The organism is Klebsiella sp. SWET4 (assembly GCF_024296565.1).
Classification (GTDB): domain Bacteria; phylum Pseudomonadota; class Gammaproteobacteria; order Enterobacterales; family Enterobacteriaceae; genus Klebsiella; species Klebsiella variicola.
Genome location: NZ_JANCOB010000007.1, coordinates 1 through 54,982, shown reverse-complemented (window position 1 = coordinate 54,982; position 54,982 = coordinate 1). Strand labels below are relative to the sequence as shown.

Genomic DNA, 54,982 nt, shown 5'->3' with positions numbered 1-54,982 from the left:
GGAGCAACTGAACGGCGTGCTGAACAACCATATCGACCTGGCCATCGGCAGCTACAACTCGCAGGTGCATAACATCATCAGCGAGCCGCTGTACCGCGAACAGCACTGGCTCTACTGCAGCGATCTGCACCCGATGTTCTTCAGCCGCCAGCTGGATAAAGAGCAGATCAGCCAGTGCCCGCTGGTGACCCGCAGCTACTGGAACACCAGCGATTTGCGCCGCCGGGGCTTCAGCAAAGGCAGCGCCACCGTCGAGACCGTCGACGCCCAGCTGTTGCTGATCCTCTCGGGGAAATATATTGGCTATCTGCCGGAGCATTACGCCTGGCCGTGGATCAAAGAGAACCGCCTGCGGGTGCTGCTGCCCAACGAGTTTGGCTTTCAGTCGCCGTTCTCGGCTATCTGTAAGCGCGGGCGCAGTAATGAGCCCTACCTGAAAGCGTTCCGCGACCTGTTGAAGAAAAACACGGTGGCGCGGCCGAAGTGGAATTACTGAGTGGGGTAGGGGCTTCCCTCCGCCGCGGTGGTGGCTCTGGCGCTCAGCGCGCAGCCTGGCGGTGGCATTTCTCCTGTTTAAAAAACGAACAGCAGCCGGTAGCCCGCCCGGGCTGCGGCTGCCAGGCAACTGCCTCCAGGTTATCCACAGGGTTAGGCGCCGCTGGTGTGGACAGGTCGCCGGGCAGCGCAGTCGTTAGCGATTCGCTTTAATGGTTTTTTCCGCAATCGCGATGGTGGAGAGTTTGTGCAGGCAGATCAGCGCCAGACAAATCCCGCAGGCAAACAGATAACTCGCCATACTCAATTTTTGCAGACGCGATAAATGATTAATTCTGTCAATCACCGCCGGGCTGGCGAGGCCTTCATACAGGAAAGGCAGCGCCGTTAAGAAGCCGCGAATAAAATAGAGCACCAGACTGACGACTTCGACAGCCTTACGGTATAACCCTGATCAGCTAAGGCCCATTTCCTTTCAGCGGATGATAAGATCAAAGCTCCGTCAGCAACGGAAGAAGGCCGAGGTCCAGAAGCCTTATTTCAATGTCGTTAGCTTTGCCAATATGTTCTTTATTGTTTCCATCGAATACTTCTTCAGTTGAAACAACGATAGTTCCTTTCTGTTTTTTACCATCCATGACAGGAACAACTTCAGCAGCCTCTGGAACTAAATCGGGAATGATTACATGTGGTAAATACAGCATCCACCCGACACTAAGACGATCGGGGAATACATTTCTACTATGAAAAGTATAACCTTTAGATTCTAATGAAATGTGTGAGCATTTAAACTTATTTGCCAAATTTGAAATCATATTTAAAACGCGGGAAATTTCGAATCTATCGGATGAAATATTAAGCTCTGCGTTTACAGCAACCCGATTTTTTTCATCAAAGAACATTTTCCTGTAGTTAATGCCATTACTACATTCGTCATCATTCCCATCCCAAATACTTTCCACAAACAAAGGGATGTCCTTTATATATCTTTTTAGCCACTTTTGATATGTTTTTTCTGTAATCCCGTTTTTATTAAAAGCCAAATGTTCTAAAGCCTTTTTCCTGGAGTATCCTGTTTCGTACCATTCTGGATGAGTTGATAATAGAGAGCCAAACTCATTTATTAAATACATGAAATGTTCAACAATAATATCGAACTCAATATTATCAGTATCAGTCCTAAAATCAAGCTTGATCGACAAGTCAACATTCATATCATGGCTCCCAACGAACAATAATATTTTTCATATAAAAAATATAGTCGAAAAGTATCTATAACTAATTGGCTGCATAAAGAACCATACGATTTTTAATGGTTGATTAACGCTTGCGACAGCCTGATGTCTGCCAGCCTGCTTTATAGCGCTATCATCACCTTTCCACCATTTTTTCTTTTTACCATCTGCAAAAAAAAACTGATCATACCTCGCCTTCCCCTCCTGGAACTGACACAACTTATCCTTCCAGCCATCAAATGATATACCGCAGTACTTAAACTCCTGAATCTGCTGCGTTTCAGGATTGTAAAACGTCCCGCAGATACGCGTCTGGTAACTTATCGTCACCATACTCCACCGCGAACAACGTCTCACCATCGGTATCACTTTTCCTTCCGGCGGACAGTTCTCACAGGTTTTTTCATCCGTCTTCGTCTGTGCTCCGGTTCTGGTGTCGATGCCCTCATAACTTACCGTTTCTGAATAATCCATATCATCTTCCCAGAAATCACCGTGTGTCTCCGCACTGATATTCATCGGATCATTCAGAATCGGGTCATAAGGTTTTCCCTGATAATCAAAGCCGCCCTGGCTTCCGGAGTGTCCGCCTCCCGGAACATAAAAAATATCATCAGCTTTCCAACCCCCATGACTTTCTGCCCCGGGAAAAGTTGATGTTCCAGTCGCACTACCCGCGGCACCAACGCTCCCGGCAGTGCAGTACCCGTTCCGCCTGCCAGTACTGGCGGGATCATAACCATCAGGGTCCTCTTCTTTCCCTGTTTATCATCACATGCATAGGGTCTTTCAATTCCTGATCAGCTAAGGTCCATTTCCTTTCACCGGATGATAAGCTCAAAGTTCCGTCAGCAACGGAAGAAGGCCGAGGTCCAGAAGCCTTATTTCAATGTCGTTAGCTTTGCCAATATGTTCTTTGTTGTTTCCATCGAATATTTCTTCAGTTGAAACAACAATTGTGCCAATTTGTTTGCTGTCTTTTAGGACTGGAACAACTCTGGCTGCGCCTGGAATCAAGTTAGGCAAAATAATAGCTGGAATGAATAACATCCATCCGCAAGAAATTCTGTCGGGAAATACTTTTTTATACACTTCGTCATATCCATTTTTTTTAGGAATAATTTCAGGAAAACTATACCCTCCCGACTCAACATTAAGATATGTACAATTTTCATTCAGAATAAGCAGGTGTTGTATAAAATCTATCATTCGGTCAGATGACAGCTTTGTGTTCAAAAAGGAAACTGGAAACTCAATAACAAGCGACAGGGGATTATTTCGTCGATTAGAACTTGAGTAAGATGATGTTAAATCAATCCCAGCGCTGCTATCATCAACTTCACCGTCCCAAATACCCTCTCCAAAAAAAGGATAATTTTTCTGATATCTTTTTTCCCATTTTGATAAAATTTCTTTTGGAACCTTTATACCATCGATAAATACTTTATGTTGTAATGCTTGTTTTCTTGAGTATCCTTTTAAATACCATTTTTTTTGTTTCCCAAGCATTTGTTCAAAATGCAAACTAACCTCTCGAAAAACTCTGGCAGCATGAGAGATTTCAATTGGTGAACTTAACCCAAACTCTTGTTCAACTCTGATGTTCAAATTTACGGTTGCCATCTTGTGATTATATCCTTATGTCGCGAAAAGATTTTCGAGAAGTAACGATAGCTGACAGGTTGCATAAATATCCAGACGACTTTTAAGGGTTGATTAACTGTCGCAACGGCTTGATGACGCGTTGCTTGATTGTTAGCGCTAATATCGCCAGTCCACCATGTTTTTCGTGTGCCATCTGCTTTAAAAAACTGATCATACCGCGCCTTCGCCTCCTGGAACTGACACAACTTATCCTTCCAGCCATCAAATGATACACCGCAGTACTTAAACTCCTGGATCTGCTGCGTTTCAGGATTGTAAAACGTCCCGCAGATACGCGTCTGGTAACTTATCGTCACCATACTCCACCGCGAACAACGTCTCACCATCGGCATCACTTTTCCTTCCGGCGGACAGTTCTCACAGGTCTTTTCATCCGTCTTCGCCTGTGCTCCGGTTCTGGTGTCGATGCCCTCATAACTTACCGTTTCTGAATAATCCATATCATCTTCCCAGAAATCACCATGCGTCTCCGCACTGATATTCATCGGATCATTCAGAATCGGGTCATAAGGTTTTCCCTGATAATCAAAGCCGCTCTGGCTTCCGGAGTGTCCGCCTCCCGGAACATAAAAAATATCATCAGCTTCCCAGCCCCCATGACTTTCTGCCCCGGGAAAAGTTGATGTTCCAGTCGCACTACCCGCGGCACCAACACTCCCGGCAGCTGCAGTACCCGTTCCGCCTGCCAGTACTGGCGGGATCATAACCATCAGAGTCCTCTCCTTTCCCTGTTTATCATCACATGCATATAGTCTTTCACCCGCTGATCAACTGCATAGCCGTTTGGGATTCTCAGCCATTTATCCACCTCGGACTGCAGGTAAAAACCGGGCCAAAATGCCTCGAGCAGCAAAAAATCACGCCTCACTTTTTTCTCTTTCAACGGGAGCGTACGGGCATAATCCAGTGCTTTTCCCAGGCGAACATGGAACGTGTCATCTGGTTCGTTAATCGCAGGGAATTTCTTCTTCAGTTTTTGCGCGGTGTCCCGGACAAAATCGTCATCTTCCATTTTGTCCACACTGGCACACTGTTTTTCAGACAGCTTCAGCATATAAATGTCCTTTGCTTAAGTGACCAGACTTTTCCGTCCACCGTTGTCAGCCATTCCCGTATTAAACCTGTCAGTTCCCGGTGTTGCAGGTTGTCCAGCATCGTTCCCAGACGAACCTGAACGCGCGGGTCCTGGAAACGCAGCAAAGCAGCCCGACCATCCGGCAGCCCAATGTTCATGTTTTTCCTGAAGTGAGCAGCCAGTTCGGCAAGCGTTGACGAAGATACTATCCATGAAACAGAAGGCAGCGTTGCTTCCAGTTCGCACAGCTTGTCTCTGAAATCCATTACGCGGCTCAGCTGAATTATCCATGGGCCAGCAAAGGCAATACGCGAATCCGGCCAGGTATCAAATAAGGGCAGGGATACATATCTTTGTGCGGAAAGTTCCTCACCAAAATACCGTTCATATTGCATGCCATCCACCAGAGCGAATAATGTCATTTTTGTTGAGTGAATCAGCTGTTGCGCCGCCAGGTTAAAGCTGGCACTGTTCATGATTCCCCCCTTATAACAAAGGTGTCACCATTCATTGCCGCCTTCATCAGGCAACTGAGGCAAATACCTCCCCCCGTCATTGCTTTAACCGGCATTGAGGCAGCCCCCGCAGCCATCGTCTTTTTCACCCGGCGCAGATACGTCGCCGTCGTGCCATACTCGATTTTCCCGGCTTCCAGCCGCAGGTAACTCCCGCCGCCGATTAATGTAATGCGTTTCTTTCCGGCAAACGTGATGTCGCTCTCCGAGTTCAGGGTCAGCTTTTTCTCCGCAAACAACCGCATATTTCCGTTCTGCGCCTGCACCTCCACCGGTCCTTCCGAGCCCTTCAGGCTCAGTTGTCCTGTCCGCGCGAACACCCCCAGTTTCTCTCCGGCCAGCGCCGTCATATTGCCCATCACACCGGCGCTGATATCGCCTCCGGCATTAATGGCGACGCTTTTCGTGGCCGTTAGCTGCAGGTGCTCCCCGCTGGTCAGCGCCATCCCCTCCGGCGCGGAGAACAGGAGGGCTTCGTTCAGCGGCTTCAGCCGCTGCTCAAACATCCGTATCTGGCTGTCGATATCCGCCTTCAGTGCCTGCGCCTGCTCCGCCGCAATCTCCAGCTGTTGCAGTTGCTGAGTTAGCTGTTCGATTTCTTTCAGCGCGGCGTGCATATCCAGCACGTCACCTTCTGCTTTTGGTTGTGTATCGGCGCTGACAAACAGTCCTTTCCCGGCACGGATGACGCCATATTCATCGGTGCGCAGTTCGGCACCGGTACCGCGGGGCTGCTCCTGGGTGTCCACCAGATGTCCGGTGTTCAGCTGGGTTCTGCCGTACTCTGTGGCGAGTTTGATGTGCTCTTCGCCGCGCCGGTCCTCCATCCGCAGCTTGTTGTTCGCCGGAGTGCGCAGCACATTGCGGGTGTAGTTGTCGCGGGTGACGGGGTCAGGGTGTTCAGAGTCATGCAGGGCATAAGCGATGTACGGCAGGTCGATATCCCCGTTGCTGCAGGCAATCGCCACTTCGGTGCCGTCAGTGAGTGGGGTATGCCAGCCATATGTTTCGCCTGCATACGGCTTCGCCATCCGCAGCCACAGGTACGCAACTCCCGGCTCTGTCGTTTCCCGGTCAAAGTCCAGCTTCACCCGGTAGCGGCCCTGGTCATCCAGGTGCGCGTAAATATCGTCCTTCTCCCGGCTCTCGATGCGGGCAGGCAGCGTGCCGTGGATTTCCGGGCGCGGAACTTCAGCAGGACGGTAACAGTAACGTTCGCTGTAGGGCATGCCTTCGACAGTAACGTGCAGGCGGGTGTCACGGGCGGCATGGTAGTTCACCGTTGTAATGATGACGCCTTCCTGTAGCGCCCGGATGACATTCCCCTGCGGCTCCAGCACCTGGCCCGGCGTCAGGCCGGCGGCGTTACTCTCAAGACTGACGCGGGCCCATGCGTTCAGCTCGCGCTCATGATGGATACGCGCATAAAACGCACCGGATTCAGTTTTCGGCTCCGGGGTGGTGTCGTCTCCCGCCTCCCGGTACGGCTCTGCATAGCGGTAGTGCTCCCCGGCGGTTGCCGCCTCACTTCGCACGGAGACGGAGGTATCCATCGGCGTCGTGGCGGTGCGGTAGTTGTAGTCCCGGGTGCTGACCCTGCCCGGCACCACCTGATAACGGGTGCGCACGCCCCACACCGACTCCTCTGCACCGTCATACAGTCCCGAGGGTTCGCAGTACGGCAGGCGCACGTCAAACCGGTAGTTCAGCTGGCTGTCGGCAAAAATATACACATCCAGACCGCGCTCGTCGTCCATCTCCGTGCGCCAGTAAATCCCCACTTCAGAGAGAATACGCTGAATGAACTGCAAGTCGGTTTCCCGCCACTGGGTCATCAGCTCACGCGGCGGATAGGTGCGCTCCAGGCGGAAATCAAAATCGGGACCTTCCAGCCCGTGGCCGCGCAGCACCTGCTCAACCACCTCAGGAACCGACAGGTTCTGGAACACGCGGCACTGGCGGGTGCGCTGCAGCAGCGCCAGGCGTGCACTCAGCACCACCTGATAGTGAGACTGGTCGGCAGTGGTGGAGAGCCATTTCAGGTGAGTGATGATGCCGTGCACCGCTTTGCCGCTGCGCATGCGCAGGGTGGCGTATTTCAGCAGTATCTGTTCCGGGGTGATACGGGCCTGCGGGGTGGTGAATTCGATATCCCAGCTAAACGGTTCGCTGAGCGCTTCCCGGCCGGTGAAGTTCAGTACATCTGGTTTCACCGCGCTGTCGTTAATTTCCAGAAGATAGCGCGGCTGCCCGTCAAACAGCGCCAGCCAGTTATCCATAACAAGGCCCCTGTTACCTCAGTGATAGTTAGGCTGATTATAGTTTCACCAGAGTGATAGCCTGTAAATACCCGACGCGGTCAAAAGTGCAGAATAAGAAATTGTTTAAAGGTGAGGGGCTCTTTCTTCAGGAAACCCTCAATTGCAGGGCGGTAAGAAAGAAATGCAAGCCGAGGAAAGCGTACTGCGATGGTGACTACTTCGATTTATGGTCCTCATGTTGGCGCTGGTTTTCCGGAAGTTGATCGTTTACTTAACCGCAGATTGCTTCAAAAAAATTCCCGTATTTGTTATATTGTTGTTCATTGATTATTCACCTCTGCGGTGCCAAAAAGAACAAGATTCACCGCAACCCAGGACAATACCATGTTAGATTACCGCTTCCCGACAGCTTTGCAGATGGTTCTCAGCGTAGCAATGGCGGAGCAGATGGGTGAACGTTCGACGAGTGCGATTCTGGCCTACGGCCTGGAAGCGAACCCGAGCTTTATCCGTAAACTAATGGTTCCGCTTACTCGTGACGGCATCATCGTCTCCACGCTTGGCCGCAACGGCTCTATTCATCTTGGCCGCCCGGCGGACAAGATCACCCTGCGTGATATCTATCTTTCGGTTATTGAAGATAAAAAGCTGTGGGCGTCGCGTCCTGAAGTTCCGGCTCGCTGCGTGGTCAGCGCCAACGCCTGTTGGTACTTCAAATCGATTGCCGATGAAGCAGAGCAGGCTTCGCTAAACGTCCTTGCTCGTCACACCGTGGCCAGCGCGCTGGAGGCGGTCAAAAACGCCGATACCAGCGGCTGCGATCCGGTGCCGGAAATGATCGCCCGCTTTAAGAAAGCGCTTTAATTCCTATCTGATGACGAAAAAAAACCGCCTTCATTGTGAAGGCGGTTTTTTGTTATCTGCTGCAGGCTAGGCGGGCAGATCCTCCTGGACCGGCTTCCTGCGGGTCACCAGTTTCCGCAGCGTCACGTAAAACACCGGCGTCAGGAACAGACCGAACAGCGTTACGCCCAGCATCCCGGAGAACACCGTGATCCCGGTGACACCGCGGACTTCCGCCCCCGCGCCATGGCCGAGGATCAGCGGAATGGTCCCGGCGATAAAAGCGATGGAGGTCATCACGATCGGGCGCAGACGCAGGCGGCATGCCTCCAGCGCCGCTTCCATGATGCCTTTCCCCTGGATCTCCAGTTCGCGGGCAAACTCGACGATCAGAATGGCGTTTTTACAGGCCAGGCCCATCAGGACCACCAGACCCACCTGCACGAAGACGTTGTTATCGCCCCCGGTCAGCCAGACGCCAAACAGCGCGGAGAGCATCGTCATCGGTACGATAAGGATCACCGCCAGCGGCAGGGTCCAGCTTTCATACAGCGCGGCCAGCACGAGGAACGCCAGCAGCACCGCCACCGGGAAGACGATCAGCGCCGTGTTGCCCTGGGTGGCCTGCTGGAAGCTCAGATCCGTCCACTCAATATTCATCCCATTCGGCAGGATCTGCTTTGACAGCTCCTCCAGATGCGTCATCGCCTGCGAAGACGAGAGGATCCGCGGATCGGCATCGCCAATCAGGTCCGCCGCTGGATAACCGTTGTAGCGGATCACCGGATCCGGCCCGTAGGTGGTACTGATATTCACCATACTGCCGATCGGCACCATTTCGCCCTGATTATTACGGGTGCGCAGATTAGCAATATCTTCCACGCTCTCGCGGAATGGCCCATCGGCCTGGGCCATCACGCGCCAGGTACGCCCGAACTGGTTAAAGTCATTGACATAAGACGAGCCGAGATAGGTCTGCAGCGTGCCGAACAGATCGGTTAGCGACACCCCCTGCGCTTTCGCCTTATCGCGATCGACCTGCACGTCCAGCTGCGGCACGTTAGCCTGGTAAGTCGAGATCGGGAAGTGCATCCCCGGCGTCTGCATAATCGCCCCGGACATCGCATTCACCGCGCTTTGCAGCGCGCCATAGCCCAGCCCACCGCGATCCTGGATGTACAGGGAGTAGCCGGAACCCTGACCCAGTCCTAAAATCGGCGGCGGCAGGATGGAGAAGCCAAAGCCCTGCTGGATTTGCGCGATTTTGGCGTTGATCTCCGCGTTAATTTCCGCCGCCGTGTGTTTGCGCTGGTCGAACGGTTTCAGGCCAAAAAAGACCGTCCCGGTATTCGGCGTGTTGGTGAACTGCAGCGCGTTAAGCCCCGGGAAAGCGACCGCATAATCGACCCCTTCGGTATTCATCCCGATCTCGCTCATTTTGCGGATCACCGCGTCGGTGCGCGCCAGCGACGAACCTTCCGGCATCTTCACGCCGCCAATGAGATACAGCTTATCCTGGGTGGGAATAAACCCGCCGGGGACGACTTTAAACATCACCCCAGCGGCGCAGAGCAGCAGCAAATACACCACAAACACCGCGCCACGGCGTCCGAGGGTTTTGCTCACCAGTCCCTGATAGCCGTTCGAGCTGCGCAGGAAAAAGCGGTTAAACGGACGGAAAATCCAGCCAAACAGACGATCGATCAGCCGGGTAGGGAGGTCTTTCTTCGCGCCGTGCGGCTTTAACAGCAGGGCCGCCAGCGCCGGGGAGAGCGTCAGCGAGTTGATGGCCGAGATCACCGTCGAGATGGCGATGGTCACCGCGAACTGTTTGTAGAACTGGCCGGTGACCCCAGAGAGAAACGCCATCGGCACGAACACCGCACACAGCACCAGCGCAATGGCGATAATCGGCCCGGAGACCTCACGCATCGCCTGATGCGCCGCGGCAAGCGGCGCAAGCCCCTCTTCGATATTACGCTCAACGTTCTCCACCACCACGATGGCGTCGTCCACCACGATACCGATAGCCAGTACCAGCCCGAACAGGCTCAGGGTATTCAGCGAGAAGCCCAGCAGATAGAGAATGCTGAAGGTACCCACCACCGATACCGGCACGGCGATCAATGGGATAATCGACGCGCGCCAGGTCTGCAGGAACAGGATCACCACCAGCACCACCAGCACCACTGCTTCCAGCAGCGTCTGCACCACCGCGCGGATGGAGTCGCGCACGAAAACCGTCGGGTCGTACGGCGCCGCCCATTGCATATCTTCCGGGAAGCGGGTGGCCAGTTCAGCCATTTTGGCGCGTACCGCGTTCGACAGATCGATGGCGTTAGCCCCCGGCGACTGGAAGATACCGATCCCGACCGCATCCTTATTGTTGAGCTGGGAGCGCAGCGCATAGCTACCGGAACCCATCTCGATGCGCGCCACGTCGCGCAGGCGGACCAGCGAGCCATCCTGCGCCGTTTTCAGAATGATATTGCCAAACTCTTCTTCGGTATGCAGACGGCCCTGGGCGTTAATGGAGATCAGGAAATCGCTCTCCTGCGGCAGCGGCTCGGCGCCAAGCTGTCCGGCAGACACCTGGACGTTTTGCTCCTGCATCGCCGTCACCACATCCGAGGCTGTCAGACCGCGGGCCGCGACCTTATTGGGATCCAGCCAGACGCGCATCGCATATTCACCGGAGCCAAAAATCTGGATCTGGCCGACGCCGGGCAGGCGCGCCAGCTCATCCTTCACTTTCAGCGTGGCGTAGTTGCGCATATACAGCGAGTCGTACTTACCGTTTGGCGAAAACAGATGCACCACCAGGGTCAGCGTCGGAGACTGTTTCTGGGTGGTGATGCCCAGACGGCGTACATCCTCCGGCAGACGCGCTTCCGCCTGCGCGACCCGGTTCTGCACCTGAACCTGCGCCTGATCCGGGTCGGTACCCGGGCGGAAGGTGACGGTGGTGACCAGCACGCCGTCGGAGCCGGCGACCGATTTCATGTACATCATGTTTTCAACGCCGTTGATCGCTTCCTCCAGCGGCGTCGCCACGGTCTCGGCAATCACTTTCGGGTTGGCGCCGGGATACTCCGCGCGCACCTGGACGCTCGGCGGGACGACGTCCGGATATTCGCTCACCGGCAGCAGCGGGATAGCGATTAACCCGGTGATAAAAATTAAAATCGACAGCACCGCGGCGAAAATCGGCCTGTCGATAAAAAAGCGGGAAAAGTCCATGTGTTGGATTCTCTGATTAGGGATCAGTTGAGGGCGGCGCTGGTGGTCATGGCAACGGTTTTGGCATTCACCGGCATACCCGGCATAAACACTTTTTGTAACCCGTCGACGATGACGCTATCCCCAGGGTTCAGCCCCTTCTGAACGATGCGTAAACCGTCTGCCAGACGCCCCGGGGTAATATCACGTCGCTGCGCTTTACCATCTTTATCAACGATATAAACGTATTTACGGTCCTGATCGGTCAGTACCGCTTTGTCGTCGATCAGCGTGGCTTTGAACTCCGCGCTGCCCGGCAGACGCACGCGGGCAAACAGCCCCGGTGTGAACAGACGCTGAGAGTTATCCAGCAGCGCGCGCATGCGGATGGTGCCGGTACTCGGCGTTAACTGATTATCGAGAAAATCCACTTTGCCCTGATGGGGGTAGCCCTCCTCGCCAACCAGGCCAATCTCCACCGGGAGCGCCTGATTATCGCTGGACGCGCCTTGCCCGCGGCGGGCGAGGTTTTGATAGTGGAGGTAGGTTGACTCGTCGACGTCAAAGTAGACGTACACCGTCTTCTGCGAGACCAGAGTGGTGAGCACGCTGGCGGTGTCGCCCGCGGTGACCAGGTTACCGCTGGTGATCAGCGCCCGGCTGGCGCGGCCATCGATAGGCGCGGTCACTTTGGTGAAGTCGAGGTTAAGCTGCGCGGCATCCACCGCCGCCTGCGCGGCGCGAATATCAGCCTGCGCCTGAACCGCGGCTGACCGGCGCTGCTCCCACTCTTCACGGGAGACAAGATTGGTATGGACTAATTTATCGGTGCGGTTCGCCTCACTTTGCGCCAGGCTGGCCTGCGTTTTGGCTCTCGCCAGCGTCGCCTGCGCCTGCTCCAGCGCGGCGCGATAGGTTCTGTCATCTATGGTGAACAGCACCTGGCCCTTTTTCACCTCCTGACCGTCGGTGTAATTCACTTTATCAATATATCCCGAGACGCGAGGGCGAAGCTGAACGCTCTCCACCGCTTCAATGCGACCGTTAAAACTATCCCACTGACTGATCGACTTCACCAGCACCTTAGCGGCGCTGACCGTCGGGGCGGGAGGCGCGGCATTTTGCGCGACGCTGTCGTCGCAGCCGACGAGCAGAAAGGAGAGCATCATCGCGCCGAGCGCGGTCAGGTGAATGTTTCCCCAGGTTTTTTGCAGGCTCATTATTTTTATTCCGGTAATTGTAGCCGCCGGGCAAGACGCAGCGTGAGAGGCCGCGCCACTTCCTTTGTCCGGGCTGGCTTAAGGCCATTTGTGTCGATCATCGCCACAAAACTGTAACAATTTCGAATACACTATCGCGGCGATTGTAGGAAGGCGCTTAACTAAGTGCAAGAATAATTGTTGCACTTTATGTGCGGTCCTGGCTGGAGACAAAAACCGCGATCCCGGCGTGGATTTAAATGTAACAATAAAACTTGCATTTTGTGTAAAAACAGGCCACCTTTAAATGCAACTGACAAAGATGCTTTTAACCGGCTGCGCGGAGGTAACATGATGAACACTGGCGCCATCATTCAGGATCTGATCGACTGGATCGACAACCATCTTGATAGCCGTCTGGATATTGACACCGTTGCCCGACGATCCGGCTATTCGAAGTGGCACCTGCAGCGGATCTTCAAAGAACATACCGGGCAGCCCCTCGGAGAATATATTCGGGCGCAAAAGCTGCAAAAGTCGGTCGAACGCTTAGCCCACAGCAACGAGCCGATCCTCAACGTGGCGATCGCCCTCGGCTTTGACTCCCAGCAGTCCTTCAACCGCAGCTTCAAGCGCCAGTATGGCCAGGCGCCCGGCGTCTGGCGCCGGAGTATCAGCCGCTCTGCAGGGCAGGCATCTCGTCAGTGATCTTCATGACCGGGGAGGATCAGTCCTGACCCGGTCCATGATCAAATTTGCTGCCTTTGCCGATGGCATAGAACTGCCCGCCTGCGACATAGTGAACGGTCCGCAGCTCGTCCGGCGCATCATCAAAAATCCAGTGTCCGTTACGGAATACCCGATCATCGCTCCAGGCGGCGACGATATCGCCCATAAACAGATTGTGCTGTTGCTGAATGTCCGGGTAGGGCATCACTTTGCACACCAGCCAGCCCGCGCAGCCTGCCACGAGGGGGATGTCGAACCCCGGCTGATAAATGAAGGGGATGGAGTCATTTTTATCCGGCGCGTCGGCATAGCTGCGCCCGCCAGCGTAAAGGACGGTTGCCATCTGGCTGACTACGGGGATCTGCACCACGAAATAGCCGCTCTTTTCCACCAGCTGACGAGTGAAGGCCTGGGGGCCGATATAGGCCACCACTTTTCGCTCGCCTGCCAGCCCAACCCAGGCGGCTGACATGACATTTTCGACGCCATCATATTTTGCGGAAATCATGGTGGTGGACCCGACCTGCAATAAACGATAGGCCTTACTTAATTCGACAGGCTGAACGGACATGGTTTTTCCTTTATGCGTGTTATTTAACGTTATGATTCTCTGGATATTTATTGAGGGCATGGCCATTTTTGGCCCCTCACGCGATACCCATAGCGCAACGATACGCCAGGCTATTAAGCGCAAAAAGGTGCGTAAATTGTTTTCATTATTCATAATTAACGAATAATCATGCCGTCTGTCGGTAAGTTGCTTGCTTCAGGAGAGAAAGAAGGTGGATCGTATCCAGGCTATGCAGATGTTTATGCGCGTCGCGGAGGCAGGGAGCTTCGTGCGCGCCGCGGAAACCCTTTCCCTGCCTGCCTCCACTGTCACCAGTACCATTAAAAACCTTGAGCAATACCTGAAGGTGCGGCTGCTGAACCGGACCACAAGGCGCGTGAGTCTCACTCCGGAAGGGCTGCAGTATCTGGCGCAGTGCCGGGAAATTCTCGCCCTCATCGAACATAGCGAATCCAGCCTCAGCGAGTCTGTCGCGCGGCCTCAGGGGCGCCTGCGGGTTGATATGCCCGCGGGCATCGCGCATTTCATCGTCATGCCGCATCTGCCGGACTTTTACCGGCGCTATCCCGATATCTACCTGATGATCGGCGTCAGCGATCGGCAGGTCGATCTGATTCAGGAAGGTGTCGACTGCGTGATACGCATGGGAGAGCTGAACAACTCCAGCCTGGTGGCCCGCCCTCTGGGCCGCTTTCGCTGGGTAACCTGCGCGTCGCCGGACTATCTCAGGGAATATGGCGTGCCGTCGTCACCGAAGGCGCTCTCTAAGCACCGGGCGGTGCATTATTTCTCCGGCCAGGCGAGACGGGCCGATGAGTTCCGCTTTGTTCGCCACGGGGAGACCTTTTCTGTACCCGTCAGCGGCAACGCCGCGGTGAATGAAACGGGGCTCTATATAAAAATGTGCCTGGCGGGCTTCGGGCTGGCGCAGCTGGCGGAGAATATCGTTGCTGACCACCTGCAGGAGGGGAGACTGGTGGAAGTGCTGACGGACTGGCAGCCGCCCCCGGTACCCGTCACATTGCTCTATCCGCACCAGCGCTTTCTCTCTCCCGCTGTGCGGGCGTTTGCTGAGTGGATGAGCGAGGTGGTCTGAGGGAGGTATTGCTTGCATTTAGCGCTTCGCGATGGAGCGTAGGGTTCCAGCAGAAATATCTGGTCTGCTGATGAATCGCTCGATATTCTGTAATGCTTTGTCTTTTTTGTGAACAGGAAAAAGTATGCTTAATACGCTACCCGATTTACACAGAAGTTTTGCAGAGCAACTGAAGCTTAAATTACAGTCTGATTCGCGGATCCACTCCCTTCTCGCTGGCGGCTCGTTTATCCATGGCGGGTTTGATCAATACTCCGATCTGGATTTCGTGGTGGTGGTCGACCCTCTCTATTATGACGAAATCATGGCTCAGCGTATGGCGTTCGCCGGAACGCTCGGCCATCTGCTACATGCTTTCACCGGGGAACACGTCGGTGAGCCTCGCCTGCTGATCTGCCTGTTTGGCCCGGAACTTCTGCATGTCGATCTGAAATTTATCACTCTGGACATGCTCACTCAGCGCGTTGAAGAGCCTGCCGTGTTATTTACCCGAGATAACGATGCTCTAGAGCGACAACTGGCAAAATTTAGCGCGCACTGGCCGGATATGACGCCGGAGTGGTTTGAGTCCCGAGCCTGGATCTGGCTGCATTATGCCGTGGTTAAACTGGGCAGGGGGGAACTCTTCGAAGCGATGGGGATGCTGTCTTTCTTCCGGGAACAAGTGCTGGGGCCGATGCTGTTCCGTCGCGCCAATCTACCGCAACGCGGTGTTCGCCGAATAGAAGCCCTCGGCATTGATCCCGATGGCCTGCTGACTTCCACCCTGGCAACGCACGATCGTCACTCCGTCGGGATTGCCATTCGAAGGGCTGCTGACGCTTATGTCACTCTGCGGGCTGATGCGTTGCCTGACAATATCGCAGACGATGCAGCGCGTCGGGCGGTCCTTGCCATGCTGGACGTGTATTCTGCCAAGGGGTAAATCTATCTCTCCGGCCGCGGACGCGGCCGGAGGGTGAAAGGGTTGTGCGAGTGTCGTGGGAGGTCTAATTCTGAGAGGGGGGGTTGGCGGGTAATTGGTAGCGCGAAAACAACAGAGCTTTTCGTTGGGCCTATCAATGGGCCTAAAAGGTTCGGATTTAATGAGTTCTCTTCGGACTTCGCGGGATAAATTCAAGGCACAAAAAAGCCCGCAGGGCTTGCGCCGTGCGGGCTTTCAGGACTTCATCGGATGACTCTGGTAATCACCGATGGAGAATTTTGGGGGCTGGCGGAGTCTGAATTAATCTTGTAACTGTTTAAAAATAAATAATTTTAATGTGTTCAACTTTCATTTGTGTACCTAAATGTGTACCAATTATGGGATGTCATAGCATTCTTACCTATCTAAAGTTGTCGATTGCTCTTTCTCCTGATGATTTTTCTGTATCTACAAAGGCTGGATAAAAAGTTTTTTTGCATTTAACTGTTCACACTGTTCACAATCTTATTTTTCTTTTTAATATCATAATGATAGATGGTGATCAGTTGGTGAAGAGTGAACAGTAAACTCTTCACCTCAGCGTGTTTCTTGCCTATTTCATGCGACCGTCACGGCAATACGATGGTGATAAGGGGGGAAGAAAAAAGTTTTTGTGAATACTGTGCTATGTGGTTTTTTTGTTTATTTTCAATGTATTATATTGTGATTGCTAGATGAGCAGTGAACACTTTACTGTTCACCTCTACGGGCTACAGGTACAAACGTTATATTTTGTTGTGAGCAAAACACAGAATTAAACTTACTATAACTTGATGAAGTGACATACGTATTGATATCCTTTTTCGTAGGGGAACAATACTTTTGATTAAGAAATGTCGAGTTATCTATAATACTATTAGGGTTCGAAATATGGGAAATATTAAAAAATACTCTATACATATGCTGCTTATAATACTTATTGCTCTTTTGCTTATATTAGTATTTTCAATTAAGGACGGTAGTATATTTTTGATTAACAGTAGTTTTACTGATTCAGTACAGGCTGTTAGCGGAGTTTTGTCATTTTTAGGTGGTGCTGCTGCTGTAGTGGTTTCAATTTATATATCACGTAAAGATACTCGTGAAAAAAAGAATGAAGAAGAAATTAAAAAAAAGAAAGTGCTCTATTATATTTATTATATGGTTCGTGATTTAGATGATGCATTTTATCAATTTGAAAGGGATTTTAAGGACTTGATATTTGATAGGGAAGTGTTTATTTCTGATTCTATATATGCCCATCATTACGCGCTTTTAATTAAATCAGCCAACCTGCTAAAGGAATATAGCATAACAGATATGCCCCGTTACGATATTTTAATAACATTTATCTCCATTAGAGACAATGTAAATAAAATAATTCAGTTTGTTGATGATTTTAAAGGGCTTCACAACGAGAAATTGGTTTATAATGATGACTTTATAATGTTGCAAGGTCATTATCAATCTGACTTCGTAAAAATGATGCAGGCTATTCATGAGGTGAAGGATGATACGCAGAAAATAAAGGAGTGCTTAGGGATCTAATATCATTAATTTTAACTTGTTTACAAAAATAATAGTGTGCATATATGAGGTGCTTTTTGCATCCTTTCGTAATTTGATATATCTCGATGAAAGTAACGCCTGCTCTTGGTACTCAGTTGCCTGATAATTTTCAAGGGTAAAAAGTTTTTTCTGGAAAAACTGTTCACACTGTTCACTCGGTGTTTTTATTGTTTATTTTCATGATGTTATCTTGTGAATACTCGGTGAACAGTGAACACTTTACTGTTCACTCGGGCCGGTATGCAGGCAAAAAAAGACCGGCTGTTGCCGGTCCGGGTAGGTTATGTAGCGGTGGGTTCGTCGCACTTCGGCAGCCAGTCGGCGTTGCTTTCCTCCCTGAGGGCGAGATTGGTCTGCATGCCCTGATTTGTGCGGCGCTTCTCGTAATTCAGGCCGTACTCTTTCAGAATGGCTGAGAGCCCCTTGCCGAACATGGTCAGACTGAGCGCATTCCTGTAGCCGTGGGCCTCCATGTACACCAGATAGGCGTGATACAGATACAGGCGGGGCTGGCGCGGGATAATGTTGGCGTTCCCCATATACATTCCGTCCGGCTCCGGCAGCGCCTCCAGATAGCCGCAAAAATCAAACGTCGGGTCAGCGTCGCGTTTAATACTGAGCGCCTCGTCGGAGTTCTGCTGCGACTGGAGCAGTGAACGGGCACTCATCGGGTCGCTGAACCGCTGCATTAACTGGCGCACGATGACGGCCAGCTCGCGGGCGATTTTATCCCTGAGCTGCGGGTCGCGCTCCTCCGGGGCTATCTGCTCCGGGAAGTGGATAATCACCCGGCGACGTGACACGCCGCCGCTGCGGTCGGTGAAGCGCATCGGATTATTGTTGACCGCCAGAATCACCGCCGGAATATGCGTCGAGTACGGGTTCTGGTATTTCGGGTCGACCGACACCGCATCGCCGCCGGTGATGGCCTTGAGCCCGGCACCGTCACCGCTCCATTTCTCCTGGTCAGGCAGACGTATCAGCGAGAAGCCAATCAGGGAGGCGCGCTTGCGCGGGTCTTCCAGCGTGTCGATATCCGCCGACGTGGCGTTATCCTCTCCGGCCAGCATCGTGGCGATTTCGGCGAGGATACTTTTCCCGCTGCCGCCCGGCCCGGTCACTTCGAGAAAGAGCTGCCAGTCGTAGCGGTTCGCCAGCACCATAAACAGTGCGGCCAGAATCACGTTACGTTTTGTCGGGTTGCCACTGGCCGCCCGGTCGAGCCAGCGCCAGAAGTTCGGCGCGTGGGTCTCCAGCGTTTCGCCCTCCACCGGCGGGGTGAAATCCACGTCACACAGGGTGCGCAGCCAGTGCGATTTGCTGTGCGGGCTGAACAGACCGCTCTGGGTATCGAGTACCCCGTTGCGAAAACCAATCAGACGGCGTGCCGGTGCCTCCTGCTGGGGAATAATCAGTTTCAGGGTTTCCACCACCGACGCAATTCTCCCCGATGAGAACGGGGCGCGCAGCCGCTGGAACAGTCCGGCCACATCGCGGGCAAAGTCAGACGGCGGAATTACCTTCCAGATGCCGTTTTCATAGCGGGACAGGAGCTGGCCGTTGGCATCCACGGCCAGCGCTTCGCCGTAATGTTCATGCACCCGCATCGCCTTATCGCTGGCGCTCATGGCGGTAAATTCCGCCTCGCTCATGGTGTCAAACGGGCTTTGTGCCGCTGGCCGGATAGCGGCATAAATGGCTTTCCGCGTGGCGTCCTCCCCCTTCAGCATCATCGCATCATTCCAGTCACCGAACACCGGCGGCAGGGCGACAATGCCCTCACAGGCTGCTGCGGCCGCAGCGGCTTTAGTCTGGCCGGTGCCGTTCAGGTCACGGTCGGCGGCGAGGATAATCTGACAGGCCGGGTGTTTCTGACGGGCCAGGCTCGCCAGAGAAAGAAGGTTCACGGACGACAGCGCCACCATGACGGTTTCTCCGGTCAGGTGATGCACGGTAAGGGCCGTTGCATAGCCCTCCGCTATCCACAGGCGTTTTCCCGCCTGTTTCTGTCCGTCGATAAGGTGGCATGCGCCTTTGACCTGCCCGCCCTTCAGGGTGCGTTTAAGACCGTCAGCATTAATAAGCTGGAGGTTAACCAGCGCGCCGGTCCCGTCATACAGCGGCACTACCACATCACCGGCGCGGTAGGCCACGCCGCCGGTTTTGTGAGACGCGGTCAGCGTCAGACACTCACGACCTGCGAAGCCCTTGCGGGTCAGGTAGGCGTTGCTGGTGGCCGGGCGGGTTTTCTCCAGCAGTCTGACGGCCAGCGCGGCCGCTGCTTTGCGGTCGGCCTCCGTTCCGGCGTCTGCGGCCTCCATCACCTCCGGGGCCACCGGTGGCAGATTCCCGGTGACGGCGTTCACTTTCCCGGCGGCCTCGGATGCCGATATGCCGAACACCTTCTCAACCAGTTTCAGGCCGTCACCGGCACCGCACTGGTTACAGAACCATGTGCCACGCCCCTCTTTATCGTCAAAGCGGAACCGGTCAGCGCCCCCGCACACCGGACAGGCCTGATGGCGGTTTTTTATCACTTTCATTCCCAGCGCCGGGAGAATGCGCGGCCAGTGGCCGCACGCCTGTTTTACGGTGTCCGTTACGTTCATTTTCATGGTTTTCTCCCTCAGTGCAGTACAGGCGATGTGATATGGCGGGCGCAGAGCTCATCCATCACGGCGAGTCCGAGGAAGGACAGCGACGGGGCGGCTTTCAGCGGCCCGGCCTCCATCAAATCTTCCAGTAATGCACAGGCAATCAGACGGCCTTTTTCCTCGCCGTGCTGGCGCAGGTAGAAGCCCTCCAGCTCGGCGGCGATGGCGCTTTCCAGCGCGTCGAGGGTGAGGTGGGGATAGCGGTGCTGACGTTCGCACAGGGTCAGCCAGGCACAGGCGACAGCGCGGCGATACAGGGCAGCGCGCAATACGGGCGGCAGAGGCGTTTTCATACGTTGCCCTCCCCGGTGAACCAGCGGTGATTACAGCGCTCGACCACGCCGTCGAGCTGGGCGGTCATGAGGTAAATCACGGAGGTGAGCTGCGACTGTTGCGCCGGGTCGCGGCGCAGGGAAGTACAGTCCTGCTCCTGCATCATCGCGCTGACAAAGTGGCCGACGTTGCGAAGATGTTCCAGGCATTCAAGGTCATTCTGGCTGAATGCAGTCAGGCGCTGATTTTGTAGTATGGCTGAGGTATTAACAGGCATGATTCCGTCTCCTGAGGATGTGCGTATCCCTGTGCAGGTACGCACATTTTATTTTTGGGTGTCGTTTTTAATTACAGATAATGGCGGTAGCTGTTATCCGGTTTTATTTTCATGTCCGTGTCGACATTATTCCGCCATTTCCTCACCGCCGGTGCCGGACGTCTCTCCGGGGAAATATCACCCGGATACTTATCGATATTCCGCACGCGGTATTGCTGTAATTCCGGGTCAGCAGCGATTTCACGTAAAACGGCATGGCGGTTTTCAGGGTTTCGCTTTATTAAATCAAGGCGCTCACAGCTAAAGTCCCGCAAAAAGCGGCCGAGCGGAATTTCTGCCATGCTGCCACCGGCAATAATACGAATAAGGATGGTGTAGGTGTGCCGGTACGGGTTCCAGACCAGTCCCGGACAGCGGTACGGCATGTCCCACGGAATACCATCGGCCAGAACACTCAAGACCTTCACGTCAGGAAAACCGGAGCTCCGGTATATTTCACCCGGCTGAGGGAAATCAAACATGCTGTTCACCTCCGCTCACCGATGGTGGGGCCACGAAATCCCGGCACAGTCCTTTGGCTTTGAGCTCCTCCAGCACGTAGCTGATGTCCTCATGCAGATAACTCAGAATATGGGGCACCGAAAGCTGATGCAGCCCGGAGAGTTCACGTTGTTTCAAATCAAGCCCGACAAAGTGTGTCACGGCGCTGGCGCGATTGAGTTTGTGGTAAGCCTCAATACTGAGGTGCTCGCGGAAGGTGCCAGTGTCATCGCAACGTACAGAGACGCGCTGAATGCTGTTTTCAGTATGCATGTGATGCCTCCGCAAGCGGCAGACGGGCGGCAAGAGAAAGAACGTACTCGCGAACAAGGGAGCGACGTGCGGTACGCTCGTCACCGGCAACGGTGCGGAGCATACAAATGCGTGGCTTACGGTCTGCGCGACGAACAGCCGCAAATACAAAGACGAATTCAGGGTGAGACGGGGTGAGGATCGTAGCCATAAGGCAACCTCCGATGGATAGCTGATAATTGCTATCGCCGGAGTTCTCACGCTCAGTGGCGATAGCCCAGACGGGGGTGAGAATACCGGCTCCATCGAATACCGGCCAGCCCGAGGGCTGCCCCGCCTGAGCTACCATTGACATGGCGGCATAATGTGCGAATACGGACAGGAGACGGAGAGTCACACCTGCACGAATGTGCGCACACCACACCATTATCTGGTGCTCTGTGGCGTTGATTGCGACACAAAAAAAGACGCATGGCGCGTCTGGTATCGCCGATGGATTGCTCGGGTTCTCACGCCCGGTTGCCGATTTTGCGACAATGGCAAAACTGTACCAGGAAACACACAACAGATGCAAGCCAGAAAAAGGGGCTGTTTGCTGAACGGGCATCATGCGTCGTAACTCCGGTTGCGTTCGGCGATACGGTCGGCCATCCACCCGGTGATTTCCGACTGCGCCCACGCCACGTTTTTCCCGCCTAGGGAGATTTGTTTCGGGAAAGCCTCCCGGCTGATGAGGTCGTAAATCGTGGAGCGTGACAGGCCACACAGATGCATCACTTCGGGCAGACGGATAAAACGCTCGTGAACGGCATCAGAGACTGGCATCAGCGGCGCGGCAGGAGCAGAAGACGGGGAAGAAAAAGCGGTGTGCATCGGGCTACCTCATAAAGTCCATACAGTGCCGGTCGTGTCCGTCCGGCCTCGGGTAGCTCTCTATTTTGTGAATATTTTCCTTCATTGCAACAGAGGCATGTTGTGCCGTGGAGCGATTTTGTCTGTTATTTGAGCTGTGAAATGAAAAAGTGAAAAATAATTGGCACACGACGCGCTGAGACATTCATAAAACTCGATTAATTGCATTCTCCTATTAATTTCATGAAATAAAATGTTTAAAACAATGAATCATTCGAAAGGGGATTGCCGGTAGCGGTGAACAGTAGTGAACAGTCGGTGAACACTTTCACCCTCAACTGTTCACCACTTAACTTGCTGTATTTATTATCTTTTCATTTAAAGTGAACAGTAGTGAACAGTTATATGTAAAAAAACAAACGGTGAGTATGCTTTTCCTGAGACCATTCTCTGGCAAGCCGGCTTTTGATGTCCTGTTTGTGCCAGAACTGCCACAACCGCAACAGGTCGTGTTGTTGTGTGTGCCCCGGCAGAATCACCTCATGTTGAAACCACGAGGAAACCTGCCATGACCGACAACACCTTTATCCCTGATTACCTGAAACCGGCGCTGGAGCGACTGGCCGCAGCCAGAGCGGCCCATCTTGAACAGGCCCGCCAGATGGAGGACACCCTGACGGCCATCACCCGCGCGGAGGAGCAGAAAGCGGCGCTGGAGCAGGACAACGGCAGCGATACCCGCACATGGCGCGCTGCTTTCCGTGCCGGGGGTGCCATGCTGACCGATGAGCTGAAAAGCGGTCATATCGAACGCGTGGCCCGCCGGGAGCTGGCGCAGGAATGCCACAACCTGACCGAAGTGCTGGCCTTTGAACGTGACCAGCTGAAAGCCACCTGCAACAGCACCGCGCGGGCATTCCGCCAGGCGCATCATGCTGTGCTGAGTAAATATGCTGAGGAAGAGCTTAACCGCGCGCTGAATGACACCCTCGGGCCACTGGTCCGGGCGATGGTGCTGAAAGCAGAGGTGATGGAAAATCCGCTGGCCAACACCACCGGCCATCAGGGGTATATCGAGCCGGAGAAAGAGGTCATGCATCAGGTGGTGACCTTCCTGACCAGGAAAGTGAGCGACTTCTCCGTCACGCCAGCGGATGAGCCGGTGCTCTCCCTGACCGGCTTCCCGGCCGTCACCCTCCCGCATATGGACCACGACGCCGCCAGCACGCCCGGCGAGCGTAAGGTCTGGCAGGAGAAAATGCGTCAGCGCGAGGCTGACCTGAAAGCGCGGGGGCTGCTGCCATGATGCACTGTCCGTTCTGCAAAAAGTCGGCGCATGCCCGCACCTCCCGCTATCTGTCGGAGAACGTCAAACAGCGCTATCACCAGTGCACCAATATTGAGTGCTCGGCGACGTTCCGCACCACTGAAGCCATCGACGAGGTTATCCGGCCCCCGGCGGAGAAAGCGCCGCCTGTCGCGGAGCCGGTCACACCCCCGGCACCCCGTAACGTGCAGGGCTGCTACAGCTCGCCATACCGTCATTAATCAGGGGAGAACTGACCATGACCACCCTTACGCTACAGCAGGCCTTTGAAGCCTGTCAGAAGAACGAAACCGACTGGCTGAACCGTAAAGCCGAACTCGCAGCCGCAGAGCAGGAATACCGCGAGCAGGTACTGGCCGGGGATGAGCGTATACCGGGCAGAATGCAGACACTGCGCGACATTATCGATGTCAAAAAATGGGAGATAAATCAGGCCGCCGGGCGCTATATCCGCTCCCATGAAGCGGTACAGCGCATCAGTATCCGCAACCGGCTGAATGACTTTATGCAGGCGCACGGGACAGAGCTGGCGGCCACGCTCGCCCCGGAGCTGATGGGACTCAGCCAGCAGCCCGCACTCCTGACCGGCCATGCGCTCGACCGTTCGGCGCATTACCTGCGCGAAGCGCTGTCCGTGTGGCTGAGTACCGGTGAAGAAATTAATTATTCGGCAGAAGACAGCGATATTTTAACAGCCATCGGATTCAGGCCTGACGCGGCTTCGCGGGTGGATAATCAGGAAAAATACACCCCCGCACAGAGCCTGATTTATGCCCGCCGGCGCACGGAACTGGCCGGCAGGTAGCCCCCGCAAGAAATCCCCGAAAATACCGCTATTTTTCCCCAATTAAGCCATGCATCCACAGGGTGCATGGTTTTGCATGCACTTTCCCGTCCCGTCACTCCCTTCGCAGCCCTGTCCCGGCGCGGCCTGAGCCCCCCGATGCACCTGCATGAAAACCGACCCACGAAGCGGGCAGGCGAGGCGGGGAAAGCACTGCGCGCCAGCGGTAAAGTATTTATTTAATTATATTTAGTTTCGCTGTCTGAGCGCGTCTCTGTGCGGCGCGGGTTCTCGGGAGTGTCGGTGGTTAGTGCGGTGCTGTTCGAGAGCGTGGCGAGCCTCTGGGGCGGCGAGGCTTGGGAGTAAGGAAAACGCCCGGAGGCGGGGGGTAACTCCGCACGAAATTAGTTGATCATCATCAAAAAAAACATTTTATTCACTTGCTTGTTATAAACAATATGCGATTGATAGATGGTTAAGTAATATATTTATCCATTTGGAGCAAATTGCTCTCGATTCGTGGGGGAAAAATGAAAGTAAGTCTTGATCTTGTCATAAACAGTGGTGACAACGAAGTTGACATGGATTACGCTCTTCAGACTTTATCCGGAGCTTCAGGGGTTACAAGTATAATCACAGAAGCAATATTACGAGGAAAGGTTAAAGAAAATCGCCATCAGACTAATGAAATTCGCACAAAATTAAAGCATTCTTTTACGGGTTCTTTTGGCCAATGCTTTGATGTAGTAATATCGGATAGAAATGTCGCAGCTAGATTGTCTACAATGACTAGATCAGTCTTTTCAGAAGTGATGAGTTATTACATTTATGAATCTCTTTTTTTAGAAAGCCCTAGACTTAGCGATGCCGCTATAAAAATTATTAAAGGGTTAGAAGATATTGAGGATGAACTTACCAAAGCTATAAGAAATAGACTGAAAAACATGCACAAAATTTCTACGATGTGTAATTATTCAGTCGATTTGAATTATAGAAAACCTGGCGGTAAACAAAGGATAGCGACTTTGAATCAACATACAGCCTTAAATATTACAGAGTTAATTGAAACTGACCATGACCATTACATAGAAGCTATCATAACCCGCTTTAACACCTTCACAGGAAATGGTAGACTATTAGTTAATGGCGAAGAGAGAACTACATCGTTTGGTTTTTTAAATGGACTTAAATATGTCACTGATGCTCAGACGAAAAAAATAACAAGTAATCTTGATGCAAATAACAGGCTGGCCGAAGAAGAACGAGAGCACTTGTTATTAAAGGTCAGGGATATGACCATTAGCAATGGTGAGATCGTAAAATATTTAGTTATTGAGGTTGAAGACTTATGAAATATATTGGTTGGTTAGCGTCATTTTTGATAGTGTTAACTTTAGGTGTTTACTATTATCAATTTGGCGTTGGTCCAACCATTCTTTCAAAAGGAAAGGATGTATGGGGGCAGTTTGGTGATTACTTTGGAGGGGTTCTCAATCCTATCTTAAGTTTTATTTCCATACTGCTTTTGATTAAATCAGTAAGAATGCAATTTACAGCTAATGAATGTTTAATTAATGAGACTAGGAGACAAGAGATTCTGGATAAAAGAAAGTCATTTGAATTTCAATTTTATAATCTAATTGAGGCGCAAAAAAGTGGCTTTGATGACTTTTCTTTAATTTTTCCATCTCCTAATGGGGGGCATGAGGTAAAGAAAGTTGATGCAGTAAATAAACTTGAGCAACTTATAAAAACAAGCGTTCAGAGAGGTATGGTTGGTGTGAATTTAACTAACATACTTGAGACTTTAGACAATAACTCTGATGATAAAATGTTTTCTTTTGCTAGAAGATTTTATCTTGCAGTTAAATTGATTGACAAAGAGATTACTGTTCAAAATGGGTTCACTGAACAGGATAAGGTAATGTATGTGGAAACGCTTATTAACCTTTCTGATTTTGCTATGGTAAGATTGATATGTATAATAATTACATATCTCTCTTGGCCTAATGTAGAGTATTTGAAAAAATCAAAAGAAATCAACTTGATTATCAAGTCGACTGGATTGGAAACATATATTAACTCCATTAAATAAGAGATTGATTGTGGTCAATCTCTATTTTGATTTTCTGTTGGATTTATTTTTTGTTTTCTACGAAGTCTGCCCACCAATTCATTAGTTCAATTCGTTGCATGAGATAGGTTGTTCGATTGTAAGCTTTACGTACTTCATTTTTATCACTATGCGCTAGTGCTGCTTCTATCACGTCTGGGTTCATTCCTGCTTCATTTAGCGCTGTACTAGCAATAGACCTTAATCCATGTGCGACTAGCTTACCTCCATATCCAATACGCTTTAAAGCTGCGTTAGCCGTCTGACTATTCATTGGTTTTTTAGGATCATTTCTGCTTGGGAAAATATATTGTCTATGAGCGCTAATAGGCTTCATTACATCCAGAATATCTAATGCTTTAGTAGACAAAGGAACAATGTGCTCACGCTTGGCCTTCATGCGTTCGGCGGGGATCGTCCAGAGTTTGGCATTGAGATCGATCTCGACCCACCGAGCACCAGAAGCCTCAGAAGGGCGCACTAGGGTTAGGAGCTGCCACTCAATAAGACAGCGAGTCGAAACAGAAAGATTGGACATAACAAGAGAACGCATCAGTTTCGGCAATTCCTCTGGCCGCAGCGTCGGCATGTTTTGCTTTTTTGGTTTCTCAAAGGCCATGCCAACACCTGATGCAGGATTCGCATCTATCAGACCGGTGTTAACCGCATAAATCATTATCTCGTTAACACGTTGTACCAAACGACGCACAGTCTCAAGTGCACCACGAGCTTTAATTGGCTCTAGTGCTTCAACAATCGTTCTGGCCTTTATCTCCTGAACAGGTATCGAACCGATAGTGGGGAACACGTCTTTATCTAAAGAGCGCCAAATGTCTTTTGCATAATCTTCTGTGACGCTTCTGCTTTTAATCTGGAACCAGTTAGCAGCCACTGTTGAGAAAATGCTGTCTAACTCAATCTGGCGTTGTTCTGACGCTTGCTCCTGCTGCTGTTGTGGATCCATGCCTTGCGCGAGGGTGGTTAAGTGCTGGTCGCGTATCTGACGAGCTGCTGCGAGTGTAAGGGCAGGGTATGATCCGAGACTCAAATTTGTGCGGCTGCTGCTTCCTGGTCGCTGATAACGGAAGCGCCAGAGTTTTTTACCGGAGGTTTTGACGAGCAAGAACAGGCCATCACCATCATGCAGGGTGAAGTCTTTTTCGCGGGGTTTCGCTTTGAGGATTTCGTTGTTAGTGAGGGGGCGTGTAATGCGCGCCATGTCTGGATCCCTTCCATAATTGGTACACGTTTAATGGACCACAGTATAGCGTGTACCTAAACGTGTACCAATTTTCTCTGGATTTAACCGGATGTCCTCGGACAATGACAGACACAAAAAAGCCCGCAGGGCTTGTGCCATGCGGGCTTTCTGTACTTCACCGGACGTATCCGGATCACGATTTGGTGGAGCTGGCGGGAGTTGAACCCGCGTCCGAAATTCCTACATCCTCGGCACTACATGCTTAGTCAGTCTTTACATTCGCTTGCCAGCTGCGGACAGACACGCCACTAACAAACTAGCCTGATTAGATTTAACGCTTCAACCCCAGGCAGGGCATCCACGCGATCTCTTTTGGGTTTGACCTCTCTTTGATCCCCGTCTTAAGAGCGGAAGCTAGGGAGAGAGGGCTCAGAGCAGGTTATTAAGCTGCTAAAGCGTAGTTTTCGTCGTTTGCGACTATTTTTTGCGGCTTTTTACGAGGCCAACCGCCCCTCGGCATGCACCTTGGGTTTCGCAAATCCCGTCGAATCCAGAATCAGCCCCAATGTGTAGGTCAAGTATAACAGATTTGTGAATGTCGTTACCAGCCCCATCACGCAGGATTATTTCAGCAGGGTGGACGAAAAAGCAGCATCAACAAGGATATAGCGTAAGGGCCAGCGAGAGCTGGCCCTCGGGGAGGGGAAATTAACGTCCGGCGTGCTTCATAATACGCGCCTTATCCAGCGCCCATTCACGATCTTTCAGATCGGTACGCTTGTCGTGTTGTTTCTTACCTTTGGCGACGCCGATTTTCACTTTGCACCAGGCGTTCTTCCAGTACAGCGACAGGGCGACGACGGTGTAACCTTCGCGGTTAATGCGGCCGTACAGCGTGTCGAGTTCGCGCTGGTTAAGCAGCAGCTTACGAGTGCGCGTCGGGTCGCACACATAGTGGGTGGAAGCCACGGCCATGGGCGTAAAGTTGGCGCCGAACAGGAAGGCTTCGCCATCCTTCAGGATGACATAGCTATCGCCGATGTTGGCTTTGCCTGCACGCAGGGATTTGACTTCCCAGCCCTGCAGGGCGAGACCAGCCTCGTATTCATCTTCGATAAAGTATTCGTGACGGGCGCGTTTATTCAGCGCAATGGTGGCTGATCCAGGTTTGTGGGCTTTTTTCTTAGTCATAATGTCCTGAAGTCATCGTCTTATACACAGTTACCTCGATCGCATCCTGCGAGGTGTCTGCGCATCTTAGCACGAGTTGCGGCACAGCGTTTTTTTTAGCAGCAGATAAATGATATTATTTGCACTGTGTTTAAATGTGGAACCTGCTATGCCTCAGATTAGCCGTACTGCGCTGGTGCCTTTCAGCGCGGAACAGATGTATCAACTGGTAAACGATGTGAAGTCCTATCCTGATTTTCTGCCAGGCTGCACCGGTAGCCGCGTGCTGGAATTCGGGCCGACGCAAATGACGGCGGCGGTTGATGTGTCCAAAGCCGGCATCAGTAAGACCTTCACGACCCGGAATACACTGACCAGCAACCAGAGCATTTTGATGAGCCTGGTGGATGGCCCGTTCAAGAAGCTGATTGGTGGCTGGAAGTTTATTCCGCTGAGCCCCGAGGCGTGCAAAATCGAGTTCCATCTCGATTTTGAGTTTACCAATAAGCTGATTGAGATGGCCTTTGGCCGGGTCTTCAAAGAGCTGGCTGCCAACATGGTGCAGGCGTTCACTTCGCGCGCCAAAGAGGTCTACAGTGCCAGCTAATATTCGTGTTGAAGTCGCCTACGCGCTGCCTGAAAAGCAGTATTTGCAGCGAGTCACCCTGGATGAGGGAGCGACGGTCGAGCAGGCGATTATCGCCAGCGGGCTATTGGCCTTGCGTGATGATATCGATCTGGCGAAGAACAAGCTGGGTATCTACAGTCGTCCGGTTAAGCTGCATGACGAAGTTCACGACGGCGACCGGGTCGAAATCTATCGCCCGCTGATCGCAGACCCGAAAGAGCTGCGTCGCCAGCGGGCAGAGAAAAGCGCTGCGAAGTAACCCGCAGCAGCAGACCGGCTATCAGCCATAAAAAAAGCGCTCATTGAGCGCTTTTTGCTTTTCCGGGCCTTACTGACTGGTCAGCGCGGGCTTGTTATCAATGTTAGTTAACACGCCGCCGCTGTTGAAGGTCAGGGTCAGGGTCTGCTGAGTCACTTTCTCGTGGCCTGGCTCCTGACGGAATACATAGAACCAGGTGTTGGTGCCGAACGGATCCGACATCATTGGCGTTCCGAGAGCATAAGCAACCTGCTGTTGCGTCATACCGACACGAATTTTTGCTACATCGTTAGGTGCCAGATAGTTACCCTGGTTGATGTCAGGACGGTAAACCACTCGTTCCAGAGTGGAACAGCCTGCGGTCAACATAAGAAGAACCGCTGCGGCAGCAGTCAGCGTTTTACAGCGCATAGTGATTTGATTCCTTTTTGGGCCCGAGCAGTACGTGGCTCATCTGTAATATGCCGATAATAATAGACCTTCGCGCCGATGGAAACCTCCGGCTGCAGGTCAGCAGGCAATTTGCTGTTCACTATGACCCTGTGAAAATCAAAAAGTTTACGCCGCAAGCAACTCTTTCGCGTTCGCCAGGGTGTTGCGCGTGACCTCGCTGCCGCCCAGCAGACGAGCCAGCTCCTGCAGACGAGCGCGCTTATCCAGCGGCTGCATATGGGTTTCGGTCATCTCGCCATCGGTCTCTTTGCAGACAAAGAAATGATGGTGGCCGCAGCCCGCAACCTGCGGCAGGTGGGTCACGCACATCACCTGCGTGGACTCGCCCAGCTGGCGCAGCAGCTTGCCGACCACGGCGGCGGTCGGGCCGCTGATGCCGACGTCCACTTCGTCGAAGATCAGCGCCGGGGTTTCCATTTTACGCGCGGTGATCACCTGAATCGCCAGCGCAATGCGCGACAGTTCGCCGCCGGAGGCCACTTTCGCGATCGGCTGCAGCGGCTGACCGGGGTTAGTGGTGACACGGAACTCAATATGATCGGCGCCGTCGGCGGTGAGATGGCGTTCATCGAAAGCGACCTCAATCGCGAAGATCCCGTGGGGCATCGAAAGTGAGTGCATACTCTCGGTGATAAGCTGGGTCAGCTCGTCGGCGCTGGCCTGGCGCAGGGCGTGCAGCTGACGTGCGGTCTCCAGCGCCAGCTGATGATGTTCGACTACCTGCTGGCTGAGGGATTCCAGCGAGCCGGCGCTATCGTCCAGCAGGCGCTGCTCTTCCAGCATCGCCTGATAAACCGCCGGCAGCTCTTCCGGCATTACCTGGTGTTTACGCGCCAGCGCGATTTGCCGGGAAATCCGCTGCTCAAGTTCGAACAGACGGTTCGGATCGAGATCCAGACGGTCGTGATAGTGGCGCAGCTCGTCGCTGGCCTCGCTGAGCTGAATGGCCGCCTCTTCCAGCATATCCAGCACGCCGGAAAGCTTGCTGTCCATACCCACCAGCTCGCTGACCAGCTGCTTCGCGGTATAAAGCTGGCTCTGCAGATTGGCCTCTTCGCCGTCCGCCAGTACCGTCAGGGCGTGCTGGCAGGTGCTGAGCAGCTGGCCGCTGTTGGCCAGGCGCTTGTACTCTTCGTCAATCTGCTCGAATTCTCCCGGCAGCGGGTTAAATTCGTTCAGCTCTTTAAGCTGATACTGCAGCAGATCGGCGCGGGCGGCGCGCTCCTGGCTCTGCTGCTGGTGCAGGGCCAGCTCGCGGCAACTCTGGTGCCACTGGCGGTAATGCTCGGCCATGCGCTGAGTGAGCGCATACTCACCGGTATAGCCGTCGAGCAGCGTTTTCTGGTGTTCGGGTTTGGTCAACAGCTGGTGCGCATGCTGGCCGTGGATCTGGATCAGCAGCTGGCCCAGCTCGCGCAGCTGCGAGAGCGGGACGGCGGTGCCGTTGATAAAGCCGCGAGAGCGGCCGTCAGCGCTGATCACCCGACGAAGTAAACACTCACGTCCGCTCTCCAGCTGGTTCTCTTCCAGCCAGCGCTGGGCGGCCGGAGTATCTTTCAGCGCGAAGCGCGCGCACAGGTCGGCGCGGGTGGCGCCGCGACGCACCATGTCGGCTTCCGCTCTGCCGCCGAGGCACAGCCCCAGCGCGTCGATGGCAATGGATTTCCCGGCGCCGGTTTCCCCGGTGATGGCGGTCATGCCGCTGTGGAAATCAATTTCCAGTTCACGAACGATAGCAAAATTACTGATGGTGAGTTGCGCCAACATAGCTGCCTTCCTGTATGAAAAACCAATACTGTGTTTTCGTACAGTATAGACTGGTTTTTTATCCAGTAAAGAGGCAGCGATGTAAATCAGAACAATTTTTTCGACCAGCCGAGCTTGGTGCTTAATGTATTGAAATAGCTGTAATCTTTAGGGTGAATCAGATTGAGGTGATAATCACAGCGGCGAATGAGAACGTCTTCGCCATCCTGGATCGGCAGGGCAATCTGGCTGTCGCAGCTGATCTCCAGATCGCTGCAGCGATGAGAGAAGCGCAGGCGAATGGTGCTGTCGCCGTTGATCACCAGCGGTCGCGCTGAAAGGGTGTGCGGGAACATCGGCACCAGGGTGATAGCGTCCAGTGACGGGGTGAGGATCGGGCCGCCGGCCGACAGCGAATAGGCGGTGGAGCCGGTCGGGGTGGAGATTATCAGGCCATCAGAGCGCTGAGAGAACGCAAAGACTTCGTCGATATAGACTTCGAACTCAATCATATGCGCCACTTTGCCGGGGTGCAGCACCACTTCGTTGATGGCGGTGCTGATGCGTTTCTGGCAATCCTGCTGGCACACCTGGGCCTCCAGCAGAAAGCGTTTCTCGGCGATGTAGTGGCCTTCCAGCACGTCGGCGAGCTGCTGCAGGGCGTTGTCCGGGTCAAGGTCGGTGAGAAAGCCGAGGTTGCCGCGGTTAATGCCGATGACGTTAATGTCGTAACGGGCCAGGGTCCGCGCCGCGCCGAGCATATTGCCGTCGCCGCCCACCACCACCGCGAGGTCGGCCTGTTGGCCAATCTCCGCCAGCGTGCCGGTTTTCACGTTGCTGAGCTGAAGTTCATGGGCGATCTGCTGTTCAACCAGCACTTCATACCCTTTGCTGCACAGCCAGCGCCAGAGCATTTCATGTGTGGTCAGGGCGGTGGGGTGACGAGGATGTCCCACAATGCCGATACACTTGAAATGGTTCTTCATGATCTGGATGTCCTTGCGTTAAATGAAATAGTGACAATCTGTCCGCTTCCCTTGAAACCCGGAAACTGATCCCCATAATAAGCGAAGTTAGCGAGATGAATGCGAAAAAAACGCGGAGAAATTCATGAGTAGTAAAGAACAGAAAACGCCTGAGGGGCAAGCCCCGGAAGAAATTATCACGGAGCAGCACGACGACGTTGAGGCAGTAGAGCCTGAAGTTTCGGCTGAGCAGGTGGATCCGCGCGATGAAAAAATTGCGAATCTGGAAGCCCAGCTGGCTGAAGCGCAGAAACGTGAACGTGAAGTGATGCTGCGTGCCAAAGCCGACGAAGATAACCTGCGTCGCCGTACCGAGCAGGATATCGAGAAAGCGCACAAATTCGCGCTGGAAAAATTCGTCAATGAACTGCTGCCGGTGATCGACAGCCTGGACCGCGCGCTGGAAGTGGCCGACAAGGCTAATCCGGACCTGGCGCCGATGGTGGAAGGGATCGAACTGACCCTGAAATCCATGCTGGACGTGGTGCGTAAGTTCGGCGTGGAAGTGATTGCCGACACCAACGTTCCGCTGGATCCGAACGTCCACCAGGCCATTGCGATGGTCGAATCTGAAGACGTGGCGGCGGGCAACGTGCTGGCCGTGATGCAGAAAGGTTATACCCTGAACGGCCGTACTATTCGCGCCGCGATGGTGACGGTAGCGAAAGCGAAATAACGTTTGCTGCATTGCTCAACGGCTGCCCGCGGGCGGCCGTTTTTTTATGCCACCACTCCCGGCGTGAGATAAAAAACGGCGGGCCGCAGCCCACCGTGATGTTAATTCCTTCGCTCGCGCTACTCCGCGACGCTCTCGCGTAATGATTTCACCGGCATCACTTTCACCTGTTTGATCATGTTGTCCTGCACGTCGAGGATATCTATATCGTACTGCTCAATGCGCACGCGGGTGCCCGGGACCGGGATCTCTTCCAGCGCTTCGAGGATGATACCGTTGACGGTGCGCGCTTCATCTTCCGGCAGGTGCCAGTTGAACGCTTTGTTGATTTCGCGAACGTTGGCGCTGCCGTCGATAATCACCGTGCCGTCGTTAAGAGGGGTCACTTCCTCCGCCAGGGTGGGTGACATGGAGGTGGTGAAGTCGCCGACAATCTCTTCAAGAATATCTTCGACGGTGACCAGCCCCTGAATATCGCCGTATTCATCGACCACCAGACCCACTTTCTTTTTATTGCGCTGAAATTTCACCAGCTGGGTGCTGAGCGGCGTCCCTTCCGGAACAAAGTAGATCTCATCTGCCGCCCGCAGCATGATCTCTTTTGTGAATTCTTTCTTCTCCGTCATCAGACGGTAGGCTTCGCGAACGCGCAGCATGCTGATGGCATCGTCCAGTGAATCGCGGTAGAGCACGATGCGGCCATGTGGCGAGTGGGTCAGCTGGCGGACGATAGATTTCCAGTCATCATTGATGTCGATGCCGACAATCTCATTGCGCGGCACCATGATGTCGTTAACGCTGACTTTTTCCAGATCCAGGACCGACAGCAGCATATCCTGGTTGCGCCGGGAGATTTGTGAACGGGATTCATTCACAATCGTGCGCAGTTCATCTTTGCTCAAAGCGCTGCTGATGACGGTATCGGTGCGGATGCCCATCATGCGCATCAGCATGCGGGTGATGGTATTCAGCAGCCACACCAGCGGCATCATCAGCACCTGCAGGGGCGCCAGCAGGAAGCTGCTGGGGTAGGCGACCTTTTCCGGATAGAGCGCGGCGATGGTCTTCGGCAGCACCTCGGCAAATACCAGTACCACAAAGGTGAGCACGCCAGTGGCGATCGCGACGCCGGCGTCGCCGTACAGGCGCATGCCGACGATGGTGCCCAGCGCCGAGGCGAGAATGTTGACGAGGTTATTGCCGATGAGCACGAGGCTAATCAGGCGGTCCGGCTTGCGCAGCAGCTTCTCCACGCGCTTGGCGGGGCGGTTGCCTTGTTTCGCCATATGACGCAGCCGATAGCGGTTCAGCGTCATCATGCCGGTTTCGGAGCCGGAGAAATAGGCAGAGATAATCACCATGACGATCAGCGTTATGATCAGCGTGGTGGTGGAGATATGTTCCACGTAGGATTCCTTAAAAGACTTAGCTCACGAACTGCTGCAGCACGCGGCTACCAAAATAGGCCAGCGTCAGCAGACCGGCGCCAGCGACGCTGAACCAGACCACGCGACGTCCGCGCCACCCTTCATGATAGTGGCCCCACAGCAGAACGATATAGACGAACCACGCAATAATCGACAGCACCGCTTTATCAATGTTTTCGCTGCTGAACAGATTGTGCATATAGAACAGGCCGCTGCACAGCGTCAGAGTCAGCAGCACCACACCGACCTGGGTGATGTGGAACATTTTGCGCTCGATGCTCATCAGCGGCGGCATTTCGCTGCTGAAGGCCAGCTTTTTATTCTTTAACTGGTAGTCGATCCACGCCAGCTGCAGCGCATACAGCGCGGCGATGATCAGCGTGGCGTACGAGAAGAGCGACAGGCCGATATGCACCAGCATCCCCGGGGTGGTTTCCAGGTGGGTGATATATTCGTTAGGCACGAAAGTGGCGAAGGCCAGATTGATCAGTGCGAAGGCATAGACGATAGGCAGCAGCAGCCAGCCGCGATTGCGCGAGGCCACGATAGTCATCACCGTACAGATCATCAGGCTGACCAGCGACCCGACGTTCAGTAAGCTGAGGTTTTGCCCGCTCTCGCCGCCGGGGAATATCCGTGCTTCCAGCGCAAAAGCATGGCAGATCAACGCGATAGTCGCAGATAAAATCGCCATTCGCCGCCAGCTGCTGTTTTTTTGCAGCAAGCCGGGGATAATCAGCGCGAGGCTGACGGAGTAGGCGACAAGGGCGAGTAGAGCAAAAACAGGCATAGGTGTCGGCTGTTGGCTAAATAAGAAAGAGAAGCAGTATAACGTCAGCAGGCCTCTGCTCCAACCGTTGCAGCACATTCAGATTGATGTCGTGTTATACTCCGCCACATTCGTTTTGTGTGTCGCTGCGGCGACCGACCGTTTCCACCTCAGGCGAGAGACAATGTTTGATAATTTAACCGATCGTTTGTCGCGTACGCTGCGCAACATTAGCGGCCGCGGACGCCTTACAGAAGACAATATTAAAGACACCCTGCGCGAAGTGCGCATGGCGCTGCTGGAAGCGGACGTTGCGCTTCCGGTGGTTCGTGATTTCATCAGCCGCGTGAAAGAGAGCGCGGTCGGCCATGAAGTCAATAAAAGCCTGACCCCGGGTCAGGAGTTCGTCAAAATCGTCCGCAACGAGCTGGTGGCGGCGATGGGCGAAGAGAACCAGACGCTCGACCTGGCCGCGCAGCCGCCGGCCGTGGTGCTGATGGCGGGTCTGCAGGGTGCCGGTAAAACGACCAGCGTCGGTAAGCTGGGGAAATTCCTGCGCGAGAAGCACAAGAAGAAAGTGCTGGTCGTTTCCGCGGACGTTTACCGCCCGGCGGCGATCAAACAGCTGGAAACCCTGGCCGAGCAGGTCGGCGTCGATTTCTTCCCGTCTGACGTCGGCCAGAAGCCGGTGGATATCGTCAACGCGGCGCTGAAAGAAGCGAAACTCAAATTCTACGACGTGCTGCTGGTGGATACCGCCGGTCGTCTGCACGTTGACGAAGCGATGATGGACGAAATCAAGCACGTCCACGCCGCCATTAATCCGGTTGAAACCCTGTTTGTCGTCGATGCGATGACCGGCCAGGATGCGGCGAATACCGCGAAGGCCTTTAACGAAGCGCTGCCGCTGACCGGCGTGGTGCTGACCAAAGTGGACGGCGACGCCCGCGGCGGCGCGGCGCTGTCGATTCGCCATATTACCGGCAAGCCGATTAAATTCCTCGGCGTCGGCGAGAAAACCGAAGCGCTGGAGCCGTTCCATCCGGACCGCGTCGCTTCCCGTATCCTCGGCATGGGCGACGTGTTGTCGCTGATCGAAGATATCGAGAGCAAAGTTGACCGCGCGCAGGCCGAGAAGCTGGCCTCCAAACTGAAGAAAGGCGACGGTTTCGATCTGACGGACTTCCTTGAGCAGCTGCGTCAGATGAAAAACATGGGCGGTATGGCCAGCCTGATGGGCAAGCTGCCGGGTATGGGCCAGATCCCGGACAACGTGAAAGCGCAGATGGACGACAAAGTGCTGGTGCGTATGGAAGCCATCATCAACTCGATGACCCTGAAAGAGCGCGCCAAACCGGAAATCATCAAAGGTTCACGTAAGCGCCGTATCGCCGCCGGCTGCGGGATGCAGGTGCAGGATGTGAACCGTCTGCTCAAGCAGTTCGACGACATGCAGCGCATGATGAAGAAGATGAAGTCGAAAGGCGGCATGATGAAGATGATGCGCGGGATGAAAGGGATGATGCCGCCAGGCTTCCCGGGCCGCTAATACGCGTCATAATTCAAGCCGCAGATGCGTTGGCTGCGTTCGTTCACCCCGGTCACGTACTTGTGTACGCTCCCGGGGATTTACTCACTTGCCGCCTTCCTGCAACTCGAATTATTTAGCGTATATAGTTTTGAATTGATTTTTGCACAGAAATCAGTAAAATTTTCGGGCTTTTAATATGACACCGGGCTCCGTTCCTCGATGGGGCCCGGTTGTTTTATTCACACAAGAGGATGTTATGGTAACTATTCGTTTAGCACGTCACGGCGCTAAAAAGCGTCCGTTCTACCAGGTTGTTGTCACCGACAGCCGTAATGCACGCAACGGTCGCTTCATCGAGCGCGTTGGTTTCTTCAACCCGATCGCTAGCGGCGCGGAAGAAGAAACTCGCCTGGATCTGGATCGTATCGCTCACTGGGTTGGCCTGGGCGCTACTGTTTCCGATCGCGTTGCCGCGCTGATCAAAGCCGCTAACAAAGCAGCTTAATCTGTCACGGTGGTCATGATGAGCAAGCAACACACCGCACAAGCACCTGTTGATCCGATCGTATTGGGGAAAATGGGTTCTTCCTACGGTATCCGTGGTTGGCTCAGAGTGTTTTCCTCCACCGAAGACGCCGAAAGCATTTTTGACTATCAGCCCTGGTTAATCCAGAAGGCGGGTCAGTGGCAGGTTGTTGAGCTGGAAGGCTGGCGCCACCACAATCAGGACATCATCATCAAGCTGAAAGGCGTTGACGATCGTGATGCCGCGAATCTACTGACTAATTGCGAAATTATCGTGGATTCATCGCAGTTGCCGGAGCTGGAAGAGGGTGACTACTACTGGAAAGACCTGATGGGCTGCCAGGTAGTGACAACGGAAGGCTATAGCCTCGGTAAAGTCATTGATATGATGGAAACCGGGTCTAATGACGTACTCGTCATCAAGGCAAACCTGAAAGATGCATTTGGCATCAAGGAGCGGTTGGTTCCGTTCCTCGATGGGCAGGTTATCAAGAAAGTCGATCTCACTACGCGTACTATCGAAGTAGATTGGGATCCTGGTTTTTAAATTCTCCGGATAAACGGTAAAAGACGGCGCTATGTGGATTGGCATAATTAGCCTGTTTCCTGAAATGTTCCGCGCAATTACCGATTACGGGGTAACTGGCCGGGCAGTAAAAAATGGCCTGCTGAGCATCGAAAGCTGGAGTCCTCGCGACTTCGCTCATGACCGGCACCGTACCGTGGACGATCGTCCTTACGGCGGCGGACCGGGGATGCTAATGATGGTGCAACCTTTACGGGATGCTATTCATGCAGCAAAAGCCGCGGCAGGTGAAGGCGCGAAGGTGATTTATCTGTCACCTCAGGGACGCAAGCTTGATCAAGCGGGCGTTAGCGAACTGGCAACGAATCAGAAACTGATTCTGGTGTGCGGTCGCTACGAAGGGATAGACGAGCGCGTAATCCAAACCGAAATTGACGAAGAATGGTCAATCGGCGATTACGTTCTCAGCGGTGGTGAGTTACCGGCAATGACGCTGATTGACTCCGTTTCCCGGTTCATTCCGGGAGTACTGGGCCATGAAGCTTCGGCAACGGAAGATTCCTTTGCTGATGGGTTGCTGGATTGCCCGCACTATACCCGTCCTGAAGTGTTAGAAGAGATGGAAGTACCGCCAGTATTGCTGTCGGGAAACCATGCTGAGATACGTCGCTGGCGTCTGAAGCAGTCGCTGGGCCGCACCTGGCTTAGAAGACCTGAACTTCTGGAAAACCTGGCTCTGACTGAAGAGCAAGCAAAGTTGCTGGCGCAGTTCAAAAGCGAACACGCGCAACAGCAGCATAAACATGATGGGCAGGCGTGAGCCCCCAATATCAGTTTACCCAGGATAAGAGATTAAATTATGAGCAACATTATTAAGCAACTTGAACAAGAACAGATGAAGCAGGACGTACCTTCCTTCCGTCCGGGTGATACCGTGGAAGTGAAAGTATGGGTTGTTGAAGGTTCCAAAAAACGTCTGCAGGCATTCGAGGGCGTGGTTATCGCTATTCGTAACCGCGGTCTGCACTCTGCATTCACTGTTCGCAAAATTTCCAACGGCGAAGGCGTTGAGCGTGTCTTCCAGACTCACTCTCCGGTAGTTGACAGCATTGCTGTTAAACGTCGTGGTGCTGTACGTAAAGCTAAACTGTACTACCTGCGTGAGCGTACTGGTAAGTCTGCTCGTATCAAAGAGCGTCTTAACTAAGATTCGCTTTCGCGACATCCTGACAGAAGGGCTGGCCAGATGGCTGGCCCTTTTTTTATCTTTGTTGTAACCATTGTGATGTAAATCATTTACAATACGCCCTCTATTCGGAGGGGCGGTGGTCAGCAACAGTTTCCAGCAAACGACACCTAAACGGCGAGCCGCCTGGCTGGCACTGTTGGCGATCCTGTTGATCGTCGTGGCCCCCCTGATCTCCATCTCCCTGCAAAAAGACCCCATGAGCGCGATGCCCGGCATGCATCACGCCATGATGATGGACAGCTCGTCCGCGAGCATGGCGCAAATGCCCGACCACGAGATGGCGATGATGCATAGCACAGACGGCGCCACGCATACCGGACACGAACTGCCGCTGGACCATGCCGAAGCGTGTGGCTATTGCGTGCTGTTAGCCCATGTCCCGGGGCTGCTTTTCGCGCTGGCGCTGTTCGTCGCCATGCTCCTGCGGCGTATTCGCCTGCCGGCTTCTCGCCCGGTATTAAAACACTGGCACTACTTCCCCTGGCTCTACCCTGAAACCCGCGCCCCGCCGCGGCTGTCTGCTTTTTCCCTTTAATAAAAATCAATCTGCGCACGGCGCAATAACCTCTTTTGCTTTAAAAAAGGAAGAGTATGACAACCTGCACCTCGCGCGCGGCATGGTTAAACCTGCTGCGTCGCCTCCATTTCTACATCGGACTGTTTATCGGACCGTTTATCTTTGTCGCTGCCCTGACCGGCACGCTGTACGTGGCGACGCCGCAGCTGGAAAACTGGCTCTATCACGACGCGCTGCATGGCCTTGCCGACGGGACCCCGCAGCCGCTCAGCGCCCAGATTGCAGTGGCGGAAGAAGCGACCCAGGGTAATCTTCGGCTACTGGCGGTGCGGCCGGCCCCCGCGATGGGGGAGACCACCCGGATTATGTTTGTTGACCCGAGCCTGGGCGAGTCAGAATCCCGGGCCATTTTCGTCGATCCGATCTCGCTACGGGTGAAGGGCGATATGACGGTCTACGGTACCAGCGGCATCCTGCCGCTGCGCCAGTGGATTGATTATGCGCATCGTTCGCTACTGCTGGGCGACAGCGGGAGGTTATACAGCGAACTGGCTGCCTCATGGATGTGGGTTGCCGCGCTGGGTGGCATTGCCCTGTGGGCGATGACACGTCCAAAACGGCGGATCAATAACGTCCTGCAGAATCATCGTCGGTTGCACGTGACGCTGGGCTGGGGCTTACTGCTGGGCATGCTGCTCTTCTCCGCCACCGGCCTGACCTGGTCGCAATGGGCTGGCGGTAATGTGGATAAAATGCGGGCGGCTTTCGGCTGGTGGACGCCGCAGGTGAATACCCTGCTGCACGGTGAGGCGCCGATGGCGCACGATCCCCACGCCGGGCATCATATGGACGGGATGGCCATGCAGCATCAGTCAGTGCTGCAGCCAGCGCAGTTTGACCTGGTGCTGGCGGTGGCCCGTCAGGCGGGGCTGAACGCCAGCCGGCTGGAGATCCGTCCGCCGGTTTCGAAGGAACGTGCCTGGACGGTAAATGAGATCGACCGCCGCTGGCCGACGCAGGTGGACGCGGTGGCGATCGATGGCGCCACGATGCAGGTGGTGGATCGCACCCGGTTCGCCGACTTCCCGCTGATGGCGAAGCTCACCCGCTGGGGCGTCGATTTCCACATGGGGGTCCTCTTTGGTCTGGCGAATCAGTTGCTGCTGGTAGGGTTCGGCTGCGCGCTGTGCGTCACCATCGGCGTGGGCTACCGGCTGTGGTGGATCCGCCGTCCGCCTCAGGCGGTCTGGGATCCGGCGCATTCGCTGCTGCAGGCATGGCTGTCGCTCGCCTGGCCTGCCCGTGGGCTGGTACTGGGGATAGCGTTAGCCCTGGGTCTGGCCATGCCATTGATGGGGGCAAGTCTGGTGCTGTTCATTGCCGTTGACTACCTGCGCTGGCGCGCGGCAACGGCAATGAGGATGGCGAAGTCCAGCGATTAAGCGAAGGCTTACGGCGTGCTGATGACCACCGTGACCCGGCGGTTTTCAGCGCGCCCGGCCGCCGTGTCGTTGCTGGCGATCGGGTATTTCTTGCCAAGGCCGCGGGTGACTAAATGACTGCGCGGGACATGGGCGCCTTCCGCCCAGGCATCGGCTACGCTATTGGCGCGCTTAAGCGACAGGGCTTCGTTATAGCTATCCTCACCGTAATTATCGGTGTGGCCTTCAAGGCGGCTATGGGTGATCCCGGTCGCCGCCAGCCGCGAGGCCATCGTGGTGATCTGCTGGCGGCTGTCGGGACGTAGTCGGTAGTCATTCTTGTCAAACAGGATGCTATCGGATAAGCCCAGGGACCAATCGCCATTGCTTTCAGTGAAGCCGTAAGATTTCATCGCCGCCACCTGCTCGGGGGTAAATTTTCCCTGAGGAGCCTGGCAACCTGTCAAAAGCGCCGCCGCCATCAGGGCGGGGACGAAATATTTTCTGAGCATAATGAGTCCTTTATTATTTCAGCGTCTGCTGGATACGTTGGTTTTTCATGCGATACATATTCTGATCGGCAAGTTCTTGCAGTGATTCCGCGGTGGCGTGCTCCCACGCCAGGGCATAACCGACGCTCAGCGAGAGCGTGGCGCTATGGCCATTGTGCAGGTTGAATGGCGGAAGAAATTGTTCCGACAGCGCCTGGCACAGAGCCTGCACTTCGGCTTCCGAGCGCACCTCACGCAGCAGAACGGCAAACTCATCGCCGCCGAGACGCCATGCCAGATGGCGTTTTCCGGCGAAGGCCATCAGGCGGCTGGCGACCTCCGTCAGCACTTTATCGCCTGCCGCGTGCCCCCAGTTGTCATTGATCAGCTTGAAGTTATCGCCGTCAAGAAACAGTAATGCCGAGGTCTGGTGATCCACCTCGTTCTTCATCAGTTCGGCGAGCGCGTTGCGAAAGGCGGCGCGGTTAGCCAGGCCGGTCAGCGGGTCATGAAGCGAGCTACGCAACAGCTGGGCATTCTTGGCCTGCAGCTGGCGCTGCCAGTCCTCCATCTCCCCCAGCAGGCTGTTAAAGTCCTGGGCGAAAAGATGGAATTCCTCAATACGCTCCTCGGGCACCCGACGTGAGAAATGACGGTTTTCACGAATATCGTGCACAACCTCGGTAATGCTCTGCAGGGCGGTGACGATCCCCCGGTGCAGGGAGTGGGTCAGCAGCAGGGCGATGAACGAGGCGAGCAGAATGCTGCCGGTCAGTACCAGAATCGAGATACCGAGAAAGTGGCTGATCAGTTCATCAAGCGCGGTCAGTCGCAGCTCGCCGATTTGTTTGCCCTGGTGCCAGATGGGCTGCACCGTAGGCTCCGGAAACAGCCATTGACTGATAAGGCCGCTCACTTGTTCTTTGTTGGCCAGCGGTTCATGGCGCCATGCGGCGAAGTGCTGCTTCTGGCCGTTGAGCACAATCGCCTGGGAAATCTGCCCTTGCTTCCCCAGCGAAGCAAGGGTCTCCTCCGCCGCCGCGCTATCGCCAAACACCAGGGCGGCTTCGAGGCTGCGACCCATGGTCGCGGCAGTGAGCTCTAGATTTTTCTGCGCGTACTGCTTGAGCGTGAAGATTGAGGCTGTGCTTAGCAGCAGCCAGACCAGCGTCATGGAGATCACCACGCTTATCACGCTAATTCGACGAAGCGCGCGTTTAAATGTCGGGCGCGCGGTCTGTGAAAAGTCCTTATTCATGTGGTTTTTTCCGGGCAAGCATCAGGACGTCCGGGTTAACCCGGACCCCGCTGTGCGTCAGAACGTCCAGATTAACGGAGAAGCGGACCCTGTCGTCGTTGATGATCAGGCAAAACGCGCTACCAATGGAGCAATCCGTATTTTGTTCTGCGATGAGTAAAAGCGGCTTCGGGCCATAGCGGCGAGTTAATTCCGACTGTTGGGTCGGCGATTCGCTGCCAAAATAAAAACCATCGCAGGTTGTTTTTAACGCTTCTTCACTATTACGTACTATCACCGGTTGATAGGGCAAGGCATCCGGATCTTCATGAGCCAGGCTATGGGTGAAGCGTGATGAGGCAAAAATGCACAGCTTCGGCGCCCCTGTTAATGCCGGCCAACGGGTGTAGGTCACGATCCCGGAAACAATAGCGCGAACATGTTCTGAAGGTCCGGCAGCAAAAACAGGAGATACCGCGATGAGAAAAAATACAGTCAATAAAAGACGGTGTAATACTGTCATTAACGCTTCCGTCAAATTCGCCATAGCGCGGGAAAAGCCGCTGCCGATGCCCGGCGCAGAATACCACTGTTAACAAAACCCGTCATTACATGCGCCCTTTGCTTTGGGACAAATCTCACCAGGATTTTTCGTAATCGCGATCGCGATAGCGCGCAAGTTTGCTGTGAATTTTGGTTGTGTAAACATTTTTGTACGAATTTTGTTGAGTTAAGTGGCAATTAATTTGTTTGTGTAAATTAAAATTTACGGAATATGGATTGAATTCTTTACTTTGTGTGGTATCGTTACGCCATGCCCGCTGAGGCACCCTTTATCGCAAACGAGCTACACAGGATCGCAATCATGCAAAAAGACGCGCTGAATAACGTACATATTACCGACGAACAGGTGTTAATGACCCCGGAGCAACTGAAGGCGGAATTCCCGCTAAGCGTTGAACAGGAAGCGCAGATTGCGCATGCCCGTGAGACTATCTCCGATATTATCGCCGGCCGCGATCCGCGCCTGCTGGTGGTTTGCGGCCCTTGCTCGATCCACGATCCGGAAGCCGCGATTGAATATGCTCGTCGATTTAAAGCTCTTGCCGCAGAGGTCAGCGATAGCCTCTACCTGGTGATGCGCGTCTACTTTGAAAAACCCCGTACCACTGTCGGCTGGAAGGGGCTGATTAACGATCCGCACATGGATGGTTCGTTTGATGTTGAAGGCGGCCTGAAGATTGCGCGTCGTCTGCTGGTCGAGCTCGTCAATATGGGACTGCCGCTGGCGACGGAAGCGCTGGATCCGAACAGCCCGCAATACCTTGGCGATCTGTTCAGCTGGTCCGCTATCGGCGCACGTACCACGGAATCACAAACGCACCGCGAAATGGCCTCTGGCCTGTCGATGCCGGTCGGCTTTAAAAACGGTACCGACGGTAGTCTGGCGACGGCCATCAACGCCATGCGCGCCGCGGCGATGCCGCACCGTTTCGTCGGCATCAACCAGGCCGGGCAGGTCTGCCTGCTGCAAACGCAGGGTAATCCGAACGGCCATGTGATCCTGCGCGGCGGTAAGGCGCCGAACTACGGTCCGGAAGATGTGGCGAAATGCGAAAAAGAGATGGCGCAGGCGGGACTGAAACCGTCGCTGATGGTAGATTGCAGTCATGGGAACTCCAATAAAGATTTCCGCCGCCAGCCAGCCGTGGCTGAATCCGTTGTCGCACAGATCAAAGATGGCAACCGCTCCATTATCGGCCTGATGATCGAGAGTAATATCCACGAAGGCAATCAGTCCTCTGAACAGCCGCGTGAGACGATGAAATACGGCGTTTCGGTGACGGATGCCTGCATCAGCTGGGAAACCACCGATGCGCTGCTGCGTGAACTGGATAAGGATCTCCGCGGCCATCTGGCGGCCCGTTTGGTGTAAGAGGAAAGTATGGTTGCTGAACTGACCGCGTTACGCGATCAAATTGATGAAGTGGATAAAGCGTTGCTTAGCCTGCTGGCTAAGCGTCTGGAACTGGTGGCCGAAGTCGGCGAGGTGAAGAGCCAGTATGGTCTGCCGATTTACGTCCCGGAGCGCGAGGCGGCGATGCTCGCCTCCCGACGTGAAGAGGCGGCTGCGCTCGGCGTACCGCCGGATCTGATCGAGGATGTTCTGCGTCGCGTGATGCGGGAATCCTATTCCAGCGAAAACGACAAAGGCTTCAAAACCCTGCACCCGAATCTGCGGCCGGTGGTCATCGTCGGCGGCGGCGGGCAGATGGGGCGTCTGTTTGAGAAGATGTTAACGCTGTCCGGCTACCAGGTGCGTATTCTGGAAAAAGACGATTGGGCCCGGGCGGCGGATATCGTCGCCGATGCCGGCATGGTCATCGTCAGCGTACCGATTCACACCACCGTGGAGACGATCGGCAGGCTGCCGCCGCTGCCGGCGGATTGCATTCTGGTAGACCTTGCCTCGGTGAAAGCGGAGCCGCTGCAGGCGATGCTGGCAGCGCATCAGGGCCCGGTTCTTGGCCTGCACCCGATGTTCGGTCCGGACAGCGGCAGCCTGGCGAAGCAGGTGGTGGTCTATTGTGATGGCCGCCAGCCGGAGGCCTATCAGTGGTTCCTCGAACAAATTCAGGTTTGGGGCGCGCGGCTGCACCGCATCAGCGCCGTTGAGCACGATCAGAACATGGCGTTTATTCAGGCGCTGCGCCACTTTGCCACCTTCGCCTATGGCCTGCACCTGGCAGAAGAGAATGTGCGTCTTGAGCAACTGCTGGCGCTTTCGTCACCTATTTACCGGCTGGAGCTGGCGATGGTGGGGCGCCTGTTTGCCCAGGATCCGCAGCTGTACGCCGACATTATTATGTCATCGGAAAATAACCTGGCGCTGATTAAGCGCTATTACCAGCGTTTCGGCGAAGCGATTGGCCTGCTGGAGCAGGGCGATAAGCAGGCGTTTATCGACAGCTTCCGTAAAGTCGAACATTGGTTTGGCGATTACGCTCAGCGTTTCCAGAGCGAGAGCCGCACGCTACTGCGTCAGGCGAACGATAATCGGCAGTAAAGCGAAAAAGATGTATACAATAAAGCCAGCGACCGCTGGCTTTTTTTATAGGGATGACAACGATGGCTGAACCACAACCGCTGTTTGACTACACCGGATACCTGCCGGAATGCCCGACCTGGAGCGAGGCTGAACAGGCCCTCTACTGGGCCGATATCATGGAGTGTGAAATCCACCGCTACGATACCCGCAGCGGCGAACACCAGGTGCTGCAGTTTCCGGAGGAGGTCGGCTGTTTCTCCCTGCGTGAGAAGGGCGGATTTATCGTTGCATTACGCAGTGGCATCTGGCTGACCGACGCCCACGGCCTGCTGCGGCGGAAAGTCTGTGATAATCCGAGCAATCCGGAGCTGGCGCGGTTTAACGATGGTGGGACCGATCGCGAGGGGCGTTTTTATGCCGGCACCTTCTGGGGGCCGGGGGATTACAACGGCGCGCTGCTGATGCGAGTCGATAATGACCTGAAGCCGAAAGTGATCCAGTGTGATATCCATGGCGCCAACGGTCTGGCGTTTAGCGCCGACCAGCGCTGGATGTATACCTCTGATACGCCGAACGCCGTGATCTACCGTACGCCGCTGGATGAACAGGGTGAGCCTGGACGACGCGAGGTGTTTCGCCGTTTCCAGCCGGGCGAAGGCATCCCTGACGGGGCGGCGATCGATGTGGAGGGCTGTTACTGGAGCGCGATGTTTGACGGCTGGCGGATTGCTCGTTTCTCGCCGCAGGGCGAGGAGCTGGAGACTTACCCGATGCCGGTTCGTTGTCCGACAATGGTCTGCTTCGGTGGGGCGGATATGAAAACGCTCTATATCACCACAACCCGGGAAAACATGGAGGACGATGAGCTGGCGAAGTACCCGCTGTCAGGCGCCATCTTCACCCTGCCGGTTGCGGTGGCAGGGATGAAGAAATTACCGTTCCGCGAACGTTAAACCGGATCCACTGGCACCACGTTTTCGCTGGGGTAGCAACCGAGGACCTTCATGGAGCGGGTGATTTCCGCCAGCTCCTTTAATGCCTTGCGCATGGGCAGCGAGTCCAGGTTGGCCTGAATATCGAGATAAAACATCTCTTCCCAGGGATTGCCGTGGATCGGGCGAGATTCCAGTTTGGTCATGATCAGATTGTGGTTGCGCAGCACCAGCAGGGCTTCCACCAGGGCGCCCGCCTGCTGACCGGTCGCCATTAACAGCGTGGTCTTGGCCGGAACCTGATCGGAGACGTTCACCGCTTTGCGCGCCAGGACGAGGAAGCGCGTGATGTTCTGCGTCTGGTTGGCCTGGCAGTGCTCCAGCACCTGCAGGCTATACAGGGCGCCACCCGCTTCGCTGCCCAGTGCCGCAACGGCCGGGGAGTTCGCCTGCGCCACTTTTTCCATTGCCGCCGAGGTGCTCTCGGTATATTCAATCTTCCAGTGCGGGTAGCGGCTCAGATACTGGCTGCACTGCTGGAACGGCTGCGGATGGCTGTAGACGGTCTGAATTTTATCGGCATCCGTCGAGGTGCTAACCAGCACGCAATGATCGATAGGGATCGTTAGCTCGCCAACGATCGACAGGCTGGTGTGCTGCAGCAGATCGTAGACGTCGTTGATCCCGCCAGAGCTGGTGTTTTCAATCGGCACCACGGCGTAATCGGCCTGGCCGGTCTCTACCTGATTAAAAATATCGGCGAACTTCGCGCAGCCGCTCTCAATAAACTGCTCAAAATGGCGAGCGGCGTACTGACGCGCCGCCAGATGCGAATAAGAGCCTTTAGGGCCAAGGAAGGCCACGCGGGCCGAATGCGGATTAATTTTATTCAGATGCTGCTGCAGCAGGGTTTGTTGGGTCAGGACGGAGTCTTCGATGATCAGCTGGAACAGGCGGGTGATGTAGTGCGCATCCAGATTATGGCGCTTGCCGATGGTCATCAGACGCTCCAGCAGATCGCGTTCGCGGTCAATATCACGCACTGGACGGTGGGAGGCCAGTTTGGCTTTACCAACCTCAACAGCCAGCCCGCGGCGCTCCGCCAGCAGAGCAAGCAGTTTCTCGTCCAGTGCGCTTATCTTATCGCGCAGCGCCAGTAATGGGTTTTCCTCGGTCATAGATGTTGCCTTTGTTGTTATCAAATAAAAAAGGCCTCCCGGGTGGGAGGCCTTATTGTTCGTCTTCGCATTCTTTCTTATACGACGAATTGCCTCCCGGTCAGGGGAAGGTAAAAAAGAATGCGAAGAAGAACGGGACACGTTTCATGGTAAATTCCTTGAGGTAGTGGGGATTACAGTACCTGTACTGTTTTCACTCTGTCAATAAAAAACGCGCCCGAAGGCGCGTGGCATGACACAACTTAAGTTAAGGATTACTCTTCTTCTTCCACAAAGCCTGCCTCTTTCACCGATGTTGCGGCGCGGCGGGCTTCCCCTTTGTGTTGCACTTTATTCAGCTGCCGTTCCAGCTTGTTGATCAATTCGTTAATGGCGGCGTACATATCTTCATGACGCGCACTGGCAACCAGATGACCGTTTGGCGTATTGATGGTTGCATCAGCGATAAAACCCTGCGGCTCCTTAGACAGAATGATGTGCGGGTTGATTAAATGAGTTTGCCACTTATCCAGTTTGGCGAGACGGTCTGCGACATGCTGGCGGATTGCCGGAGTAATTTCCATTTGTTTACTGGTAATGTTCATTGTCATAAATTTTACCTCTTGTCTTTCCCGTCTTGGTGAATCCAGCATACCTTTCCCAATGTCAAAAAGCGTGATCTAAATCACATTTTATTGTCACTTTTTGTCAACGAATTCATTTTGTGAGACAGGGCAGGAAGAAGTGAGATTTTACTTGTCGAACCCGGTAAAGCAGGCCATATTTGATGAGTTAACCCGGCGCTAAACCGCTTCAGCTTGACGGGATAAAGTATAAAAAAACGGCAGCCAGTGGCTGCCGTTTGCGATCCATGAATCAGACTCAGGTGTTCTTGCTGTTCGCGGCGATTATCTTCGCGACTTTGTCCGCCTGGGCGTTCATTTGCATCTGACGATAGGCGTTTTCCATCTTCGGCAGGGCATCGCGGGTGGCCTGGGTATCCGGATAGTTACGCATCATACCTTCCACGCGGTTCACGACGGCAACCCATGCGCCACGGTCGGTGTAGTAATCCACGACCGACAGCTCATATTTGGCCAGGCGATCTTTCAGGAACACCATACGTTTATAGGCGTCAGTGGCGTACTGGCTGTTCGGGTAACCACGCACCAGTTTGGAGAAGTCATTGAAGGCATCGCGCGCGTGCTGTGGATCGCGGTCAGAGCGATCGACACCAAAGAAGCCCTGCAGGGCGCTGTCATCCAGGGCCATGTTGGTCAGGCCGCGCATATAGATGACGTAATCGATATTCGGGTGGGTGGGGTTCAAACGCATGAAGCGATCGATGGCCGCCTGAGCCAGCGGCAGATCGGCGTTTTTGTAATACGCATAAATCAGATCCAGCTGTACCTGTTGGGAATAAGGGCCGAATGGATAACGGTTATCCAACGCTTCCAGTTGCGTTATCGCCTGTTTCCAGTTACCGTCCTGCAGTTTTTGCTGGGCGGTCGCGTAGATTTCATTCGGCGGATTATCAGGCACCTCTTCCTTAGAGCCGGAGCAACCCACCAAAGCCAGGCTCAGTGTGGCGGCTGCCACCAGGTATTTCATGCGCGTCATGACGTTTTGACTTCCTCAAAATGTTTATGCGGGAGAATCTCTGTTCCTGCTCCCGATTAAGACCAGCTACAATAGCACACTATATTAAACGGCAAAGCCGTAAAACCCAACGTTAAACGAAGAAGCTGTATATGGCACAACGAGTACAACTCACCGCAACGGTGACCGAAAATCAACTCGGTCAACGCTTAGATCAGGCTTTGGCCGAATTGTTCCCTGATTATTCGCGATCGCGGATAAAAGAATGGATCCTGGACCAACGCGTATTAGTCAATGGCAGCATTGGCGATAAGCCGAAAGAAAAAGTGCTGGGGGGAGAGCACATCGCTATCGATGTCGAAATCGAAGAAGAGGCGCGCTTCCAGCCGCAGGATATTCCGCTCAATATCGTTTACGAAGATGATGACATCCTCGTGATTAACAAACCGCGCGATCTGGTTGTGCATCCTGGCGCGGGCAACCCTGACGGTACTGTGCTGAATGCGCTGCTGCACTACTATCCGCCGATCGCCGATGTGCCGCGCGCGGGGATCGTGCACCGTCTGGATAAGGACACCACCGGTCTGATGGTGGTGGCGAAAACCATTCCGGCACAAACCCGGCTGGTGGAGTCGTTGCAGCTGCGCGAGATCACTCGCGAGTATGAAGCGGTGGCCATTGGTCATATGACTTCCGGTGGCACAGTGGAAGAGCCGATCAGTCGTCATCCGACAAAACGTACCCATATGGCGGTGCATCCGATGGGCAAACCGGCGGTGACCCACTACCGGATTATGGAACATTTCCGCATCCATACGCGCCTGCGCCTGCGCCTGGAAACCGGTCGTACGCACCAGATCCGTGTGCATATGTCGCATATCACCCATCCGCTGGTGGGTGACCAGGTATATGGCGGCCGGCCGCGTCCGCCGAAGGGCGCGTCGGAGGAGTTCATCACCGCGCTGCGTAAATTCGACCGTCAGGCGCTGCACGCCACCATGCTGCGTCTGTACCACCCGATCACTGGCATTGAAATGGAGTGGCACGCGCCCATCCCACAGGATATGGTCGAGCTCATCGAGGCGATGCGTGCCGATTTTGAAGCCCATAAGGACGATATTGACTGGTTATGACTAAACTGATTGTACCGCAGTGGCCGATGCCCCGCAGCGTGGCGGCCTGTAGTTCGACCCGCATTGGCGGCGTGAGTCTGCCGCCCTATGACTCGCTCAACCTGGGCGCCCATTGCGGAGACAATCTGCAGCATGTTGAAGAAAACCGGCGGCGGATGTTTGCTGCCGGTGGCTTGCCGTCTTACCCGGTTTGGCTGGAGCAGGTTCATGGCACCGATGTTCTGACGCTGGACGGCGGACCCTATCCATCGAAACGCGCAGATGCTTCTTATAGTCGTACGCCAGGCACCGTCTGTGCGGTGATGACCGCCGACTGCCTGCCGGTCCTGTTCTGTAACCGCGACGGCACCGAAGTCGCCGCGGCGCATGCGGGATGGCGCGGCTTATGCGAAGGGGTTCTGGAAGAGACGGTTGCCCGTTTCGCCGATAAAGCCGAAAACATGATGGCGTGGCTGGGCCCGGCCATTGGTCCGCAGGCATTTGAGGTGGGGCCGGAAGTCCGGGATGCCTTTATGGCGAAAGACGAGAACGCGCACCGGGCTTTTCGTCCGGCAGGCGAGAAATATTTTGCTGATATCTATCAACTGGCTCGGCAGCGTCTGGCAAACGTCGGCGTTGAGCAGATTTTCGGCGGCGATCGCTGCACGCTAAGCGAAAAGGATGATTTTTTCTCTTACCGGCGCGACAAGACCACCGGTCGTATGGCAAGTTTCATTTGGCTGATATAACCTAGAGAATCAAGACGATCCAGAAGGCAAACTTATTTTTCGCATAGTTCAGGTCTTTAACCTTGAATAATTGAGGGATGACCTCATTTAATCTCCAGTAGCAAATTTGACCTGTTTATGGGAGGAGTTATGCGTCTGGATCGTCTTACCAATAAATTCCAGCTTGCTCTTGCCGATGCCCAGTCACTCGCACTCGGGCACGACAACCAATTCATCGAACCTCTTCATTTAATGAGCGCCTTACTGAATCAGGAAGGGGGATCGGTACGTCCTTTATTAACCTCGGCGGGCGTCAATGCCGGGAAACTACGCACTGACATCGAGCAGGCCTTGAGCCGTTTACCGCAGGTGGAAGGCACCGGCGGCGATGTACAACCTTCTCAGGATTTAGTGCGGATCCTGAACCTTTGCGACAAGCTGGCGCAAAAGAAAAAGGACAACTTTATTTCGTCGGAACTGTTCGTTCTGGCGGCGCTTGAATCGCGCGGTACGCTGACCGACCTTTTAAAATCCGCCGGAGCAACAACCGCCAACGTGACTCAGGCGATTGAACAAATGCGCGGAGGTGAAAGCGTGAACGATCAGGGTGCCGAAGACCAACGTCAGGCATTGAAGAAATTTACCGTCGATCTGACCGAGCGAGCCGAGCAGGGCAAGCTGGATCCGGTGATCGGCCGTGATGAAGAGATTCGCCGTACCATCCAGGTACTGCAGCGTCGTACCAAAAACAACCCGGTACTGATTGGTGAACCCGGGGTGGGTAAAACGGCAATCGTCGAAGGACTGGCGCAGCGTATCGTCAACGGCGAAGTACCAGAAGGGTTGAAAGGCCGTCGGGTATTGGCGCTGGATATGGGGGCGCTGGTGGCCGGGGCGAAATACCGCGGTGAGTTTGAAGAGCGTCTGAAAGGCGTGCTGACTGACCTGTCAAAACAGGAAGGCAACGTCATTCTGTTTATCGACGAACTGCATACCATGGTGGGCGCTGGTAAAGCCGACGGCGCGATGGATGCGGGTAACATGCTGAAGCCGGCGCTGGCGCGTGGTGAACTGCACTGCGTCGGGGCGACAACGCTTGATGAATACCGTCAGTACATCGAAAAAGACGCCGCGCTGGAACGTCGCTTCCAGAAAGTGTTCGTCGCCGAGCCGACGGTAGAAGATACCATCGCTATTCTGCGTGGCCTGAAAGAACGTTACGAGCTGCACCACCACGTGCAGATCACTGACCCGGCGATTGTCGCGGCGGCGACCTTGTCGCATCGCTATATTGCCGACCGTCAGCTGCCGGATAAAGCCATCGACCTTATCGATGAGGCGGCGTCCAGCATTCGTATGCAGATCGACTCCAAGCCGGAAGAGCTGGACCGTCTCGATAGACGTATTATCCAGCTGAAACTGGAACAGCAGGCGCTGAAGAAAGAGTCTGATGAAGCGAGCCTGAAACGTCTCGATATGCTCAACGAGGAGCTGGCGGATAAAGAGCGTCAGTACTCGGTACTGGAAGAAGAGTGGAAAGCGGAAAAAGCCTCTCTCTCCGGCACCCAGACTATTAAAGCCGAGCTGGAACAGGCGAAAATCGCTATCGAACAGGCGCGTCGCGTCGGCGATCTGGCGCGGATGTCCGAGCTGCAGTACGGCAAAATTCCGGAACTGGAGAAACAGCTGGCGGCTGCCACTCAGTCCGAAGGGAAAACCATGCGTCTGCTGCGTAATAAAGTGACGGATGCTGAGATCGCCGAAGTGCTGGCCCGCTGGACCGGTATCCCGGTCTCCCGGATGATGGAAAGCGAGCGCGACAAACTGCTGCGTATGGAGCAGGAGCTGCATCATCGGGTGATTGGCCAGGATGAGGCGGTTGAAGCGGTATCGAACGCCATTCGCCGTAGCCGCGCTGGGCTATCCGATCCGAACCGGCCGATTGGTTCGTTCCTGTTCCTCGGTCCAACCGGGGTCGGTAAAACCGAGCTGTGTAAAACGCTGGCTAACTTTATGTTCGACAGCGACGACGCGATGGTGCGTATCGATATGTCCGAGTTTATGGAGAAACACTCCGTCTCGCGTCTGGTCGGTGCGCCTCCGGGATACGTCGGCTATGAAGAGGGCGGTTACCTGACCGAGGCGGTGCGTCGTCGTCCTTATTCCGTCATTCTGCTGGATGAAGTGGAAAAAGCGCACCCGGATGTGTTCAACATTCTGCTGCAGGTACTCGACGACGGGCGTCTGACCGACGGGCAGGGGAGAACGGTCGACTTCCGTAATACGGTGGTCATCATGACCTCGAACCTCGGTTCCGATCTGATTCAGGAACGGTTTGGCGAACTGGACTACGGTCATATGAAGGATCTGGTACTGGGAGTGGTAAGCCAGAACTTCCGTCCGGAGTTTATTAACCGTATCGACGAAGTGGTGGTCTTCCATCCGCTGGGTGAGAAACACATTGCTTCTATTGCCCAGATCCAGCTGCAGCGTTTGTATAAACGCCTGGAAGAGCGTGGGTATGAAGTGCGGATGTCCGATGAGGCGCTGAAGTTGCTGAGCGCCAACGGTTACGATCCGGTATACGGCGCGCGGCCACTGAAACGCGCTATTCAGCAGCAGATTGAGAACCCGTTAGCCCAGCAGATCCTTTCCGGTGAGCTGGTTCCGGGGAAAGCTGTCGAGCTGGTGGTGAAAGACGACCGTATTGTGGCAGTGCAGTAAATCACAAAACGACAAAAACGGGCCCAACGGGCTCGTTTTTGTTTAAAAACCAGGCAAGAATTAAAGCTCAACACCTGGTTTGGTTGAAAAGTGAGCGGTTGAATTCTTTTTTTGAATTTATCCTTGTCACTTCAGAATTACTCTCTATAATGCGCCTCCACTGACACGGAACAACGGCAAACAAGCCGCCGGGTCAGGAGGATTCAACGACGGAAATCGACGTTGAAAGCCGACAGAGAAAAGCAAAATAAGCGCTTGACTCTGAATGAGGAAAACGTATTATACGGGACCTCGCGACAGAGCGCTAAAGCGCGTCGCAACTGCTCTTTAACAATTTATCAGA

Annotated in this window: 59 protein-coding genes, 1 other RNA gene, 1 pseudogene and 1 other annotated feature (1 of these 62 cut by a window edge); of the genes and pseudogenes, 27 read left to right on the top strand and 34 right to left on the bottom strand. The window is 54.3% G+C overall.

Going from position 1 to position 54,982, the window contains the following annotated elements; genetic code table 11:
• On the top strand, positions 1-496 hold the 3' portion of the coding sequence (locus NKJ21_RS16670) for a LysR family transcriptional regulator (protein ID WP_002914199.1). Its footprint begins 416 nt before the window's first position; only the last 496 of its 912 coding nucleotides appear in the window; its start codon lies beyond the left edge, outside the window; it ends in the stop codon at positions 494-496.
• Between the two features lie 195 nt (positions 497-691).
• Here NKJ21_RS16670 and NKJ21_RS16665 read toward each other — a convergent pair whose 3' ends face one another.
• From NKJ21_RS16665 to NKJ21_RS16630, 8 genes are all read right to left on the bottom strand, one after another.
• The gene (locus tag NKJ21_RS16665) at positions 692-910 is read right to left on the bottom strand and encodes a hypothetical protein (RefSeq protein ID WP_239270482.1); all 219 of its coding nucleotides are present in this window, start codon (positions 908-910) and stop codon (positions 692-694) included.
• 76 nt (positions 911-986) lie between these two features.
• Positions 987-1,709 (bottom strand): Imm52 family immunity protein, encoded by a 723-nt coding sequence (locus tag NKJ21_RS16660; protein WP_052512550.1) that lies wholly within the window; start codon positions 1,707-1,709, stop codon positions 987-989.
• Positions 1,710-1,739: 30 nt separating this feature from the next.
• On the bottom strand, positions 1,740-2,249 hold the full coding sequence (locus tag NKJ21_RS16655) for a Tox-REase-5 domain-containing protein (protein ID WP_239270483.1): 510 nt from the start codon (positions 2,247-2,249) through the stop codon (positions 1,740-1,742).
• Positions 2,250-2,567: 318 nt separating this feature from the next.
• Entirely contained in the window at positions 2,568-3,353 is a 786-nt protein-coding gene (locus NKJ21_RS16650) for an Imm52 family immunity protein (protein ID WP_131023764.1), read from the bottom strand.
• The gene (locus NKJ21_RS16645; protein WP_131023765.1) at positions 3,341-4,105 is read right to left on the bottom strand and encodes a Tox-REase-5 domain-containing protein; all 765 of its coding nucleotides are present in this window, start codon (positions 4,103-4,105) and stop codon (positions 3,341-3,343) included. The genes NKJ21_RS16650 and NKJ21_RS16645 overlap by 13 nt, the downstream gene beginning before the upstream one ends.
• Positions 4,105-4,449 (bottom strand): hypothetical protein, encoded by a 345-nt coding sequence (locus tag NKJ21_RS16640; protein WP_039102450.1) that lies wholly within the window; start codon positions 4,447-4,449, stop codon positions 4,105-4,107. Before NKJ21_RS16640 ends, NKJ21_RS16645 begins: the two co-directional genes overlap by 1 nt.
• Entirely contained in the window at positions 4,443-4,946 is a 504-nt protein-coding gene (locus NKJ21_RS16635; RefSeq protein WP_052512551.1) for a DUF4123 domain-containing protein, read from the bottom strand. Before NKJ21_RS16635 ends, NKJ21_RS16640 begins: the two co-directional genes overlap by 7 nt.
• A complete protein-coding gene (locus NKJ21_RS16630; RefSeq protein WP_239270484.1) occupies positions 4,943-7,264 on the bottom strand; it encodes a type VI secretion system Vgr family protein in 2,322 nt (773 codons plus the stop codon). The genes NKJ21_RS16635 and NKJ21_RS16630 overlap by 4 nt, the downstream gene beginning before the upstream one ends.
• A gap of 366 nt (positions 7,265-7,630) precedes the next feature.
• Between NKJ21_RS16630 and NKJ21_RS16625 the strand changes: the two genes are divergently transcribed.
• Entirely contained in the window at positions 7,631-8,110 is a 480-nt protein-coding gene (locus NKJ21_RS16625) for an Rrf2 family transcriptional regulator (protein ID WP_032736298.1), read from the top strand.
• A gap of 66 nt (positions 8,111-8,176) precedes the next feature.
• Here NKJ21_RS16625 and NKJ21_RS16620 read toward each other — a convergent pair whose 3' ends face one another.
• Both NKJ21_RS16620 and oqxA read right to left on the bottom strand, forming a co-directional pair.
• On the bottom strand, positions 8,177-11,329 hold the full coding sequence (locus NKJ21_RS16620) for a multidrug efflux RND transporter permease subunit OqxB15 (RefSeq protein WP_023323140.1): 3,153 nt from the start codon (positions 11,327-11,329) through the stop codon (positions 8,177-8,179).
• 23 nt (positions 11,330-11,352) lie between these two features.
• Entirely contained in the window at positions 11,353-12,528 is a 1,176-nt protein-coding gene (gene oqxA, locus NKJ21_RS16615; RefSeq protein WP_008806106.1) for a multidrug efflux RND transporter periplasmic adaptor subunit OqxA, read from the bottom strand.
• Between the two features lie 333 nt (positions 12,529-12,861).
• Between oqxA and NKJ21_RS16610 the strand changes: the two genes are divergently transcribed.
• A complete protein-coding gene (locus NKJ21_RS16610) occupies positions 12,862-13,215 on the top strand; it encodes a helix-turn-helix domain-containing protein (RefSeq protein WP_048268071.1) in 354 nt (117 codons plus the stop codon).
• A 19-nt stretch (positions 13,216-13,234) separates the two neighbouring features.
• On the opposite strand, the gene NKJ21_RS16605 is transcribed toward NKJ21_RS16610, so the two are convergent.
• Entirely contained in the window at positions 13,235-13,807 is a 573-nt protein-coding gene (locus NKJ21_RS16605) for a flavin reductase family protein (RefSeq protein WP_022065759.1), read from the bottom strand.
• A 211-nt stretch (positions 13,808-14,018) separates the two neighbouring features.
• Here NKJ21_RS16605 and NKJ21_RS16600 point away from each other — a divergent pair, with 211 nt between their 5' ends.
• The 3 genes from NKJ21_RS16600 to NKJ21_RS16590 all read left to right on the top strand — a co-directional run bounded on the left by NKJ21_RS16600 (position 14,019) and on the right by NKJ21_RS16590 (position 17,394).
• The gene (locus NKJ21_RS16600) at positions 14,019-14,903 is read left to right on the top strand and encodes a LysR family transcriptional regulator (protein WP_254733013.1); all 885 of its coding nucleotides are present in this window, start codon (positions 14,019-14,021) and stop codon (positions 14,901-14,903) included.
• Between the two features lie 124 nt (positions 14,904-15,027).
• The gene (locus NKJ21_RS16595; RefSeq protein WP_012967416.1) at positions 15,028-15,828 is read left to right on the top strand and encodes a hypothetical protein; all 801 of its coding nucleotides are present in this window, start codon (positions 15,028-15,030) and stop codon (positions 15,826-15,828) included.
• A gap of 909 nt (positions 15,829-16,737) precedes the next feature.
• On the top strand, positions 16,738-17,394 hold the full coding sequence (locus tag NKJ21_RS16590) for a hypothetical protein (RefSeq protein WP_142891100.1): 657 nt from the start codon (positions 16,738-16,740) through the stop codon (positions 17,392-17,394).
• A 302-nt stretch (positions 17,395-17,696) separates the two neighbouring features.
• Here NKJ21_RS16590 and NKJ21_RS16585 read toward each other — a convergent pair whose 3' ends face one another.
• From NKJ21_RS16585 to NKJ21_RS16550, 8 genes and pseudogenes are all read right to left on the bottom strand, one after another.
• Complete coding sequence (locus NKJ21_RS16585) at positions 17,697-20,030, bottom strand: primase-helicase zinc-binding domain-containing protein (RefSeq protein WP_254733011.1); 2,334 nt, start codon at positions 20,028-20,030, stop codon at positions 17,697-17,699.
• Positions 20,031-20,041: 11 nt separating this feature from the next.
• The gene (locus tag NKJ21_RS16580; RefSeq protein WP_004098169.1) at positions 20,042-20,362 is read right to left on the bottom strand and encodes a DUF5375 domain-containing protein; all 321 of its coding nucleotides are present in this window, start codon (positions 20,360-20,362) and stop codon (positions 20,042-20,044) included.
• Positions 20,359-20,619: a hypothetical protein gene (locus NKJ21_RS16575; protein WP_163613548.1), complete on the bottom strand. Its 261-nt coding sequence runs from the start codon at positions 20,617-20,619 to the stop codon at positions 20,359-20,361. Before NKJ21_RS16575 ends, NKJ21_RS16580 begins: the two co-directional genes overlap by 4 nt.
• 71 nt (positions 20,620-20,690) lie before the next feature.
• Complete coding sequence (locus NKJ21_RS16570; RefSeq protein WP_240273340.1) at positions 20,691-21,140, bottom strand: hypothetical protein; 450 nt, start codon at positions 21,138-21,140, stop codon at positions 20,691-20,693.
• Positions 21,133-21,432 carry a Derepression protein gene (locus NKJ21_RS16565; RefSeq protein WP_072032091.1) on the bottom strand — a complete coding sequence of 100 codons (300 nt, stop codon included), beginning with the start codon at positions 21,430-21,432 and terminating at the stop codon, positions 21,133-21,135. Before NKJ21_RS16565 ends, NKJ21_RS16570 begins: the two co-directional genes overlap by 8 nt.
• Positions 21,422-21,622: a host cell division inhibitor Icd-like protein gene (locus tag NKJ21_RS16560; RefSeq protein ID WP_232633948.1), complete on the bottom strand. Its 201-nt coding sequence runs from the start codon at positions 21,620-21,622 to the stop codon at positions 21,422-21,424. Before NKJ21_RS16560 ends, NKJ21_RS16565 begins: the two co-directional genes overlap by 11 nt.
• A gap of 24 nt (positions 21,623-21,646) precedes the next feature.
• Positions 21,647-22,018: pseudogene (locus NKJ21_RS16555) on the bottom strand (ash family protein); the annotation flags it as partial.
• On the bottom strand, positions 22,018-22,284 hold the full coding sequence (locus tag NKJ21_RS16550; RefSeq protein ID WP_181944414.1) for an AlpA family transcriptional regulator: 267 nt from the start codon (positions 22,282-22,284) through the stop codon (positions 22,018-22,020). The pseudogene NKJ21_RS16555 and the gene NKJ21_RS16550, both read right to left, overlap by 1 nt.
• Positions 22,285-22,831: 547 nt before the next feature.
• On the opposite strand from NKJ21_RS16550, the gene NKJ21_RS16545 reads away from it, so the two are divergent.
• The 5 genes from NKJ21_RS16545 (at position 22,832) to NKJ21_RS16525 (ending at position 26,469) form a co-directional block, all read left to right on the top strand.
• On the top strand, positions 22,832-23,569 hold the full coding sequence (locus NKJ21_RS16545) for a glycoprotein 3 (protein ID WP_240273341.1): 738 nt from the start codon (positions 22,832-22,834) through the stop codon (positions 23,567-23,569).
• Complete coding sequence (locus NKJ21_RS16540) at positions 23,566-23,811, top strand: ogr/Delta-like zinc finger family protein (RefSeq protein WP_004152203.1); 246 nt, start codon at positions 23,566-23,568, stop codon at positions 23,809-23,811. Before NKJ21_RS16545 ends, NKJ21_RS16540 begins: the two co-directional genes overlap by 4 nt.
• A gap of 17 nt (positions 23,812-23,828) precedes the next feature.
• A complete protein-coding gene (locus NKJ21_RS16535; protein WP_064164905.1) occupies positions 23,829-24,395 on the top strand; it encodes a phage polarity suppression protein in 567 nt (188 codons plus the stop codon).
• A 509-nt stretch (positions 24,396-24,904) separates the two neighbouring features.
• A complete protein-coding gene (locus tag NKJ21_RS16530) occupies positions 24,905-25,726 on the top strand; it encodes a hypothetical protein (RefSeq protein ID WP_085831437.1) in 822 nt (273 codons plus the stop codon).
• A complete protein-coding gene (locus NKJ21_RS16525; RefSeq protein ID WP_085831438.1) occupies positions 25,723-26,469 on the top strand; it encodes a hypothetical protein in 747 nt (248 codons plus the stop codon). Before NKJ21_RS16530 ends, NKJ21_RS16525 begins: the two co-directional genes overlap by 4 nt.
• 43 nt (positions 26,470-26,512) lie before the next feature.
• Here the strand turns inward: NKJ21_RS16525 and NKJ21_RS16520 are convergent, their stop codons facing one another.
• The 3 genes from NKJ21_RS16520 to smpB all read right to left on the bottom strand — a co-directional run bounded on the left by NKJ21_RS16520 (position 26,513) and on the right by smpB (position 28,879).
• Positions 26,513-27,706, bottom strand: a complete 1,194-nt coding sequence (locus NKJ21_RS16520; RefSeq protein ID WP_085831439.1) for an integrase domain-containing protein — start codon at positions 27,704-27,706, stop codon at positions 26,513-26,515.
• Positions 27,707-27,889: 183 nt separating this feature from the next.
• Positions 27,890-28,252, bottom strand: a transfer-messenger RNA (tmRNA) gene (gene ssrA, locus NKJ21_RS16515).
• 144 nt (positions 28,253-28,396) lie between these two features.
• Entirely contained in the window at positions 28,397-28,879 is a 483-nt protein-coding gene (gene smpB / locus NKJ21_RS16510) for an SsrA-binding protein SmpB (protein ID WP_002914164.1), read from the bottom strand.
• 148 nt (positions 28,880-29,027) lie between these two features.
• Here smpB and NKJ21_RS16505 point away from each other — a divergent pair, with 148 nt between their 5' ends.
• Positions 29,028-29,465, top strand: a complete 438-nt coding sequence (locus NKJ21_RS16505) for a type II toxin-antitoxin system RatA family toxin (protein WP_008806099.1) — start codon at positions 29,028-29,030, stop codon at positions 29,463-29,465.
• Positions 29,455-29,745 carry an RnfH family protein gene (locus NKJ21_RS16500; RefSeq protein ID WP_004145682.1) on the top strand — a complete coding sequence of 97 codons (291 nt, stop codon included), beginning with the start codon at positions 29,455-29,457 and terminating at the stop codon, positions 29,743-29,745. Before NKJ21_RS16505 ends, NKJ21_RS16500 begins: the two co-directional genes overlap by 11 nt.
• Before the next feature lie 69 nt (positions 29,746-29,814).
• Here NKJ21_RS16500 and bamE read toward each other — a convergent pair whose 3' ends face one another.
• From bamE to nadK, 3 genes are all read right to left on the bottom strand, one after another.
• On the bottom strand, positions 29,815-30,156 hold the full coding sequence (bamE, locus tag NKJ21_RS16495; protein WP_008806098.1) for an outer membrane protein assembly factor BamE: 342 nt from the start codon (positions 30,154-30,156) through the stop codon (positions 29,815-29,817).
• Positions 30,157-30,303: 147 nt separating this feature from the next.
• Positions 30,304-31,965: a DNA repair protein RecN gene (gene recN, locus NKJ21_RS16490; RefSeq protein WP_008806097.1), complete on the bottom strand. Its 1,662-nt coding sequence runs from the start codon at positions 31,963-31,965 to the stop codon at positions 30,304-30,306.
• Between the two features lie 86 nt (positions 31,966-32,051).
• Entirely contained in the window at positions 32,052-32,930 is an 879-nt protein-coding gene (nadK, locus tag NKJ21_RS16485) for an NAD(+) kinase (protein ID WP_002914158.1), read from the bottom strand.
• Positions 32,931-33,054: 124 nt separating this feature from the next.
• Between nadK and grpE the strand changes: the two genes are divergently transcribed.
• Positions 33,055-33,645 (top strand): nucleotide exchange factor GrpE, encoded by a 591-nt coding sequence (grpE, locus tag NKJ21_RS16480; protein ID WP_008806096.1) that lies wholly within the window; start codon positions 33,055-33,057, stop codon positions 33,643-33,645.
• 119 nt (positions 33,646-33,764) lie between these two features.
• On the opposite strand, the gene NKJ21_RS16475 is transcribed toward grpE, so the two are convergent.
• Together NKJ21_RS16475 and NKJ21_RS16470 are read right to left on the bottom strand one after the other, a co-directional pair.
• Complete coding sequence (locus NKJ21_RS16475) at positions 33,765-35,051, bottom strand: HlyC/CorC family transporter (protein WP_012540838.1); 1,287 nt, start codon at positions 35,049-35,051, stop codon at positions 33,765-33,767.
• 19 nt (positions 35,052-35,070) lie between these two features.
• Positions 35,071-35,862 carry an inner membrane protein YpjD gene (locus NKJ21_RS16470; protein WP_002914153.1) on the bottom strand — a complete coding sequence of 264 codons (792 nt, stop codon included), beginning with the start codon at positions 35,860-35,862 and terminating at the stop codon, positions 35,071-35,073.
• A 163-nt stretch (positions 35,863-36,025) separates the two neighbouring features.
• Here NKJ21_RS16470 and ffh point away from each other — a divergent pair, with 163 nt between their 5' ends.
• From ffh to NKJ21_RS16435, 7 genes are all read left to right on the top strand, one after another.
• Positions 36,026-37,390, top strand: a complete 1,365-nt coding sequence (gene ffh / locus NKJ21_RS16465) for a signal recognition particle protein (protein ID WP_002914152.1) — start codon at positions 36,026-36,028, stop codon at positions 37,388-37,390.
• A gap of 238 nt (positions 37,391-37,628) precedes the next feature.
• Positions 37,629-37,877: a 30S ribosomal protein S16 gene (gene rpsP / locus NKJ21_RS16460; protein WP_012540839.1), complete on the top strand. Its 249-nt coding sequence runs from the start codon at positions 37,629-37,631 to the stop codon at positions 37,875-37,877.
• Positions 37,878-37,895: 18 nt separating this feature from the next.
• Positions 37,896-38,444, top strand: a complete 549-nt coding sequence (rimM, locus tag NKJ21_RS16455) for a ribosome maturation factor RimM (protein ID WP_008806093.1) — start codon at positions 37,896-37,898, stop codon at positions 38,442-38,444.
• A gap of 31 nt (positions 38,445-38,475) precedes the next feature.
• On the top strand, positions 38,476-39,243 hold the full coding sequence (gene trmD / locus NKJ21_RS16450; RefSeq protein ID WP_008806092.1) for a tRNA (guanosine(37)-N1)-methyltransferase TrmD: 768 nt from the start codon (positions 38,476-38,478) through the stop codon (positions 39,241-39,243).
• 39 nt (positions 39,244-39,282) lie between these two features.
• Positions 39,283-39,630 carry a 50S ribosomal protein L19 gene (gene rplS / locus NKJ21_RS16445; RefSeq protein ID WP_002914145.1) on the top strand — a complete coding sequence of 116 codons (348 nt, stop codon included), beginning with the start codon at positions 39,283-39,285 and terminating at the stop codon, positions 39,628-39,630.
• 118 nt (positions 39,631-39,748) lie between these two features.
• A complete protein-coding gene (locus tag NKJ21_RS16440) occupies positions 39,749-40,207 on the top strand; it encodes a DUF2946 domain-containing protein (protein ID WP_043876178.1) in 459 nt (152 codons plus the stop codon).
• 56 nt (positions 40,208-40,263) lie between these two features.
• The gene (locus NKJ21_RS16435; protein ID WP_063266666.1) at positions 40,264-41,631 is read left to right on the top strand and encodes a PepSY domain-containing protein; all 1,368 of its coding nucleotides are present in this window, start codon (positions 40,264-40,266) and stop codon (positions 41,629-41,631) included.
• A gap of 8 nt (positions 41,632-41,639) precedes the next feature.
• On the opposite strand, the gene NKJ21_RS16430 is transcribed toward NKJ21_RS16435, so the two are convergent.
• Genes NKJ21_RS16430 through NKJ21_RS16420 form a run of 3 tightly spaced genes read right to left on the bottom strand, consistent with a single transcriptional unit; the run spans position 41,640 to position 43,861 of the window.
• The gene (locus tag NKJ21_RS16430; RefSeq protein WP_008806089.1) at positions 41,640-42,122 is read right to left on the bottom strand and encodes an OmpA family protein; all 483 of its coding nucleotides are present in this window, start codon (positions 42,120-42,122) and stop codon (positions 41,640-41,642) included.
• Positions 42,123-42,135: 13 nt separating this feature from the next.
• The gene (gene dgcN / locus NKJ21_RS16425) at positions 42,136-43,359 is read right to left on the bottom strand and encodes a diguanylate cyclase DgcN (protein WP_008806088.1); all 1,224 of its coding nucleotides are present in this window, start codon (positions 43,357-43,359) and stop codon (positions 42,136-42,138) included.
• Complete coding sequence (locus tag NKJ21_RS16420; protein WP_012540842.1) at positions 43,352-43,861, bottom strand: YfiR family protein; 510 nt, start codon at positions 43,859-43,861, stop codon at positions 43,352-43,354. Before NKJ21_RS16420 ends, dgcN begins: the two co-directional genes overlap by 8 nt.
• A 342-nt stretch (positions 43,862-44,203) precedes the next feature.
• Here NKJ21_RS16420 and aroF point away from each other — a divergent pair, with 342 nt between their 5' ends.
• The 3 genes from aroF (at position 44,204) to NKJ21_RS16405 (ending at position 47,340) form a co-directional block, all read left to right on the top strand.
• Positions 44,204-45,274: a 3-deoxy-7-phosphoheptulonate synthase AroF gene (gene aroF / locus NKJ21_RS16415; protein ID WP_022064802.1), complete on the top strand. Its 1,071-nt coding sequence runs from the start codon at positions 44,204-44,206 to the stop codon at positions 45,272-45,274.
• A gap of 9 nt (positions 45,275-45,283) precedes the next feature.
• Complete coding sequence (gene tyrA, locus NKJ21_RS16410) at positions 45,284-46,405, top strand: bifunctional chorismate mutase/prephenate dehydrogenase (protein ID WP_008806085.1); 1,122 nt, start codon at positions 45,284-45,286, stop codon at positions 46,403-46,405.
• Between the two features lie 62 nt (positions 46,406-46,467).
• Positions 46,468-47,340 carry an SMP-30/gluconolactonase/LRE family protein gene (locus NKJ21_RS16405; protein WP_012540844.1) on the top strand — a complete coding sequence of 291 codons (873 nt, stop codon included), beginning with the start codon at positions 46,468-46,470 and terminating at the stop codon, positions 47,338-47,340.
• On the opposite strand, the gene pheA is transcribed toward NKJ21_RS16405, so the two are convergent.
• The 4 genes from pheA to bamD all read right to left on the bottom strand — a co-directional run bounded on the left by pheA (position 47,337) and on the right by bamD (position 50,096).
• The gene (pheA, locus tag NKJ21_RS16400; protein WP_012540845.1) at positions 47,337-48,497 is read right to left on the bottom strand and encodes a bifunctional chorismate mutase/prephenate dehydratase; all 1,161 of its coding nucleotides are present in this window, start codon (positions 48,495-48,497) and stop codon (positions 47,337-47,339) included. The genes NKJ21_RS16405 and pheA overlap by 4 nt on opposite strands.
• A gap of 24 nt (positions 48,498-48,521) precedes the next feature.
• Positions 48,522-48,646: a sequence feature (Phe leader region), on the bottom strand.
• Positions 48,598-48,645 carry a pheA operon leader peptide PheL gene (gene pheL, locus NKJ21_RS16395; protein WP_100632159.1) on the bottom strand — a complete coding sequence of 16 codons (48 nt, stop codon included), beginning with the start codon at positions 48,643-48,645 and terminating at the stop codon, positions 48,598-48,600. Its footprint overlaps the feature before it by 48 nt.
• A 105-nt stretch (positions 48,647-48,751) precedes the next feature.
• Positions 48,752-49,087, bottom strand: coding sequence for a ribosome-associated translation inhibitor RaiA (raiA, locus tag NKJ21_RS16390; RefSeq protein ID WP_002914111.1), 336 nt, complete (start codon positions 49,085-49,087; stop codon positions 48,752-48,754).
• A gap of 271 nt (positions 49,088-49,358) precedes the next feature.
• On the bottom strand, positions 49,359-50,096 hold the full coding sequence (gene bamD / locus NKJ21_RS16385; protein ID WP_004145664.1) for an outer membrane protein assembly factor BamD: 738 nt from the start codon (positions 50,094-50,096) through the stop codon (positions 49,359-49,361).
• Positions 50,097-50,227: 131 nt separating this feature from the next.
• On the opposite strand from bamD, the gene rluD reads away from it, so the two are divergent.
• The 3 genes from rluD to clpB all read left to right on the top strand — a co-directional run bounded on the left by rluD (position 50,228) and on the right by clpB (position 54,639).
• Positions 50,228-51,208 carry a 23S rRNA pseudouridine(1911/1915/1917) synthase RluD gene (rluD, locus tag NKJ21_RS16380; RefSeq protein WP_012967426.1) on the top strand — a complete coding sequence of 327 codons (981 nt, stop codon included), beginning with the start codon at positions 50,228-50,230 and terminating at the stop codon, positions 51,206-51,208.
• The gene (gene yfiH / locus NKJ21_RS16375) at positions 51,205-51,936 is read left to right on the top strand and encodes a purine nucleoside phosphorylase YfiH (protein ID WP_008806081.1); all 732 of its coding nucleotides are present in this window, start codon (positions 51,205-51,207) and stop codon (positions 51,934-51,936) included. Before rluD ends, yfiH begins: the two co-directional genes overlap by 4 nt.
• A 129-nt stretch (positions 51,937-52,065) precedes the next feature.
• On the top strand, positions 52,066-54,639 hold the full coding sequence (gene clpB / locus NKJ21_RS16370; RefSeq protein ID WP_008806080.1) for an ATP-dependent chaperone ClpB: 2,574 nt from the start codon (positions 52,066-52,068) through the stop codon (positions 54,637-54,639).
• Positions 54,640-54,982 lie beyond the last annotated feature (343 nt).

What these genes read in the sequence shown, in the direction of transcription:
- NKJ21_RS16590 (WP_142891100.1), top strand. Translation starts at nt 16,738, where the DNA reads ATGGGAAATATTAAAAAATACTCTATACATATGCTGCTTATAATACTT.
- NKJ21_RS16570 (WP_240273340.1), bottom strand. Translation starts at nt 21,140, where the DNA reads ATGTTTGATTTCCCTCAGCCGGGTGAAATATACCGGAGCTCCGGTTTT.
- NKJ21_RS16655 (WP_239270483.1), bottom strand. Translation starts at nt 2,249, where the DNA reads ATGAATATCAGTGCGGAGACACACGGTGATTTCTGGGAAGATGATATG.
- grpE (WP_008806096.1), top strand. Translation starts at nt 33,055, where the DNA reads ATGAGTAGTAAAGAACAGAAAACGCCTGAGGGGCAAGCCCCGGAAGAA.
- smpB (WP_002914164.1), bottom strand. Translation starts at nt 28,879, where the DNA reads ATGACTAAGAAAAAAGCCCACAAACCTGGATCAGCCACCATTGCGCTG.
- NKJ21_RS16545 (WP_240273341.1), top strand. Translation starts at nt 22,832, where the DNA reads ATGACCGACAACACCTTTATCCCTGATTACCTGAAACCGGCGCTGGAG.
- dgcN (WP_008806088.1), bottom strand. Translation starts at nt 43,359, where the DNA reads ATGAATAAGGACTTTTCACAGACCGCGCGCCCGACATTTAAACGCGCG.
- NKJ21_RS16420 (WP_012540842.1), bottom strand. Translation starts at nt 43,861, where the DNA reads ATGACAGTATTACACCGTCTTTTATTGACTGTATTTTTTCTCATCGCG.
- NKJ21_RS16605 (WP_022065759.1), bottom strand. Translation starts at nt 13,807, where the DNA reads ATGTCCGTTCAGCCTGTCGAATTAAGTAAGGCCTATCGTTTATTGCAG.
- NKJ21_RS16430 (WP_008806089.1), bottom strand. Translation starts at nt 42,122, where the DNA reads ATGCTCAGAAAATATTTCGTCCCCGCCCTGATGGCGGCGGCGCTTTTG.
- rimM (WP_008806093.1), top strand. Translation starts at nt 37,896, where the DNA reads ATGAGCAAGCAACACACCGCACAAGCACCTGTTGATCCGATCGTATTG.
- NKJ21_RS16650 (WP_131023764.1), bottom strand. Translation starts at nt 3,353, where the DNA reads ATGGCAACCGTAAATTTGAACATCAGAGTTGAACAAGAGTTTGGGTTA.
- tyrA (WP_008806085.1), top strand. Translation starts at nt 45,284, where the DNA reads ATGGTTGCTGAACTGACCGCGTTACGCGATCAAATTGATGAAGTGGAT.
- NKJ21_RS16580 (WP_004098169.1), bottom strand. Translation starts at nt 20,362, where the DNA reads ATGAAAACGCCTCTGCCGCCCGTATTGCGCGCTGCCCTGTATCGCCGC.
- NKJ21_RS16630 (WP_239270484.1), bottom strand. Translation starts at nt 7,264, where the DNA reads ATGGATAACTGGCTGGCGCTGTTTGACGGGCAGCCGCGCTATCTTCTG.
- NKJ21_RS16645 (WP_131023765.1), bottom strand. Translation starts at nt 4,105, where the DNA reads ATGGTTATGATCCCGCCAGTACTGGCAGGCGGAACGGGTACTGCAGCT.
- NKJ21_RS16560 (WP_232633948.1), bottom strand. Translation starts at nt 21,622, where the DNA reads ATGGCTACGATCCTCACCCCGTCTCACCCTGAATTCGTCTTTGTATTT.
- pheA (WP_012540845.1), bottom strand. Translation starts at nt 48,497, where the DNA reads ATGACCGAGGAAAACCCATTACTGGCGCTGCGCGATAAGATAAGCGCA.
- NKJ21_RS16625 (WP_032736298.1), top strand. Translation starts at nt 7,631, where the DNA reads ATGTTAGATTACCGCTTCCCGACAGCTTTGCAGATGGTTCTCAGCGTA.
- NKJ21_RS16505 (WP_008806099.1), top strand. Translation starts at nt 29,028, where the DNA reads ATGCCTCAGATTAGCCGTACTGCGCTGGTGCCTTTCAGCGCGGAACAG.
- NKJ21_RS16520 (WP_085831439.1), bottom strand. Translation starts at nt 27,706, where the DNA reads ATGGCGCGCATTACACGCCCCCTCACTAACAACGAAATCCTCAAAGCG.
- rplS (WP_002914145.1), top strand. Translation starts at nt 39,283, where the DNA reads ATGAGCAACATTATTAAGCAACTTGAACAAGAACAGATGAAGCAGGAC.
- NKJ21_RS16535 (WP_064164905.1), top strand. Translation starts at nt 23,829, where the DNA reads ATGACCACCCTTACGCTACAGCAGGCCTTTGAAGCCTGTCAGAAGAAC.
- bamD (WP_004145664.1), bottom strand. Translation starts at nt 50,096, where the DNA reads ATGACGCGCATGAAATACCTGGTGGCAGCCGCCACACTGAGCCTGGCT.
- nadK (WP_002914158.1), bottom strand. Translation starts at nt 32,930, where the DNA reads ATGAAGAACCATTTCAAGTGTATCGGCATTGTGGGACATCCTCGTCAC.
- bamE (WP_008806098.1), bottom strand. Translation starts at nt 30,156, where the DNA reads ATGCGCTGTAAAACGCTGACTGCTGCCGCAGCGGTTCTTCTTATGTTG.
- yfiH (WP_008806081.1), top strand. Translation starts at nt 51,205, where the DNA reads ATGACTAAACTGATTGTACCGCAGTGGCCGATGCCCCGCAGCGTGGCG.
- NKJ21_RS16405 (WP_012540844.1), top strand. Translation starts at nt 46,468, where the DNA reads ATGGCTGAACCACAACCGCTGTTTGACTACACCGGATACCTGCCGGAA.
- ffh (WP_002914152.1), top strand. Translation starts at nt 36,026, where the DNA reads ATGTTTGATAATTTAACCGATCGTTTGTCGCGTACGCTGCGCAACATT.
- NKJ21_RS16435 (WP_063266666.1), top strand. Translation starts at nt 40,264, where the DNA reads ATGACAACCTGCACCTCGCGCGCGGCATGGTTAAACCTGCTGCGTCGC.
- raiA (WP_002914111.1), bottom strand. Translation starts at nt 49,087, where the DNA reads ATGACAATGAACATTACCAGTAAACAAATGGAAATTACTCCGGCAATC.
- NKJ21_RS16640 (WP_039102450.1), bottom strand. Translation starts at nt 4,449, where the DNA reads ATGCTGAAGCTGTCTGAAAAACAGTGTGCCAGTGTGGACAAAATGGAA.
- rpsP (WP_012540839.1), top strand. Translation starts at nt 37,629, where the DNA reads ATGGTAACTATTCGTTTAGCACGTCACGGCGCTAAAAAGCGTCCGTTC.
- NKJ21_RS16525 (WP_085831438.1), top strand. Translation starts at nt 25,723, where the DNA reads ATGAAATATATTGGTTGGTTAGCGTCATTTTTGATAGTGTTAACTTTA.
- NKJ21_RS16565 (WP_072032091.1), bottom strand. Translation starts at nt 21,432, where the DNA reads ATGCATACTGAAAACAGCATTCAGCGCGTCTCTGTACGTTGCGATGAC.
- trmD (WP_008806092.1), top strand. Translation starts at nt 38,476, where the DNA reads ATGTGGATTGGCATAATTAGCCTGTTTCCTGAAATGTTCCGCGCAATT.
- NKJ21_RS16585 (WP_254733011.1), bottom strand. Translation starts at nt 20,030, where the DNA reads ATGAAAATGAACGTAACGGACACCGTAAAACAGGCGTGCGGCCACTGG.
- clpB (WP_008806080.1), top strand. Translation starts at nt 52,066, where the DNA reads ATGCGTCTGGATCGTCTTACCAATAAATTCCAGCTTGCTCTTGCCGAT.
- recN (WP_008806097.1), bottom strand. Translation starts at nt 31,965, where the DNA reads ATGTTGGCGCAACTCACCATCAGTAATTTTGCTATCGTTCGTGAACTG.
- NKJ21_RS16595 (WP_012967416.1), top strand. Translation starts at nt 15,028, where the DNA reads ATGCTTAATACGCTACCCGATTTACACAGAAGTTTTGCAGAGCAACTG.
- NKJ21_RS16575 (WP_163613548.1), bottom strand. Translation starts at nt 20,619, where the DNA reads ATGCCTGTTAATACCTCAGCCATACTACAAAATCAGCGCCTGACTGCA.
- NKJ21_RS16610 (WP_048268071.1), top strand. Translation starts at nt 12,862, where the DNA reads ATGAACACTGGCGCCATCATTCAGGATCTGATCGACTGGATCGACAAC.
- NKJ21_RS16550 (WP_181944414.1), bottom strand. Translation starts at nt 22,284, where the DNA reads ATGCACACCGCTTTTTCTTCCCCGTCTTCTGCTCCTGCCGCGCCGCTG.
- NKJ21_RS16635 (WP_052512551.1), bottom strand. Translation starts at nt 4,946, where the DNA reads ATGAACAGTGCCAGCTTTAACCTGGCGGCGCAACAGCTGATTCACTCA.
- NKJ21_RS16540 (WP_004152203.1), top strand. Translation starts at nt 23,566, where the DNA reads ATGATGCACTGTCCGTTCTGCAAAAAGTCGGCGCATGCCCGCACCTCC.
- NKJ21_RS16660 (WP_052512550.1), bottom strand. Translation starts at nt 1,709, where the DNA reads ATGAATGTTGACTTGTCGATCAAGCTTGATTTTAGGACTGATACTGAT.
- NKJ21_RS16470 (WP_002914153.1), bottom strand. Translation starts at nt 35,862, where the DNA reads ATGCCTGTTTTTGCTCTACTCGCCCTTGTCGCCTACTCCGTCAGCCTC.
- rluD (WP_012967426.1), top strand. Translation starts at nt 50,228, where the DNA reads ATGGCACAACGAGTACAACTCACCGCAACGGTGACCGAAAATCAACTC.
- NKJ21_RS16530 (WP_085831437.1), top strand. Translation starts at nt 24,905, where the DNA reads ATGAAAGTAAGTCTTGATCTTGTCATAAACAGTGGTGACAACGAAGTT.
- oqxA (WP_008806106.1), bottom strand. Translation starts at nt 12,528, where the DNA reads ATGAGCCTGCAAAAAACCTGGGGAAACATTCACCTGACCGCGCTCGGC.
- NKJ21_RS16620 (WP_023323140.1), bottom strand. Translation starts at nt 11,329, where the DNA reads ATGGACTTTTCCCGCTTTTTTATCGACAGGCCGATTTTCGCCGCGGTG.
- aroF (WP_022064802.1), top strand. Translation starts at nt 44,204, where the DNA reads ATGCAAAAAGACGCGCTGAATAACGTACATATTACCGACGAACAGGTG.